The following is a 55,297-nucleotide window of genomic DNA, read 5'->3' as shown; positions in this document are numbered from 1 at the left end:
CATGGCGACCAACAAAAAAATCAGGAGCGCCACCATGCCCGAACTGTCCAGCTTGCTTGCCTACGGCCTGATCTCTCTCGGCATGGTGCTGACGCCTGGGCCGAATATGATTTACCTCATTTCGCGCTCGATTTGCCAGGGGCGCACGTCCGGTTTGATTTCGCTGGGCGGCGTGGCGCTGGGTTTTGTGGTTTACATGCTGTGTGCGGCGCTGGGGATTACCGCGTTGGTGATGACGGTGCCCTTTGCGTATGACGCGCTGCGGCTCGGCGGTGCGTTGTATCTGGTTTATCTGGCGTGGCAGGCGGTCAAGCCGGGTGGGCGCTCGCCGTTCCAGGTGCGGGATTTGCCCAAAGACAGCCCGCGCAAGCTGTTCATGATGGGCTTTGTGACCAACCTGCTGAACCCCAAGGTGGCGGTGATGTATGTGTCGTTGCTGCCGCAGTTCATCGACCCGAACGGCCATGGCAGTGTGCTGACGCAGTCTTTGATATTGGGCTTTACACAGATCGCAATCAGCGTGAGCGTTAATTCGGTGATCGCCATTATGGCGGGTTCCATTGCGGTGTTTTTCGTCACTCGGCCGGGTTGGCAGGTGGTGCAGCGCTGGCTGATGGGGTCGGTGTTGATGGGGCTGGCGGTGCGGATGGCGGTGGAAGGGCGGCGCTAGGTTCAGCGCGCCATGACGTTGACTATTACGTGCAGGATAAAGGCGGGGCCATAGCAGGCTTGACCGTGTTCATCCTCAACCCGCCAGATTGACGTGACGGAGCAGGTTTCCTTCGGCGCGGCGAATTCCACGGTGATATGCACCGGCTGACCGGGTAGCGTCTCGGCAATCGGGATTTCGTTGGTCAGGCTGCGCAGATGCGTGTCCATCACCACTTCAAGGAGCGCGCCCGAGTCGGTGCGCCTGGCGATGACGTATTCGCCGTCTACCCGTACCAACTTTCGCCCGCGCCATGGGCGGGTGCCGAGGTTCTGGATCTCCCAGGTTTTCTGAAAAGTTTCGCCGGGCAGCACGACTGTTTGGTCGGGCGTGGTGACGTCTGCGTTGAAAACGGCAATGTCGCTGGAATCGTGCAGGTTGATGGCACGGTTGGTGGAGGCCATTGAGTGGGCATCCGCCGGGGCACCCGCTAGGTCGGCGAAGTAGCGGAAGAGTAATAGCGGGGAGACTTGGAGCGTTCTCGCCAGTTTGATGAGTGTGCGTACAGAGGGATCTTGTGATGCGCCGCCTGCCAATCCGTAGAGGTAGGTTCGGGATATACCGGATTCCTTGGCCAAGGTGGTCATGGATTTACCCAGTTCTCGGCTGCGCCGCACGACTAGAGCGCGGAGAGTGTCGCGGGTTTTGATGCTCATGCTCGGATTCGTCCCCGTTCCTTGTTCACCAAAAAAGACTACCTGCTCGCCGCTGCGTTTAGTGAGATATGCACACTACACGCCACGCTGGCCTTTGCGATTCTGGCGTGTGTTTCATTCCTTTACAGCACATACGAAAGGTAGCCATGACACCTAACGCCAGTCGGTTAAGTAGGAGCACTGTCACTGTGACGAGGGAGCTTGCTCCCGCTGGAGCGCATTGCGGCCCTGAAAATTGGGACTGCTGCGCAGTCCAACGGGAGCAAGCTCCCTCGCCACAGGTTATTGGTTGCCCACTCTGTTTGTTGCCTGACCGCCACTTGCCATGACGCTTTACTTCATTGAGGGATTGTTGCTTGGGCTTGGGCTTTTTATCGCCCCAGGCCCGAAAGACACCTTGGTCATCCGCCAAGGTGTCAGTCGCGGCCCCATCTGGGGCGTGGTCGCTATCTGCGTGCTTGCCGATGTCCTGCTGATCGCTTTCGGCGTCACGGGGTTGGGGTCGCTGTTGGGAAGTCGGCCGGAGGTGATGGCGCTTATGCTGCTCTCCGGGGCGGTCTATCTGCTGTGGTTCGGCGCTCAGCGTCTGCGGGCCTGCATTCGTAACCAATCCATGCCGGACACTCAAGGCGGCAACTCGCAGCGAGGGCTGTTGCGCACGGCAGTCATACTCGGCTTCGCCAACCCCTATGCCTGGCTCGATACCGTTGTGCTGATCGGCTCTATCGGCGCAGCCAAACCTTCGGGCCAACAAGTGCTGTTCGCAACAGGCGCGATGACGGCGTCATTGGTGTGGTTTGTGTTGTTGGCGCTGGGGTGCCAGCGATTGACGGGGCTGTTTCGTTCGCCCATCGTCTGGCGATGGCTGGACGCGGGCGTGGCAGTGTTGATGGTTTATCTGGCTGGAATGCTGATTAACGATTCACTGGATATCTTTCAGGTAGTTCTGAAGGTAAGTCAGCGGAGCGCTTAATTCGTCGAGGCTATGTGCCTGCTGCACCTCGACCGACAGTTTGAACAATTCACGGCCGAGCACCGTGTCGGCACCTCCTAATGCGTTCAACGCCTGGGCAATGCACTCATCCAGTTTCACCTGAATCCCGGCCAAATCCCCCTGACGCACCAACAACCCAAACACCTCCCGCTGATACCCATCCATCACCCAATCATCCCGCAGAATCGGGCTTGCGCCTTCGGTCTCATGCACCAGTTTGAGTGCAAAGAGCGCAACAGCTTCCAGCGTCAATTCCATGTTTCGGGTTCCTCGGTGATGTGGGCGGTGCGCGATGATTACTGTTCTGCGGGTGAAAAAAAAGCCTGAACCACTGTCCATTTTCCGAGGAACGATATTAATTAGCCATGCTCCAAACGGCGTGCCAAGCTTACCCGCATACCGGATGGACATGGCGCAAAGCTCAAGCTGCGCCGCGCAGCCCGCAGCGCTTTCTACTCAATGACAAGGACGCACACATTCATGCAGTCATCTTCTACCCACGCTCCTTCCGCCACCGGCGAACTGATCGCGACGTTTCGTCAGGGCAAAGCCTTTTTGATTTTCAGCCTGATATTGGCCGCTGTGCTTTTGGGCCTCGCCGTGTTCGTTTTCTATCTGAGCACGATTGTGCCGATGGGCAATGATGGCCCGGTCAGTATTCAGACGTCCCGAGGCATGACCCTCAATTTCGCCAGCCAACACACCGTGTTTTATTTCACGACCGGTTTGTTGGCCGTTGTGGGGCTGTTCATAGTGGGTACCTACTTTAGGCAAAAGAAGCTGCGTAGTACCCACTACGAAGTGTATGAAAACGGTCTGGTGCGCATCACCAAAGAGCAACGCGATTACACGCCGTTTGCTGAAATAGAGGACCTATACCTGTTCAGCTCCGGGCAAACCGTATTGACCGGCCTGATCACAAACCTGGCCTATCGTCGTAATGCCGCAGAGCCGTTTCATCGGGTGCTCGAAACCCTCAAAGGCTTTCAGAAGTTTCAGGAACTGGTTCGTGAGTTGCACGTACGCGCGCGCCTGCCGGCTGTTGCGCAAACGCTGGAATCGGGCGGCGGCGTAACGTTCAACTGCATCAATTCAAAGCAGGTCTGGGGCAAGCGAATGACCGGCAACTTCCTCAAAGTCACCACGTCGCCAATCGTTGTGCACCGCGATTTCCTCGAGTACCAGGGCAACAAAGTACCGATGTCGTCGCTGCGCACGGTAGACCTCAACGCCTGGACCGAAAACGTGGTGATCAAGGACGAGAACGGCAAGCCCGTATTGTCGACCATCGCCACCGGCATCCTGAGCCATGACCTGTTCCTCAATACGCTTGATGTCGTGTTGGCAGTTGAAGAGCAGGCACGCGCGCCAGCAGCGGATGTTTTCGAAGTAGACATCAAATGATGATCTATCGCGGCGCAGGCTGGCTGACCTTGTTCACGCCGGTAGCCATGGTGCTGTTATTGATGTGGCTGTGGCCGGACCCCAGCGTAAAGTCCGGTGATACATCGCTCATGCAATTCTTGATGGGGACGGGTATGGGTTCAGCCATCAACGTTGTGCTGGGCTTTGTGTTGAATCGCCAGGTTCACGCCGATGGTGTGCGGCACCACTTCTTTTTCATGCCGATGCAGTGGCCGGCGCTGGCGATAGCGGTTGTCTGCGCAGTGATTGCCTTGCTGAAATAAACTTACCGACCGCTCGGCAAGGGCGGTCGGGTGTCGAGTTGTTCGAGGCTTACACGGTAGGTGGTGTAAGTGTCGCCGTCTTCAAGGTAGAGGTCGCTGTGGTAACGCATGACTGTGCCTTTGAGGGTGATGTGCAGGCCGTTAGCGACGCGTTGGATGACCACGTCTTTCAAGTCAGTGTCCGAGACCAGGAAGGGCGGCGTCTTGCCGAGGCGCACTTTCATCGTCTCATCATTCCTGCCGCCGCCGTTGTTGACGTAGAACCTCAGGCTTTTGGGCTCATCGGGGTTCCTGGCGTCTTGAACGATGTAGATCGACTGCCCCGGAATGAAGTCTTGCTTCAGGACGATTTCTGACGGCAGCGCCGGCTTGTTCGCGAATGCGTAGATGAACAGCGCTGCAAGGCCGATTAACACGGCCCAGCCCAGGTACTTTTTGAGGCGTGCCCGGAGGCTTTGCGTTTCAGTCATAGCTGCACCGGGCGACTGTCAGCCGTACTTCGGCTCGACGTGCCGTGGGTTGTCGCCAGCTCGAAAATCGGCATGATCGGGTTCTTCCTTGAAGGATGGCGCAAGATGATAACGGTTTGAAAGGGCTGGCGACCTCAAGGGAGTGCCAACCCTCAGATCCACTGATCATTCACGGCGGTGCGGTCCCCACCTTCATGCCCAGTGTTCAAGATGCCCCGTGGCTCGATCATCATCAGCGTGGCTTCGCCCTCGGCGGCCGTTCGGTGCTCTATGCCGCGAGGGATTACGTAGAGTTCACCGGGTGCTACATACACCGGGCCGTCTGGGAGATCGATGCGCAGGGTTCCTTCGAGTACCAGGAACGCCTCGTCGGTTTCGGGGTGGGAGTGCCAGATGAATTCGCCTTCGATGCGTACTACTTTGATTTGGTAGTCGTTCATTTCGGCGACGACGCGTGGGCTCCATTGTTGGTCGATTAGGGAGGCTTTTTGAGTGAGGTTTATGGGTTTTGTTGGGGGCTTTGGCTGGACCATGGCGGGGACTCGGGTGGGTGAGGAAGGCCAGGTTAGCGAATGGGAGGGAAGGAGAGCTTGAACGATCCTGCAAGTTGGTGAGGGAGGGGGACGATCACTTGTAAGGACGTGCTTGTCCGCTTTCGGCCGAAAGCAGCCTCTCGCGACATAAAATGATTGGCATACATCGTAAAACCGGGATCAGACTACAGGTCAAATTTACCCCCGCTTTTACGATGGTAGCCTGATCCCCTTTTTACGCTACAGCATCGGTAACCGGTCCAACGCACAAGTACGTTCTATTTTTGGCTCACTGGCCGTGGGCACGCGCACGCCCGAATCGACATTGAATATGTCGATGTAGCAACGGCCCAGCGAGCCCGGGACGTCGACAATCCCTCCCTTGATCACATAGCGTGCGCCCGGCGAAAATTCGCTGACAAACGCTACGCTGCATGAGCGATGGGCATTGGCCACGCCGTGCATTTCCAAGTGCAGCGGCTTGCCGGCTTCAATTGGGAAAAATCCCTCCGGCGTCGAGACATTCTTATAAACGGAAACCAACTGCTTCCCCGACTCAATCGCCACGGTTCTGCCGTATTTGCAGCCGATGGCAGGCGCCTGGACCAGAGTCACGCCGTTTCGATAATTTTCCATAGAGACCAGCTCGCTGCGGATCATCGCCTGGGGCGCCCCCGCAGGCACAAGGTATTTCGGCGCTGGGGCGCAGCCTGCAAGCAGCAGAACTGAACATAGGTAAAGAGGCTTCATAATTTCCTTATTAATGGCGGAAGATGCGACATCAACAGGCCTGCTCAATCAGAATGAGTCAAGCAATAAGTGAGAAGAACGAGCGTCTGACCAGGCCTGGAATAAAGGTGAATCGCCCCTGGTTTACTAGATAGGCGCAATGGCCGCATTTGGCCGATTGCGGCCTGACGGAGTATCCCTTACCTGTTGAGGCGTAAAAAGGAGCGGGGCATGATTTTATTTCCTCCGATCCTCACCTAATCCCAGTCTACCCGCCGGAAACCTTTCGCCACGGGTCCTGCCTTCAAGTCTCGACCGCTCCTGCTCTACCTTCCACCCTCGCCTCCAATCTAGCGACCGGACCTGATAATCCGAAAACAATAGGCTCACTTAACTAGGAGCTTAATCAATGAGCATTTCTGACCAGTCGCACCCTCGCAATCCCACAACCCACACCTCCACCCACATGGGAGGTGCTCAATGATCAACCCACCCCTTAACAAAACCCTCGGCGTCATCACCTTCTCCGCCTGCGGCAAACAGCCAAACCTCCACCACCTATTCCGCGTCAATTCTGGCGTACCCATTCGCGATGCCCTTGAGCATGCCTCCGAGCTTCTCCACTGTTCAAAAATGCTGGCATTGGATGCAGCCATGGACAAAAGCGCGGATCGCTATGCCTGGGCGGCACATTATTTGGGTGAGATGGCGAAGGCGGTGGTTGATGATTTTGGCGAATGGGATGTTGCCGAATGGGGTCACTGAGGAGGGTGAAGCGTTCGGTGTGTAGGCGGGTAATTTGATGGTGTTTGGGCTGGCGTCTTCGCAGGCAAGCCAGCTCCCACAGGAGACTGTGTTTCAAGGTACAGCAGGCGCCGACTGGTAATTTTGCTTGCCACCCACTTTTCTACAGACGAAAAAAAAGACCTTGAATTTCAAGGTCTTTCTTTAAGATGGTGCCCCGAGGGAGAATCGAACTCCCACTTCTTTCGAAAACGGATTTTGAATCCGCCGCGTCTACCAATTCCGCCATCAGGGCTCAATGGCGGCGAAGTATAGAGATGAGATTACCGTTGGTCAATCACGTTTCATGGTCTATTTTCACTATTTCCGCTAGACTTCCCGCCCCTGCTAGACGAACTCCATCATGCGCGTTGCTGACTTTACTTTTGAGCTCCCTGATTCGCTGATCGCTCGCCACCCTTTGGCCGAGCGTCGCGCCAGTCGACTGCTGACCCTGGACGGGGTGAGCGGTGCCCTCGCACACCGTCAATTCACTGATTTGCTTGAGCATTTGCGCCCAGGCGATTTGATGGTGTTTAACAATACCCGGGTGATTCCGGCGCGGCTGTTTGGCCAGAAAGCGTCCGGCGGCAAGCTGGAAATTCTGGTGGAGCGGGTGCTGGACAGCCATCGTGTGCTGGCCCATGTGCGTTCCAGCAAGTCGCCGAAACCGGGTTCGAGCATCCTCATCGATGGCGGTGGCGAGGCCGAGATGGTCGCGCGCCATGATGCGTTGTTCGAACTCAAGTTTGCCGAGGAAGTGTTGCCGTTGCTGGAGCGCGTCGGCCATATGCCGTTGCCTCCTTATATAGACCGCCCCGACGAAGACGCGGACCGCGAGCGCTATCAAACGGTGTACTCCCAGCGCCCCGGCGCGGTGGCCGCGCCCACGGCCGGGCTGCATTTTGACCAGCCGCTGCTGGATGCGATTGCCGCCAAGGGTGTCGAGAGCGCCTATGTGACCCTGCACGTGGGGGCCGGCACGTTTCAGCCGGTGCGTGTGGATAACATCGAAGACCACCATATGCACAGCGAGTGGCTGGAAGTCAGCCAGGAAGTGGTGGACGCGGTGGCGGCGTGTAAGGCGCGCGGCGGGCGAGTGGTTGCCGTGGGCACCACCAGCGTGCGTTCGCTGGAGAGTGCGGCGCGCGACGGCGTGCTCAAGCCGTTCAGTGGCGACACCGATATCTTTATTTTCCCGGGCCGGCCGTTCCATGTGGTCGATTGCCTGGTGACCAACTTCCATTTGCCGGAATCCACGCTGTTGATGCTGGTGTCGGCATTTGCCGGTTATCCGGAAACCATGGCCGCCTACAGGGCCGCCATCGACAATGGATACCGTTTTTTCAGCTACGGTGATGCGATGTTTATCACCCGTAACCCTGCGCCGACTGCTCCCAAAGAAGCGGGCCTTGAGGAACCACTATGAGTCGTATGTCGTTTGAATTATTGGCCACGGATGGCAAGGCTCGTCGTGGTCGCCTCACGTTCCCGCGCGGCACCGTCGAGACCCCGGCGTTCATGCCGGTTGGTACCTACGGCACCGTTAAAGGCATGATGCCCCGCGACATCGTTGCCACCGGCGCCGAGATCATTCTCGGCAACACTTTCCACCTGTGGCTGCGCCCAGGCACGGAGGTGATCAAGAAGCACGGCGACCTGCATGACTTCATGAAGTGGCAAGGCCCGATCCTCACCGATTCCGGTGGTTTCCAGGTGTTCAGCCTGGGCGCCATGCGCAAGATCAAGGAAGAGGGCGTGACCTTCGCCTCGCCGGTCGACGGTTCCAAGGTGTTCATGGGCCCGGAAGAGTCGATGCAGGTGCAGCGCGACCTCGGCTCCGACATCGTGATGATCTTCGACGAGTGCACGCCGTATCCAGCGGACGAAGACGTCGCGCGTATTTCCATGGAGTTGTCGCTGCGTTGGGCCCAGCGCTCGAAAAACGCCCATGGCGACAACACCGCCGCGCTGTTCGGTATCGTCCAGGGCGGCATGCATGAAAGCTTGCGCAAACGCTCGCTGGAAGGCCTCGACAAAATCGGCTTCGACGGCCTGGCCATCGGCGGTTTGTCGGTGGGCGAGCCCAAGCACGAGATGATCAAGGTGCTGGATTACCTGCCGGGCCTGATGCCTGCTGAAAAACCTCGTTACCTTATGGGTGTTGGCAAACCGGAAGATCTCGTTGAGGGTGTGCGCCGCGGTGTGGACATGTTCGATTGCGTGATGCCAACCCGTAATGCCCGCAATGGGCATCTGTTCATTGATACAGGCGTGCTGAAGATCCGTAACGCGTTCCATCGCCATGATGATTCGCCGCTGGATCCAACCTGTGACTGCTACACCTGCCAGAACTTCTCCCGTGCTTATCTGCACCATCTGGACAAATGCGGGGAAATGCTGGGTAGCATGTTGAATACCATCCACAATTTGCGTCACTACCAAGTCCTGATGGCTGGTTTGCGCGAGGCTATTCAACAGAGTACATTGGCCGCCTTCGTCGATGCCTTCTATGCCAAGCGCGGGCTCCCTGTGCCGCCCTTGGACTGAGTTTTCCGACCCTAAGATTCACTATTTGCAACTGGAGTGCTAAATGAGCTTTTTTATCTCTAACGCCATGGCTGACGCCGCTGCGCCTGCCGCTGCCGGCCCAATGGGCGGTGGTTTTGAGTGGATTTTCCTGGTCGGCTTCCTGGTCATCTTCTACCTGATGATCTGGCGTCCACAGGCCAAGCGCGCCAAAGAGCAGAAAAACCTGCTGGGCAGCCTGCAGAAAGGCGACGAAGTTGTGACCACCGGCGGTATCGCTGGCAAGATCACCAAGGTTTCCGATGCTTTCGTGGTTCTGGAAGTCTCCGACACCGTAGAAATGAAGTTCCAGAAAGGCGCCATCGCCGCCACGCTGCCAAAAGGCACGCTGAAAGCGATCTGAGTAACAACCTTTACCAATCGACGGGGCGCGCAAGGCGCCCCGCGTTATAAGCGGGCGGCGTGATGCTGAACAAATACCCTCTGTGGAAATACGTACTGATCCTGGCGGTGCTGGCGATCGGTTTTATTTATTCCGCTCCCAATCTTTACCCTGATGACCCTGCGATCCAGATCACTGGCGCCAGCACCTCGCTGCAAGTCAATCAGGCTGACCTGGAACGCGCGAGCAAAGCGCTGACCGACGCAGGTATCCAGGTAAAAGCGGCAACGTTGGCGGCTGATGCGAAGGGCGGCTTGTTGCGCCTGACCAAGGCAGAAGACCAATTGCCGGCCAAAGACGTTGTGCGCAAGGCCATGGGTGACGACTACGTTGTTGCGCTGAACCTGGCACAGACCACGCCAAAATGGCAGCGCAGCATTGGCGCGCACCCGATGAAGCTGGGTCTGGACTTGTCCGGTGGTGTTCACTTCCTGCTGGAAGTCGACATGGACAAAGCCCTCGACGCACGCCTGAAAGTCTACGAAGGCGACGTGAAGAGCCTGTTGCGCAAAGAGAAGTTGCGTTATCGCAGCCTGCCGCAGCTCAACGGTGCCATCCAGCTGGGCTTCTCTGATGAAGCGTCCCGCGAACAGGCCCGTGCGCTGATCCGCAAGAACTTCAACGATTTCGACATCGTACCGGCTGACCTCAACGGCCAACCTGTACTGCGTCTGGCGATGACCCCAGCCAAGCTGGCGGAAATCCGCGAATACTCCATCAAGCAGAACTTGACCACGGTACGTAACCGCGTCAACGAACTGGGTGTGGCCGAGCCGATTGTTCAGCGTCAGGGTGCCAACCGCATCGTGGTTGAATTGCCGGGCGTTCAGGACACCGCTGAAGCCAAGCGTATCCTGGGTAAAACCGCTAACCTGGAATTCCGCCTGGCGGCTGAACCGGGTGCTACCCGCGCCACGTCCGAAGAGTTTGAGTTCCGTGAAGGCAACCGTCCTCCTGCGTTGATCGAGCGTGGCTTGATCATCACCGGTGACCAGGTAACCGACGCTAAAGCCGGTTTCGGCGAGCACGGCACGCCTGAAGTGAACATCCGTCTGGATGGCCACGGCGGCGAACTGATGAGCCGCGCCACGCGCAGCAATGTGGGTCGCAGCATGGCGGTGATCTTCATCGAGCAGCGTCCGGTCACCACCTACACCAAGCAAATGGTGAACGGTGTTGAGAAAGACGTGCCGGTGCAGACCTTTAAAGAAGAGAAGAAGATCATCAGCCTGGCGACCATCCAGTCGCCGCTGGGTGCTCAATTCCGCATCACTGGCCTGAACGGCCAGGGCGAGTCGTCCGAGCTGGCGCTGCTGTTGCGTGCCGGTGGCCTGGCGGCGCCGATGTACTTTGCTGAAGAACGCACCATTGGCCCGAGCCTGGGTGCTGACAACATCACCAAGGGTGTCGACGCGGCCTTGTGGGGCATGCTGTTTGTGTCCCTGTTCATCATCGCCATCTACCGCTTCTTCGGCGTGATCGCCACTGTAGCCCTGGCGGGCAACATGGTGATGCTGCTGGCCTTGATGTCGCTGCTGGGCGCTACGCTGACCCTGCCAGGTATCGCCGGTATCGTACTCACCATGGGTATGGCGGTAGACGCCAACGTGCTGATTTTCTCGCGTATTCGTGAAGAGATCGCCAACGGCATGACGGTACAGCGTGCAATCAACGAAGGCTTCGGCCGGGCATTTACCGCGATTCTCGACTCCAACCTGACCACTCTGTTGGTCGGCGGGATTCTCTTTGCCATGGGCACTGGCCCCGTCAAAGGTTTTGCGGTGACCATGTCCCTCGGTATCTTTACCTCGATGTTCACGGCCATCATGGTGACCCGCGCAATGGTCAACCTGATCTTTGGCGGGCGTGACTTCAAGAAGTTGTGGATTTAAGGGGCTGCCATGTTACGTACAATCAACTTCATGGGCGTTCGCAACGTTGCGTTCGGCGTCACCGTGCTCCTCACCGTTCTGGCGTTGTTCAGCTGGTTCCATAAGGGCCTGAACTACGGTCTGGACTTCACCGGCGGTACGCTCATCGAGCTGACCTACGAGAAGCCGGCCGACGTTACCCTGGTGCGCAACGAGCTGGTCAAGGCCGGCTATCACGAAGCCATCGTGCAGAGCTTTGGGGCAACCACCGACCTGCTGGTGCGTATGCCTGGCGAAGACCCGCAACTGGGTCACCAGGTAGCCGAGGCCTTGCAGAAGGTCGGTGGCGACAACCCTGCGTCGGTCAAGCGCGTCGAGTTCGTGGGCCCGCAAGTCGGTGAAGAACTGCGCGACCAGGGCGGCCTCGGCATGCTGATGGCGCTGGTCGGCATCATGATCTACCTGGCCTTCCGCTTTCAGTGGAAGTTCGGCGTCGGCGCGATCGTTTCGCTGATCCACGACGTGGTAGTGACCGTGGGTATCCTGGCCTACTTCCAGATCACCTTCGACCTGACGGTGCTGGCGGCGGTATTGGCGATCATTGGTTACTCGCTCAACGACACCATCGTGGTATTCGACCGGGTTCGTGAGAACTTCCGTGTACTGCGCAAGGCGACGTTGATCGAGAACATCAACATCTCCACCACCCAGACCCTGCTGCGGACCATGGCGACGTCGATCTCCACGCTGCTGGCGATTGCGGCCCTGATGATCTTCGGCGGCGACAACCTGTGGGGCTTCTCGCTGTCGCTGTTCATTGGCGTACTGGCGGGCACCTACTCGTCGATCTACATCGCCAACGTGGTGCTGATCTGGCTGAACCTCAACAGCGAAGACTTGATTCCTCCTGCTGCTACCGGCAAGGAGGTCGACGACCGTCCTTGATGGAGGGTTGTTGATTGCTGTTACAAAAAAGGCACGAGTATTGAACTCGTGCCTTTTTTTTTGCTCCAAGGCTGGGTATAGCGCGGACGTTTCAGTCCGCTTGTGATGGTCAGGAGGTTCACGTGAACAAGTCGTTACTGGTTGGTGCGGTATTGGGTGCTGTCGGTGTGACTGCCGGGGGTGCTGTCGCCACCTACAGCCTGGTAAAAAGCGGCCCTGAGTATGCGCAAGTGCTGGCAGTGCAGCCGGTGAAAACCCAGATCAAAACTCCGCGCGAAGTCTGCAAGGATGTAGCGGTCACTCGGCAGAAGCCGGTGGAAGATCAGCATCAAATCGTCGGCACCGTGGTGGGTGCCCTGGCCGGTGGCCTGTTGGGTAACCAGGTTGGTGGTGGTAACGGCAAGAAGCTGGCGACTGTCGCCGGTGCGGTAGGTGGTGGTTACGCCGGTAACAAGGTTCAGGAAGGCATGCAGAACCGCGATACCTACACCACGACGCAGACTCGCTGTAACACCGTTAACGACATCAGCGACAAGGTTGTCGGCTATGACGTGCGATACACCTTGGACGGCAAGGAAGGTTCGGTGCGTATGGACCGTGACCCAGGTGGCCAGATTCCAGTAGATAAGGAAGGCCGCTTGGTGCTGGGCCAGAACCAGCAGTAATTCCAAGCTTGGTATAGATCCAAATGTGGGAGCGGGCTTGCTCGCGAATGCGGTGTATCAGTCAATATATTCAGCGACTGACACTCCGCTTTCGCGAGCAAGCCCGCTCCCACATTTGTTTTGTGTTGTTGCTGGAGTCACGACACGGCTAAATCCCAGGCATAAAAAAAGCACCCCTCGGGGTGCTTTTTTGTGCTCGCTCGCTTAGCGCTTCAGCGAAGCCGGCAGGTGCGGCTGGATGGCCGTCAGTACTGCTTTAAAGCATTTGGTGTTGCCCGCTACTACGTGGCCTTTTTCAAGGAAGTCGTGACCGCCGGTGAAGTCGCTCACCAAACCGCCGGCTTCCTGAATCAGCAGCGCGCCTGCAGCCATGTCCCACTCGGACAGGCCGGACTCCCAGAACGCGTCAAAACGACCGGCAGCCACGTAAGCTAGGTCCAGGCTCGCAGCGCCAGCGCGACGGATGCCGGCGGTCTGGCCAACCAGGGCGCGGAACATGCCCAGGTAGTTTTCCAGGTTGTCCATTTGGTCGTCACGGAACGGGAAGCCGGTGCCCAGCAGGGCGCCGTCCAGGCTGGTGCGACCGCTGACGCGCAGGCGACGACCATTCAGTTGGGCGCCACGGCCACGGCTGGCGGTGAATTCTTCCTGACGAACCGGGTCCAGCACAACAGCGTGTTCCAGGCGGCCGCGGTATTTACAGGCGATGCTCACGGCAAAGTGTGGGATGCCGCGCAGGAAGTTGGTGGTGCCATCCAGTGGGTCGATGATCCACAGGTAGTCTTCGCCTTCGCCGCTGCCCTTGTGCATGCCGGTTTCTTCACCGAGGATGCCGTGGGTAGGGTAGGCCTTGCGCAGCGCGTCGATGATTTTCTGTTCGGCGGCGCGATCCACCTCGGATACGTAATCCTTGGCGTCTTTTTCGTCGACCTTGATGGTATCCAGGCGCTCGATGGAGCGGAAGATCAATTCACTGGCGCTGCGGGCGGCGCGCAGCGCGATATTCAGCATGGGCTGCATGGATAGGTCACCTAAGGTTGTTAAAGAAAGCCGAGCAGTTTAGCAGAAACTTTCTTCAGGTGAAGGACGACGTTAGCTTTCATGGCATAACCTTAGGCTGTTCTGTAAGATTTGCTCCCCTTTCCTGTGTCCGAGAGCGCCTCCCTTGCTGCAAAACATTCGTGTCGTCTTGGTCAATACCAGTCATCCCGGCAACATCGGCGGGGTGGCGCGAGCCATGAAAAACATGGGGCTGACGCGCCTGGTGCTGGTCGACCCGCGCGTGTTCCCACACCACGAGGCTGATGCCCGTGCATCCGGCGCCAATGACCTGCTGGAAAACGCCCAGGTTGTCGCCACCCTGGAAGATGCCTTGGTTGGCTGCAACCTGGTGCTTGGCACCAGCGCCCGCGACCGGCGCATCCCCTGGCCATTGCTGGACCCGCGTGAGTGCGGCACCAAAGTGGTCGAAGAGGCTGCCGGCGGCGCCGAAATCGCCTTGGTGTTTGGTCGTGAAGATTCCGGCCTGACCAATGAAGAGCTGCAGCGATGTCATTACCACGTGCACATTCCATCAGACCCTGAGTTCAGCTCGCTGAACCTCGGGGCAGCGGTGCAGGTGTTGAGTTATGAAGTGCGTATGGCCTGGCTGGCCGCACAAGGTCAGCCGAGCAAAGTGGAAAAGGACGAAGTGGCGTCGACCAAAAGTGGCGAATTGGCCACGATGGATGAGCTGGAGCGGTTCTATGAGCACCTCGAGCAAACCCTGGTCGCCATTGAATTTCTCGATCCTGAAAAACCACGGCATTTGATGGCGCGCCTGCGTCGCCTTTACGGGCGCAGCTCGGTCAGCCGAGCGGAAATGAATATATTGCGTGGCATCCTCACGGAAACCCAAAAAGCGGCCCGTGGTGAGCTTCTTAAGCGGAAGGATTAAACATGTTCGAGCGTTTGCGAGAAGATATCCAGAGCGTTTTCCACCGTGACCCGGCGGCGCGCAATGCCTTTGAAGTGCTGACCTGCTACCCGGGCATGCACGCGATCTGGATTCACCGCCTGTCCGGCGCCTTGTGGGGCATGGGCTGGAAATGGCTGGCGCGGCTGGTGTCGAACTTCGGTCGCTGGTTGACCGGGATCGAGATTCATCCGGGGGCCAAGGTGGGGCGTCGCTTCTTTATTGATCACGGCATGGGCATCGTGATCGGCGAGACTGCGGAAATTGGTGATGACGTGACGCTGTATCAAGGTGTGACGTTGGGCGGTACCAGTTGGAACAAAGGCAAGCGTCACCCGACCTTGGGCGATGGTGTTGTGGTGGGGGCGGGCGCCAAGGTGCTCGGTCCGTTTACCGTCGGCGCCGGCGCCAAAGTCGGCTCTAACGCGGTGGTCACCAAGGCCGTGCCGCCTGGCGCCACCGTGGTCGGCATTCCTGGTCGCATCATCGTCAAGCCGGAAGTCGGTGACGAGCAGGAAGCCAAGCGTAAGGCCATGGCTGAGAAGATTGGTTTTGATGCTTACGGCGTCAGCGAAGACATGCCCGACCCGGTGGCTCGCGCGATTGGCCAGTTGCTGGATCATCTGCAAGCCGTCGACGGTAAGCTGGACGGCATGTGTGGCGCGCTGAAGGATTTGGGCAGCACGTACTGTGCGAAAGATCTGCCTGAGTTGCGCGAAGAAGACTTCGCCGAGATCAAGGACGAGGCTGCCACCAAAGCCAGCTGAAATTTCACGGCCGTCGCGCGTCCCCTGTGGGAGCGGGCTTGCTCGCGAAAGCGGAGTATCAGTCGACAGATTTATTGACTGATCCGCCGCTTTCGCGAGCCAGCCCGCTCCCACATTTGATCCTCAGCGGTCTCACGATTACTGCAAAGCCTGGTTCCCGCTGTTCCATCCCACCCCATCCTGCTATGATTCGCGCGCCCTTTTTACGGCTAATCCTGACTAAAGTACTAGGTCTTATAGTTGACTTAAATACTCGGGAATCGCATACTTGCTCCCATTCTGAAACACCTTGGTACTTGTCCATGAGACTGACTACAAAAGGCCGATACGCGGTAACCGCCATGCTGGATCTGGCCTTGCACGCGCAAACTGGGCCGGTGTCCCTGGCCGATATCTCCGAGCGCCAGGGCATTTCCCTGTCCTACCTCGAGCAACTGTTCGCCAAATTGCGCCGCAGCAACTTGGTCTCCAGCGTGCGTGGGCCGGGTGGTGGCTATCAGTTGTCCCGCGACATGCAGGGCATTCAGGTAGCTCAGGTAATCGACGCCGTTAACGAATCCGTCGATGCCACCAAATGCCAGGGCCTGGGTGATTGCCACGCCGGCGACACCTGCCTGACGCACCACTTGTGGTGTGACTTGAGCCTGCAGATCCATGAGTTTTTGAGTGGTATCAGCTTGGCTGATCTTGTGACTCGCCGTGAGGTGCAAGAAGTAGCCCAGCGTCAGGACCAGCGCCGATGCAATACCAAGGCGCCGCGTCTGGACAAGATTGAAGCGTCCGCCGTCGAGTGACAGCCGAAGAGCTAACGGCGCGCCAGCCAGCCTGATTTAGGAGAAAGTCCATGAAATTGCCGATTTACCTTGATTACTCAGCGACCACCCCGGTTGACCCGCGTGTCGCGCAAAAAATGAGCGAATGCCTGCTGGTTGACGGAAACTTCGGCAACCCGGCCTCCCGTTCCCACGTATTCGGCTGGAAAGCCGAGGAAGCGGTCGAGAGCGCTCGTCGCCAAGTCGCCGATCTGGTTAACGCCGACCCGCGCGAAATCGTCTGGACCTCCGGTGCCACCGAGTCCGACAACCTGGCAATCAAGGGCGCGGCGCATTTCTACGCGACCAAAGGCAAACACCTGATCACCACCAAGATTGAGCACAAGGCTGTCCTCGACACCATGCGCCAACTGGAGCGTGAAGGGTTTGAGGTGACTTACCTTGAGCCGACCACCGACGGTATCGTCACACCGGCCATGATCGAAGCAGCCCTGCGTGAAGACACCATCCTGGTTTCCGTGATCCACGTGAACAACGAAATCGGCACCATTAACGACATCGAGGCCATCGGCGAGCTGACCCGTTCCAAGGGCATCCTGCTGCACGTCGATGCTGCTCAGTCCACCGGCAAGGTCGATATCGACCTGTCGAAGCTGAAAGTCGACCTGATGTCGTTCTCTGCCCACAAAACCTACGGCCCTAAAGGCATCGGCGCGCTGTACGTGAGCCGCAAGCCTCGCGTGCGTATCGAAGCTGCCATGCACGGCGGCGGTCACGAGCGCGGCATGCGTTCCGGCACCCTGGCAACCCACCAGATCGTCGGCATGGGCGAAGCGTTCCGCGTAGCCAAGGAAGACATGGCTGCCGAAAACGTGCGCATCAAGGCCTTGAGCGATCGCTTCTACAAGCAGGTCGAGAACCTTGAAGAGCTGTACATCAACGGCAGCATGACTGCCCGTGTACCGCACAACCTGAATTTGAGCTTCAACTACGTCGAAGGCGAGTCGCTGATCATGGCGCTCAAGGACCTGGCGGTTTCGTCCGGTTCGGCCTGCACCTCGGCCTCCCTTGAGCCGTCGTACGTGCTGCGCGCCCTGGGCCGAAACGACGAACTGGCACACAGCTCGATCCGCTTTACATTCGGTCGCTTCACCACTGAAGAGCAAGTCGACTACGCCGCGCAGAAAGTCTGCGAAGCGGTCAACAAGCTGCGCGTTCTGTCGCCGCTGTGGGACATGTTCAAAGACGGTGTCGACATTTCCAAGATCGAGTGGGCGGCACACTAACTATAGAAGCCGCCACCCCAGCTCTGTAGGAGCGTGGCGGAAAACGCAGGCGTTTTTACAGGGTTCCAGAGCGGCCCTGATGAGTGAGGATTCAGTACCATGGCTTACAGCGAAAAGGTCATCGACCACTACGAAAACCCGCGCAACGTCGGCAAGATGAACGCGGAAGACCCTGATGTCGGCACCGGCATGGTCGGCGCTCCGGCGTGCGGCGATGTGATGCGCCTGCAGATCAAGGTCAACGAGGCTGGCGTTATCGAAGACGCCAAATTCAAAACCTACGGTTGCGGTTCGGCCATCGCCTCCAGCTCCCTCGCCACCGAGTGGATGAAAGGCAAGACCCTGGATGAGGCTGTGACTATCAGCAACACCCAGCTGGCCGAAGAACTGGCACTGCCGCCAGTGAAAATCCACTGCTCCGTACTCGCAGAAGACGCCATCAAGGCGGCCGTTCGCGACTACAAGCAGAAGAAAGGCTTGATCTAAGCATTTGGCGACGAGTAAGGAGTCAACGATGGCTATCAGCATGACAGAAGCGGCTGCGCAGCACATTCGCCGCTCCCTGAATGGGCGCGGTAAAGGTGAGGGGATTCGTCTGGGTGTTCGCACCACAGGCTGTTCCGGCCTTGCCTATGTGCTGGAGTTCGTCGATGAGGTGGTTGCGGAAGACCAGGTGTTCGAAAGTCACGGCGAAAAAGTGATCATCGACCCTAAAAGCCTGACCTACCTGGACGGCACCGAGCTCGATTTCGTCAAGGAAGGCTTGAACGAAGGCTTCAAGTTCAACAACCCCAACGTACGCGGTGAATGTGGCTGCGGCGAAAGCTTCAACATCTGAGGCTATTCGTGGGTACTCCTTGTCATTTCGCTTTATTCGAGCTGCAGCCGAGCTTTCGGCTGGACCTTGAGCAGCTTGCCACGCGCTACCGAGAGTTGGCGCGTGGAGTGCATCCGGACCGTTTTGCTGACGCTTCCGAGCGGGAGCAACGCTTGGCGCTGGAGCAATCGGCCAGCCTCAACGAGGCTTATCAGACGCTGAAAAACCCGCCCAAACGCGCGCGCTACCTGCTCGCGATGAAGGGTGGCGAGTTGCCAATGGAAGTCACGGTGCACGATCCGGACTTCCTGATGCAGCAGATGCAATGGCGCGAAGAACTCGAAGAGTTGCAGGACGAGGCCGATGTGGCTGGCGTCGCAGTCTTCAAGCGCCGTCTGAAAGTGGCCCAGGATGAGCTCAATGAAAGCTTCGCAGCCTGTTGGGATGATGCAGCGCAACGTGAACAGGCCGAACGCCTGATGCGGCGCATGCAGTTCCTCGACAAGCTCACCTACGAAGTGCGCCAGCTAGAAGAGCGCCTCGACGATTAACCCAGTGCTGCCCGTGATGCACGCCTGATAGACAGATAAGACCTGATTACCATGGCTCTACTGCAAATCGCCGAACCCGGCCAAAGCCCTCAACCGCACCAGCGTCGTCTGGCGGTCGGGATTGACCTGGGCACCACCAATTCCCTGGTTGCTGCCTTGCGCAGCGGCCTGTCCGAGCCGCTGCCCGACGCCGATGGCCAGGTCATCCTGCCGTCCGCCGTGCGCTATCACGCCGATCGCACCGAAGTCGGCGAGTCGGCCAAGCTGGCCGCGTCTACCGATCCGTTGAACACTGTGCTGTCGGTCAAGCGCCTGATGGGTCGTGGTCTGTCCGACGTCAAGCAATTGGGCGACCAGCTGCCGTACCGCTTTGTCGGCGGCGAATCCCATATGCCGTTCATCGACACCGTTCAAGGCCCGAAAAGCCCGGTGGAAGTGTCTGCGGACATCCTCAAGGTGCTGCGCCAGCGTGCGGAAACCACCTTGGGCGGCGAACTGGTCGGCGCGGTGATCACGGTTCCGGCATATTTCGATGACGCTCAGCGCCAAGCCACCAAAGACGCGGCAAAACTCGCCGGTCTGAACGTACTGCGCCTGCTCAACGAGCCGACCGCGGCGGCCGTGGCCTATGGCCTCGATCAGCATGCTGAAGGCTTGGTCGCCATTTACGACTTGGGCGGCGGCACTTTTGATATTTCGATTCTGCGCCTGACTGGCGGTGTTTTCGAAGTACTGGCCACCGGTGGTGATACAGCCCTTGGCGGCGATGACTTCGATCACGCCATTGCTGGCTGGATCATCAGCGGCGCCGGCTTGTCTGCCGACCTGGACCCGGGCGAGCAGCGCAGCCTGCTGCAAACCGCCTGCGCCGCTAAAGAAGCGCTGACTGACGCCGCAAGTGTTGAAGTTTCCTACGGTTCCTGGTCGGCCCAGCTGACCCGCGAAGCCTTCGATTCGTTGATCGAACCGATGGTCGCCCGCAGCCTCAGGGCCTGCCGCCGCGCCGTACGCGACTCCGGCATCGAGCTGGAAGACGTGGCGGCTGTGGTCATGGTCGGCGGTTCCACCCGCGTGCCACGTGTGCGTGACGCCGTGGCCGAAGCCTTCGGTCGCCAGCCACTGACTGAAATCGACCCGGACCAAGTGGTCGCCATTGGCGCTGCGATCCAGGCCGACACCCTTGCGGGCAACAAGCGCGATGGTGGCGAACTGCTGCTGCTCGACGTGATTCCGTTGTCTCTGGGGCTCGAAACCATGGGCGGCCTGATGGAGAAGGTGATTCCACGCAACACCACCATCCCCGTCGCTCGCGCCCAGGACTTCACCACGTACAAAGATGGCCAGACAGCCATGATGATTCATGTGCTGCAAGGCGAGCGCGAGCTGATCAGCGACTGCCGCTCTCTGGCACGTTTTGAATTGCGCGGTATCCCGGCCATGGTCGCGGGTGCGGCGAAAATTCGCGTGACGTACCAGGTGGATGCCGACGGCCTGCTCAGCGTCGCCGCGCGTGAATTGGCGTCGGGCGTTGAAGCGAGCATTCAGGTCAAGCCGTCTTACGGCCTGACCGACGGCGAAATCGCCAAGATGCTTAAGGACTCGTTCCAATACGCCGGTGATGACAAAGTCGCCCGCGTGCTGCGTGAACAACAAGTCGACGCCCAGCGCCTGCTCGAAGCCGTGCAGGGCGCGCTTGACGCCGATGGCGAACGCCTGCTGGACGCCGAAGAACGCATGGTCATCGACCTGCAAATGCAGGAACTGGCTGAATTGATGAAAGGCACCGATGGTTATGCCATCGAGCAGCAGACCAAACGTCTGTCGCAAGTGACCGATGCTTTTGCCGCCCGTCGCATGGACCAGTCGGTAAAAGCCGCCCTGGCGGGACGCAACCTGAATGAAATCGAGGAATAATTAATGCCGCAGGTCATTTTTCTGCCACACGCCGAGCATTGCCCGGACGGTATGGTTGTGGAGGCTGAGACCGGCAAGTCCATCCTCGAAGTTGCCCATGACCACCACATCGAAATCGAAAGTGCCTGCGGCGGTGTCTGCGCCTGCACCACCTGCCACTGCATCATCCGCGAGGGTTTCAACTCCCTGGAAGAAGCCGATGAGCTGGAGGAGGACTTTCTGGACCGCGCGTGGGGCCTTGAGGCGCAATCGCGTCTAAGCTGTCAGGCCAAGGTTGGGACCGAAGACATCACCGTCGAAATTCCGAAATATTCGCTCAACCATGCGGCCGAAGCGCCGCATTGATTCAAGGAAATGTCATGAGCCTGAAATGGGTTGATGTACAAGAAATCGCTATTCAACTTGCGGAAGCTCATCCCGAGGTCAATCCTCTTACTGTGAACTTCGTCAAGCTGCGCAACCTGGTAATGGCGCTGCCGGACTTCGACGACATCCCGGACCGGGGTGGCGAAAAGGTTCTGGAGGCGATTCAAGGCCTGTGGATCGAAGAAGCAGACTGAGCCGCCTTTTACGCAGTTAGGCAATACCCAATAACCCGCGTATAATTCGCGGGTTTAATTTTTCGTAAATTACCGTTTCTGGAGTTACACCATGGCTGTTCAACGTACTTTCTCCATCATCAAGCCTGACGCTGTTGCAAAAAACGTCATCGGCGAGATCACCACTCGTTTCGAAAAAGCCGGCCTGAAGGTTGTAGCTTCGAAACTCAAGCAACTGTCCAAAGCTGAAGCTGAAGGCTTCTACGCTGAGCACAGCGCTCGTGGTTTCTTCGGCGACCTGGTCTCCTTCATGATCTCCGGCCCTGTTGTTGTTCAGGTTCTGGAAGGCGAAAACGCTATCGCTCTGAACCGTGAGCTGATGGGCGCTACCAACCCTAAAGAAGCTGCTGCCGGCACCATCCGTGCTGATTTCGCTGAATCCATCGACGCCAACGCTGTACACGGTTCGGATTCCGAAGCCGCTGCTGCTCGCGAAATTTCGTACTTTTTCGCTGCTACTGAAGTAACCGCTCGCTAAGCATTGGCTTAAAGAGTGAGGGTGAATCCATGACTACATCGACTGTTAAAACCAACCTGCTGGGTCTGACTCAGCCGGAAATGGAGAAATTCTTCGACTCAATCGGGGAGAAGCGTTTCCGTGCCGGTCAGGTAATGAAGTGGATTCACCACTTTGGCGTCGACGATTTCGACGCCATGACGAACGTCAGCAAAGCCTTGCGCGACAAGCTCAAGGTTATTGCTGAGGTCCGTGGTCCCGAAGTTGTCAGCGAGGACATTTCCACCGACGGCACCCGCAAGTGGGTGGTGCGCGTGGCGTCCGGCAGCTGCGTCGAGACCGTGTACATTCCCCAAGGCAAACGCGGCACATTGTGCGTTTCGTCCCAGGCAGGCTGTGCCCTGGATTGCAGTTTCTGCTCCACCGGCAAGCAAGGCTTCAACAGCAACCTCACCGCCGCCGAAGTGATCGGCCAGGTGTGGATTGCCAACAAATCCTTTGGCAGCGTCCCGGCAACCGTCGACCGTGCCATCACCAACGTGGTGATGATGGGCATGGGTGAGCCGCTGCTGAACTTTGATAACGTCATCGCAGCCATGCACCTGATGATGGACGACCTGGGCTATGGCATTTCCAAGCGCCGTGTGACCCTGTCGACCTCCGGCGTGGTGCCGATGATCGATGAGCTGGCCAAGCACATCGACGTCTCCCTGGCGTTGTCGCTGCACGCACCAAATGACGCATTGCGTAACCAATTGGTGCCAATCAACAAGAAGTATCCGCTTAAGATGCTGCTCGAATCTTGCCAGCGTTACATGGCGACCTTGGGCGAGAAACGTGTGCTGACCATTGAGTACACCATGCTCAAGGACATCAACGACAAGGTCGAGCACGCGGTCGAGATGATCGAGCTGCTCAAGAACACCCCATGCAAGATCAACCTGATACCGTTTAACCCGTTTCCCCATTCTGGCTACGAGCGGCCGAGCAACAACGCCATTCGCCGTTTCCAGGATCAACTGCACCAGGCTGGCTACAACGTGACCGTGCGCACCACTCGTGGTGAAGACATCGACGCCGCTTGTGGCCAATTGGTAGGGCAGGTGATGGACCGCACCCGCCGCAGCGAACGTTATATCGCCGTGCGCGAACTTAACGCTGCTGAAGATTTGCCGCAAATTGCTGTGAATCGAATCTGAGAGAGGATCTCTATGCCCTTGCGCCTTGCGCTGCTTTTACTGCTTACCGGCCTCGTGGCCGGTTGTGTTTCATCGGGTTATGACAGCCCTTTGCACACCGATAAAGGCCGTGACGAGGCGCGAAGTGCCTATGTGCAACTGGGGTTGGGTTACCTGCGACAAGGCATGAGCGAACAGGCCAAGGTGCCGCTGAAAAAGGCCCTGGCGCTGGACGGCGACGATGCTGACGCCAATGCCGCGCTGGCCCTGGTGTTCCAGGCCCAGGCCGAGCCTGAACTTGCCGATCGCTATTTTCTGAAGGCCCTGGCCTCACGTCCTGCCGACCCGCGGCTGCTGAACAACTACGGCAGCTTCCTGTTCTCGCAGAAACGTTATGACCAGGCCGCCGCTTATTTCCAGCAAGCCTCCAGCGATACCCTCTACCCGGAGCGGTCGCGGGTGTTCGAGAACCTTGGGGTCACCTCGATTCGCCTCGGCCAGCGCGACAGCGCTCGCCAGCAACTGGAAAAAGCACTGCATTTGAATGGTCGTCAGCCTCGGGCATTGCTCGAAATGGCTGAGATGTCTTACGAAGACAGGCATTATGTGCCGGCACGTGACTATTACGAGCGTTTTAGCCTGCTCAGCGGGCAAAATGCACGTAGTCTATTGCTCGGCGTGCGCCTGGCCACGGTTCATGAAGAACGCGACACGGCCGCACGTTTTGGCCAGCAACTCGAACGACTCTATCCCGGTACGCCGGAATATCAGCAATACCTGTCGGAGCAATGATGAAAGCGGCGCACCCGGAAGTTGTAGCAGCTAATCGCGTAAACCCAGGCGAGACCTTGCGTCAGGCCCGCGAAAGCAATGGTTGGTCGCTGGCAGAAGTGGCCCTCAAGCTCAATTTGACCACGACGTCCCTGGGCAATTTGGAAACCGGCGCGTTCGATAAGCTGCCTGGGCATACCTTTGCTCGCGGCTATATCCGCGCCTACGCCAAATTGCTGGGCATTGATCAGGCTGTACTGGTTCAGCAATTTGACCAGTTCACCGGCACCGACTCCCAGGGCAGCAATGTGCACGGCCTGGGTCGTATCGAAGAGCCTGTGCGGGTTTCCCACACGATTTTGCGAATTGTCAGCCTGTTGCTGCTGGTTGCCGTGATTGGCGGCGGTTTCGTCTGGTGGCAAGACCAGGCGTCCCAGCGCAGCAAGGACTTGACCAGCAACGCCATGGAGCACGTCGAAGTCGAAAGCGCCGACGGCACCACCCAGATTCATCCACTGGATGAGCCGGAAGACCAGGCTGTTGTCGAAGGGCAGGCGGCGCCGCAAGCGCCGGTCACCGCCGAACAGCCAGCAACGCCAGAGGGCACTGCGCCAGCTGCGACTGCCGTGGTTCCTGCCCCGGCCGTCGCCGCCACCCCGACAACGCCTGTGGCTCCGGCCCATGCGCCAGTTGCTCCTGTGACTGCCGCGCCTGCTACCCCGGCAGCGCCAGCGATGTCGCCGCCTACCACGCCTGCATTGATCGCAGGTGACGGGCACCTCCAGATTACCTTCGTTGCCGACTGCTGGACGCAAGTCAGCGACGGCAACGGCAAAGTGCTGTTTAGCGGTCTCAAGCGTAAGGGAGATACGCTTGACCAGGGCGGCAAGCCTCCTTTGACGCTGCGTCTGGGCTATGCCCGAGGCGCGCAAGTGGCCTACAACGGCCAGCCTGTGGACGTGGCGCCGTTCACCAGTGGCGAGACCGCTCGCCTGAAGTTGGGACAATAGTCATGCACGGCGAATCTCCAATCAAACGTCGCGTATCGCGCAAAATTTGGGTCGGCTCGGTGCCGGTGGGTGGCGACGCCCCCATCGCTGTACAAAGCATGACCAACAGCGACACCAATGATGTGGCCGCCACCGTGGCCCAGATCAACCGTCTGGAAGCGGCTGGCGTCGACATCGTGCGCATTTCCGTACCGGACATGGACGCTGCCGAAGCCTTTGGCCGCATCAAGCAGCTGGTCAAGGTGCCGCTGGTTGCCGACATTCACTTCGACTACAAGATCGCGCTGCGTGTAGCCGAACTCGGCGTGGATTGCCTGCGTATCAACCCGGGCAATATCGGTCGTGAAGACCGTGTGCGTGCTGTGGTGGACGCTGCCCGTGACCGTGGCATCCCCATCCGCATCGGCGTTAACGCCGGTTCCCTGGAAAAAGACCTGCAAAAGAAGTACGGCGAGCCGACCCCGGCGGCGCTGGTTGAATCGGCGCTGCGCCACGTTGAGCACCTTGAACGCCTGAATTTCCAGGACTTCAAGGTCAGCGTAAAGGCCTCCGACGTGTTCATGGCGGTAGAAGCCTACCGCCTGTTGGCCAAGGAAATTGTGCAACCGTTGCACCTGGGTATTACTGAAGCGGGCGGTTTGCGCTCAGGCACAGTGAAATCTGCGGTGGGTCTCGGTATGCTGCTCGCCGAAGGGATTGGCGATACTATCCGCATCTCCCTCGCGGCAGACCCCGTAGAGGAAGTGAAAGTCGGTTACGACATTCTCAAATCCCTGCGTTTGCGTTCCCGTGGTATCAATTTCATTGCCTGCCCGAGCTGCTCGCGGCAGAACTTCGACGTGGTGAAAACCATGAACGATCTGGAATTGCGCCTCGAAGACCTGCTGGTGCCGCTGGATGTTGCGGTGATCGGTTGCGTGGTCAACGGGCCGGGTGAAGCCAAAGAGGCCCATGTAGGCCTGACCGGCGGTACACCGAACCTGATTTACATCGACGGCAAGCCGGCGCAGAAGTTAACGAATGAAAATCTGGTGGATGAGCTCGAAAGACTGATCCGCCAGAAAGCGGCCGAAAAGGTCGCAGCTGACGCAGCGCTGATCGCGCGCGGCTGATTGAACGAATTTAAGGATTAGATGTGAGCAAGTCTCTGCAAGCCATTCGTGGCATGAACGACATCCTGCCGGAGCAGACGCCACTGTGGCGCTACTTCGAGAACACGGTCGCGCGCCTGCTGGATAACTACGGTTATAAGCAGATTCGCATGCCGATTGTCGAGTTTACCGAGCTGTTCAAGCGCTCCATCGGTGAAGTGACCGACATCGTCGAAAAAGAGATGTACACCTTTGAAGACCGCAACGGCGACTCCCTGACCCTGCGTCCGGAAGGTACCGCTGCATGCGTGCGCGCTGTGCTTGAGCATGGTCTCACCGGTGCTGGCCAGCCACAGAAGCTGTGGTACATCGGCCCGATGTTCCGCCATGAGCGCCCACAGAAAGGCCGTTATCGTCAGTTCCACCAGATCGGCCTGGAAGTATTCAACATCGAAGGGCCGGACATTGACGCCGAGCTGATCGTGCTGACCTGGCGCCTGTGGGGCCTGCTGGGCATCCGCGACGCCGTCAAGCTCGAACTCAACAGCCTGGGCACCAGCGAATCCCGTGGCCGCTACAAGGTGGCACTGGTCGAGTATCTGTCTGCCCACCTCGACAAGCTGGACGAAGACAGCCAGCGCCGTCTGAAAACCAACCCGTTGCGCGTGCTGGACACCAAGAACGCCGACACCCAAGCCGTACTGGTCGACGCGCCGAAAATGGCCGACTACCTGGACGACGAATCCCGCACGCACTTCGAGGGCCTCAAGGCTCGCCTGGACGCAGCGGGTATTCCCTTCGTGATCAACACGAAGCTGGTGCGCGGCCTCGATTACTACAGCAAGACCGTGTTCGAGTGGGTCACCGACAAACTCGGCGCCCAGGGCACCGTGTGCGCCGGTGGCCGGTACGACGGCCTGGTTGAGCAAATGGGCGGCAAGCCGACCACGGGCGTGGGCTTTGCCATGGGCATCGAGCGCCTTATTTTGCTGCTCGAAACCCTGGAGCAAGTCCCCGAAGAAATTTCCCGTCAGGTGGATGTTTACCTGTGCGCCTTTGGCGAGGCCGCCGAATTGGCTGCCCTGGCCTTGAGCGAACAGGTGCGCGACCAACTGCCAAACCTGCGCCTGCAAGTCAATGCCGGCGCCGGCAGCTTCAAGAGCCAGTTCAAGAAGGCCGACAAGAGCGGTGCGCTGTATGCGCTGATCCTCGGCGATGACGAGTTGGCCCAGCAAGTGATAGGTTTCAAACCCCTGCGTGGCCAGGGCGAGCAACAGAACATTGCCTTTGATGCGCTCGCCGCGCACTTGGCCACCTGCGTCGTGCAGGGTTGAAGCTGTCGAACAGCCGAATTTAGCGATTAAGGAGTATTGGGGTGTCGAGTACTGATGATGATCAACTGGCCGAGTTCAAGGACTGGTGGCAGCGTAACGGCAAGCCTCTGGTTACTGGCGGTCTGCTGGCTTTAGTGGTGGTGTTCGGCTGGCAAGCCTGGCACAAGTATCAGGCCAACCAGTCTCAGGGCGCCTCGATCCTCTATCAGCAATTGCTGGAAACCACGCTGACGCCCGATGGCAAGCCTGACCCTGCTCAGGTTGCAGACCTGGCGGGCAAGCTGAAAAACGAATTCGGCGGTAGCACTTACGCCCAGTACGGCAGCCTGTTCGTCGCGAAAGTCGCGGTCGACACCGGCAAGCTGGATGACGCAGCCACCGAGCTGAAGGCCATCGCCGACAAGCCGACCAACCCGACCCTGGGTGAAATCGCACGTCAGCGCCTGGCGCAGGTATTGGCGGCACAGAATAAGGCTGACGAAGCACTCAAACTGCTCGACGGCGATGCTGACAAGGCATTTGTGGCCACTCGTGAAGAGCTCAAGGGCGACCTGTTGGTCCAATTGGGTCGTACCGATGAAGCCCATGCTGCGTACCAAAAAGCCAAGGCGGCGCTGTCTGATGAAGCGGCGGTCGGTGGCTTACAAATCAAGCTCGACGACTTGGCCAAAGGGGATGCGTGACGTGATCCGTTGGAAACATGCAGCATTGCTGGCTCTGGCCGTTTTGGCCGCGGGTTGCAGCAGCAACAGCAAAAAAGAACTGCCTCCGGCCGAGCTGACCGCTTTCAAGGAAGAAGTGGTCCTGCAAAAGCAATGGAGCCGCTCCGTCGGTGACGGCCAGGGCGATCTCTACAACCTGTTGCAGCCGGCAATCGACGGCGACAACATCGTGGCCACTGACTCCACTGGCGTCGTTATGGCCATGGATCGCATGAACGGCGACGTGAAGTGGAAGAAAGACCTCGACCTGCCGGTGTCCGGCGGTGTGGGTGTCGGCTACGGCATGGTGCTGGTCGGTACGTTGAAAGGCGACGTGGTTGCTCTGGATTCGGCCACCGGTGAAGAGAAATGGCGCGCTCGCGTGACCAGTGAAGTACTCGCAGCGCCCGCCACCAACGGCGACATCGTTGTGGTTCAGACCCAGGATGACCGTGTGATCGGTCTGGATGCCGCTACCGGCAACCAGCGCTGGTTGTATGACAGCACCCCTGCGGTACTGACCTTGCGCGGCACCAGTGGTCCGATTGTGACCAATAATCTGGCCGTGGCAGGTCTGTCGACCGGTAAAGTAGTCGCCCTGGACACCCAGAACGGCGTGCCGGCCTGGGAAACCCGTGTGGCCATCCCGCAAGGTCGTTCCGAACTGGACCGCGTAGTGGACATCGACGGCGGCTTGCTGCTGTCGGGTGAAACCATCTACGTCGCCACCTATCAGGGCCGCGTTGCCGCTCTGGACCTGCAAACCGGCCGCATTAACTGGCAGCGTGATGCTTCCAGCTATGCCGGTGTCGCCCAAGGGTTTGGCAGCGTCTACGTAAGCCTTGCTTCCGGCACCGTTGAAAGTGTCGACGAGCGTTCCACCACTGCACTGTGGAGCAACGACTCCCTGGCCCGTCGTCAACTGTCGGCCCCGGAAGTGTTCTCCAGCTACGTAGCGGTAGGTGACTTCGAAGGTTACCTGCACCTGCTGAGCCAGGTAGACGGTCGCTTCGTGGGTCGCGAGCGTATCGACAGCGACGGCCTGCGTACTCGTCCGCTGGTCGTGGGTAACATGCTTTATGTGTTTGGCAACAGCGGCAAGCTGGAAGCCCTTACCATCAAGTAAGCACTATGCTTGGGGTAACACCCAGGCGGCCCCGCTTCGGCGGGGCATGCGGCATTTATTATGCTGCCCCGAGCACCAGCCGCTGCCTTGCAGCGGCTTTTGTATTTTCTGAAATAACGAAGTGGAGAGCCGCATGGTTCCCGTAATCGCCCTGGTGGGCCGACCTAACGTCGGCAAGTCCACCTTGTTCAACCGCCTGACCAGGACTCGCGACGCCATCGTCGGCGACTTGTCCGGTCTGACCCGTGATCGCCAATACGGTGAGGCAAAGTGGCAAGGGCGCTCCTATATTCTGGTCGACACCGGTGGTATTTCCGGTGACGAACATGGCATGGACGAAAAAATGGCCGAGCAGTCGCTGCTGGCCATTGAAGAAGCCGATGTTGTTCTGTTCCTGGTAGACGCCAAAGCCGGTTTCACTGCGGCTGACCAGATGATCGCGGAGCACTTGCGCAAGCGTAACAAGCGCTCCTACGTGGTCGCCAACAAGGTCGATAACATCGACCCGGAAATGGCCCGCGCCGAATTCGCGCCATTGGGCATGGGGCACGCGATTCCAATCGCCGGTGCTCACGGCCGTGGCATCACCCAGATGCTGGAAATCGCCCTGAGCGATTTCCCGAAGGACGAAGAAGAGCCGGAAGACGGCGAAGAAGAGATCGTTGCCGAAGGTGAGGAAGCCAAGCGCATTCCTGGCCCGAGTGAAAAAGACGGTATCAAGATCGCTATCATCGGCCGCCCGAACGTCGGCAAGTCGACGCTGGTTAACCGCATGCTCGGTGAAGACCGGGTTATCGTGTACGACGAGCCCGGCACCACCCGCGACAGCATCTACATCCCGTTCGAACGTAACGAGGAAAAGTACACGCTGATCGACACCGCCGGTGTGCGCAAGCGCGGCAAGATCCACGAGGAAGTTGAAAAGTTCTCGGTGGTCAAAACCCTGCAAGCGATCAAAGACGCCAACGTGGTGATCTTTGTGATGGACGCCCGCGAAGGCGTGGTCGACCACGACCTCAACCTGCTGGGCTTTGCCCTGGAAGCCGGTCGTGCATTGGTTATCGCGATCAACAAGTGGGACGGCATGACGCCGAGCGAGCGCGATTTCGTCAAGATCGAGCTGCAGCGTCGCCTGTTCTTTGTTGAGTTTGCCGATATCCACTTTATCTCGGCACTGCACGGTACCGGCGTGGGCAACCTCTACGCGTCCGTACAGAACTCGTTCAAGTCTGCGGTCACCCGCTGGCCGACCAACCGTCTGACCCAAATCCTGGAAGACGCAGTTGGCGATCACGCACCGCCGATGGTCAACAACCGCCGGATCAAGCTGCGTTACGCCCACTTGGGTGGTGCCAACCCGCCGATTATCGTGATCCACGGTAACCAGATCGAGAAGGTGCCAAAGTCTTACGTGCGTTACCTGGAAAACACTTACCGCCGTGTCTTGAAGCTGGTCGGTACGCCGATCCGCATCGAGTTCAAAGGTGGCGAGAACCCGTACGAAGGTAACAAGAACAGCCTCACCGACCGCCAGGTAAACAAAAAGCGCCGGATGATGACGCACCACAAGAAAGCCGACAAAAAGCGCCGCGACAAGCGCTGATTTCGACGCCGCAAAAAGGGCTCTTTACGAGCCCTTTTTTGTGCGCGTCAGTTTGTGCCTTGACCCGATACAGCGGGCAGCTTAAAACTTGGGGCTCATTTGCAGGGGCCACCGATGATCACCAGCAAGCTGCCGAATGTCGGCACGACCATTTTCACCACCATGTCGCAACTCGCCGCTGAAACGGGAGCGCTTAACCTGTCTCAGGGCTTTCCGGATTTCAATGGCCCCCAAGGCCTGCTCGATGCGGTCGGCAAACATGTGGCCAGCGGGCACAACCAATATTCGCCGATGACCGGCCTGCCAGCGTTGCGTCAGCAGGTGGCGGCCAAGATCGCCCGCAGCTACGGCGCCACGGTGAATCCCGACAGCGAAGTGACCATCACCCCGGGTGCCACCGCCGCGATCTTCTGCGCTATTCAGGCGGTGATTCGTAACGGCGATGAAGTCATCGTGTTCGACCCCTGCTACGACAGCTATGAGCCCTCCGTCGAGCTGGCCGGCGGTCGTTGCGTGCATGTGCAACTGAGCTTGAACGGCTTCGCGCTGGACTTTGAGCAGATCAAGGCCGCGCTGTCGCCACGCACGCGCATGATCGTCCTCAACACCCCGCATAACCCCACCGGCGCGCTGATCAGCCGCGCCGAACTGGACGGGTTGGCCGAACTGATCCGCGACCGTGATATCTACCTGGTCAGCGACGAGGTCTACGAACACTTGGTGTTCGACGCAGTGCCCCACGTCAGCGTGCTGGCCCACGAAGAGCTGTATCAGCGCGCCTTCGTGGTCAGCTCCTTCGGCAAGACTTACCACGTCACCGGCTGGAAAACCGGCTACGTGGTCGCGCCACCAGCCCTGACCGCCGAGCTGCGCAAAGTGCATCAGTACGTTAACTTCTGCGGCGTGACCCCGTTGCAGTTCGCATTGGCCGACTTCATGGCCGACCACCCGGAACACGTCGAGCAACTGCCAGCCTTCTATCAGGCCAAGCGCGACCTGTTCTGCGACCTGTTGGCGCCGTCGCGCTTCAGCTTTACCCGCGTGACCGGCACTTATTTCCAGCTGGTGGATTACTCACAGATTCGCCCGGACCTGGATGACGTCGCCATGTCGCTATGGATGACCCGCGAGCACGGCGTGGCGACCATTCCGGTCTCGGTGTTCTATCAGCACCCACCCCAAGGCCAGCGCCTGGTGCGCCTGTGCTTTGCCAAACGCGAGGAGACGCTGCAGCACGCGGCGGAGAAACTATGCGTGATCTGAGTCAACTGCCCGACCTTAACATCGCCCTGGTCCAGACCAGCCTGGCGTGGCATGACCGTCAGGCCAATCTTGAGCATTTCGAACTGCTGCTGGAGCAGGCCAACGGCGCCGACCTGATCGTGTTGCCGGAGATGTTTACCACTGGCTTCTCGATGGATTCTGAGACCCTCGCCGAGCCGGAGCGTGGCCCGACCTATCATTGGCTTCAGGCTCAGGCGACAAAGTACGCCGCGGTGATCACCGGCAGTGTGATCATCCGGGCCGCCGACGGCAGCCACCGTAACCGCCTGCTGTGGGCGCGGCCGGACGGCGAGGTGTGGCATTACGACAAACGCCACCTGTTCCGCATGGCAGGCGAACACGATCACTACACCCCCGGCGAGCGCCAGGTGCAGTTTGAGTTGAAAGGCTGGCGCATTCGTCCGCTGATTTGCTACGACCTGCGCTTCCCGGTGTGGAGCCGCGATGCACAAGACACAGACCTGCTGTTGTACACCGCCAACTGGCCAGGTGCGCGGCGTCTGCATTGGAACCGCTTGTTGCCCGCGCGGGCCATCGAAAACCTGTGTTACGTGGCGGCGGTGAATCGGGTAGGGACGGACGGCAAAGGCTTCGCTTACACTGGGGACAGCCAGGTGCTGGATTTCCAGGGTGAAACCTTGCTGAGTGCGGGGGAGGCGGATGGGGTGTTTCAAGTGAGCCTGAATGCGGCGGAGCTGGCGGCGTATCGCACCAAGTTCCCGGCCAATCTGGATGCTGATAGTTTTCAGTTTGTCTGATAGACCGCTTTCGCGAGCAAGCCCGCTCCCACATTTGGACCGCATTTCTCCAGGAAGGATGCGGTCAAAATGTGGGAGCGGGCTTGCTCGCGAAGAGGCCTTCAACACCACCGCAAATCTCAAACTTAACAAAAAGGCCCTGGGTTCTCACCCAGGGGCCTTCTGCATTTCAGCAGTCAGTTACGCCGCTTTTGCTTCCAGCTGGCTCAACGATCGGTTCAGCGCACTGAACAGTGCCTTGAAGCTGGCCGTGGTGATGTTTTCATCAATGCCCACACCATGCACCGGACGCTCGCCGTTCACACGCAGCTCGATGTACGCCGCCGCTTTGGCATTCGTGCCCGCACCAATCGCGTGCTCGTTGTAGTCCATGATCTCCACACCAATCGGCAGGCCCGCCACCAGTGCTTCCAGCGCACCGTTGCCTTTGCCTTTCCAGTGCAGGTTGGTTTCGCCCTGGCCTTTGCCCGAGACTTCCACTTCTACAAAACTGTTACCGTTTTCTTCCTGCAGGCGATGGCTGACCAGCGCGTACGGGGTGTTGGCTTGCAAGTATTCACGCTGCAACAAGGCGTAGATCTGCGGTGCGGTCATTTCCAGGCCGACGCGGTCGGTTTCGGCCTGCACCACTTGGCTGAACTCGATCTGCATGCGGCGCGGCAAGCTGATGTCGTATTCCTGCTCCAGCAGGTAGGCGATGCCGCCTTTACCCGACTGGCTGTTCACACGAATCACCGCCTCGTAGCTGCGGCCGATGTCGGCAGGGTCGATCGGCAAGTACGGCACTTCCCACAGGGTGTCGTCCTTCTGCTGAGAGAAGCCCTTGCGGATTGCGTCCTGGTGGGAGCCAGAGAACGCGGTGTGCACCAGGTCGCCGACGTACGGGTGACGTGGGTGCACCTGGATCTGGTTGCACTCCTCGACGACTTTGCGCACGCCGTCGATGTCGGAGAAGTCCAGTTGCGGGTCGAGGCCCTGGGTGTACATGTTGAGTGCCACGGTGACCAGGTCGACGTTGCCGGTGCGCTCGCCGTTGCCGAACAGGCAGCCTTCGACTCGGTCGGCGCCGGCCATCAGGCCCAGCTCGGTAGCGGCCACGCCAGTACCACGGTCATTGTGGGTGTGCAGGCTGATGATCACGCTGTCACGGCGGTTGATATGACGACCGAACCACTCAATCTGGTCGGCGTAGATGTTCGGTGTAGCACACTCAACAGTGGCCGGCAGGTTGAGGATCATCTTGTGCGAAGGCGTCGGGTTCCACACTTCGATCACCGCGTCACAGACTTCCTTGGCGAACTCCAGCTCAGTGGCGCTGAACGTCTCCGGGGAGTATTCGAAGGTCCACTGGGTTTCCGGTTGCTGAGCGGCGTATTTGACGAACAGCTTGGCCGCGTTGACCGCGATAGCCTTGATGCCGTCCTTGTCCTGATTGAACACGATGCGGCGGAACGACGGCGACGTGGCGTTGTACAGGTGCACGATGGCTTTTTTGGCGCCGCGCAGGGATTCGAAGGTGCGCGCGATCAAGTCTTCACGGCCCTGGGTCAGCACCTGAATGGTGGTGTCCTCGGGGATGTGGTTGTCTTCGATCAGGGTGCGCACGAAGTCAAAGTCGGTTTGCGACGCGGCCGGGAACGACGCTTCGATTTCCTTCACGCCTACCGCTACCAGGGTCTTCCAGAAGCGCAGCTTTTTCGCGGCATCCATCGGCTCGATCAGCGACTGGTTGCCATCACGCAGGTCGGAGCTGCACCAGATCGGCGCTTGGGTGATGGTCTTGGACGGCCAGGTGCGGTCCGGGATATCGATGGTCGGGAACGCGCGGTACTTCGAAGACGGGTCTTTGAGCATGCTCATCGGGAAATCCTTTGCTGTAGGGGCCGAGAAAAGGCGGCCTGCCGTGAAACTGTTTTTGGGGATGAAGCTGGGGACGAGGCAGATCGATTCAGCCTGGCAGTCGTGCGCTGACGAGGCACAGGCTGCGGTGCTGGCGGAGCTGAATGAGGGTGTGAGAGGTTTTCATAAGCTCAACCCTAACCGCCGGGGTGAAAGATGGCAAGCAGTCGAGAAAAATTGAGAGAAGTTCTGTTGTTTGCTTATGGGGCGAGATTTTATTGCTGTAAATTTCAATAGTTCATGTTTTGTTTGCGTAGCATTTGCCAGCTGCGCAATAGAGTCGACTGGTCTGGCGCCATCGCAGGCAAGCCAGCTCCCACAGTGAAGGGTGTTCCCATGTGGGAGCCGGGCTTGCCCGCGATGAGGCCAGTTGTCTCACCCTGCCTATCAGGGCTGGAACGCGCCGATAAAGATCGCCGGGTCCACCCGGGCGTCGTTGAGGCTGATGTTCCAATGCATGTGCGGCCCGGTCGCACGGCCCGTGGAGCCGACCTTGCCGACCACCGCGCCGCGTGCCAGTTGGTCGCCGACTTTCACGTCAATCTTCGACATGTGACAGAACATGCTGATAAAGCCCTGGCCATGGTCGACAAACACGGTGTTGCCGTTGAAGAAGTAGTTGCCGGTCAGGATCACCTTGCCGGCTGCCGGGGTCTTGATGGGCGTGCCGGCACCGACCGCAAAGTCCAGGCCCGAGTGCGGGTTGCGCTCCTCGCCATTAAAGAACCGGCGTACGCCAAACTTGCTCGACAGCGGCCCGTTCACCGGCTTATCCAGCAGCAAGTTACTTGGCGTGTTCGGGCTGAAGCTGCGATACGCCTTGAGCTGTACTGCCAGTTCACCCTCAATGCGCTTGAGTTGCGCCGGGGCCGGGTTCACCTGGCTTTTGTTCTTCAGGGTGATGTGCTGCTCGGGGTATTTCTTGAACCCCACCACGAACGGCAGGTTTTGCGCGCCACTGCTGATGCGTTCGGTACCGGGTTTGGTGGTGAGCGGAATCCCCACAATCGCCAGCCAGTTGTTCTGTTCCTTCACCACCAACACCGGCCGGTTCAAGTACGTCGCTTTGGGCGCCGTCGCCGCTGTACCCAGGTCGACCACCGCAACACCGCCAGGCACCGGCTTGTTCAGCAGGCGCGTGATGTAGCTGTCGGCGTGGGCGTTAAAGGTCAGGCAAACGAGCATCAACAAGCTGAGAAAACGTGGCATCAATCAATCCAGTAGCGAAAGGGTGACGGGCGTCAGGTGGTTATCTTCCACCCGCACCTGCAATTGGCCTTCACCGAGGCGCGCGGTCAGGCGCTGGCCGGTGTGGGTTTGCGCGGCGTTGCGAATGGCCTGGCCGCGCTCGTCCAGCAAGATGCTGTAACCACGGCCCAGCGTTGCCAGCGGGCTGACCACGTGCAGCGTTTGCACCTGGCTTTGCAGTTGCAGACGACGCGCCTTGAGGCCTTCGCGCATGACGCGGGGCAGGCGTTCGGCGAGGCTGTCCAGGCGTTGGCGCAGCAGGGCCAACTGGCGGCCGGGGTGTTGGCCGGCGAGGCGGGTCTCCAGGCGGATCAGGCGTTCGCGGCGGGTATTCAGGCTGCGCTCGAAGGCGCGGCGCAGGCGCATGTCCAGGTCATCCAGGCGCTGGGCTTGCTGACGCAGGCGCTCGCCGGGGTGACGCAAACGACGGGCCATGCCTTCCAGGCGCAGGCGGTCGTGGGTCAGGCGGTTGCGCATCAGCATCACCAGACGGCGATGCAGGTTTTCAACCTGGCGCGTCAGGTGGCTGGAGTCCGGCGCTAGCAATTCAGCGGCCGCGGAGGGCGTCGGGGCGCGGATATCGGCCACAAAGTCGCTGATTGAAACGTCGGTTTCATGCCCGACGGCGCTGACAATAGGCGTGACGCACGCGTCTATGGCGCGTGCGACCGCTTCTTCGTTGAAGCACCACAGGTCTTCCAGCGAGCCGCCGCCTCGGGCCAGGATCAAGGCGTCGAAACCACGCGCGTCGGCGAGTTTCAGCGCCCGCACGATCTGCGGGATCGCCTCCCGGCCTTGTACGGCGGTCGGGATCAGTGTCAGTTCAACGTTCGGCGCCCGGCGACGGAATACGCTGATGATGTCGCGAATCACCGCGCCGGTCGGCGAACTGATGATGCCAATGCGCCGAGGGTGCGCCGGCAGCGGCACCTTGCGCTCGGCACTGAACAGGCCTTCGGCGCTGAGTTTTTCCTTCAGCGCATCGAACGCCAAACGCAGCGCGCCGTCACCGGCGGGCTCCACGGTATCGAGGATCAGTTGATAATCGCCACGGCCCTCAAACAACGAGACCTTGCCGCGCACCTTCACCGCCAAGCCGTCTCTCAAGGCCTGGCGAACCCGCGCGGCATTGTTGCGAAACAGCGCGCAACGCACTTGGGCGCCGCTGTCCTTAAGGGTGAAATACACGTGGCCGGACGCCGGGCGGGCGAGGTTGGAGATCTCGCCTTCGACCCAGATATTGGTGAACACGTCTTCGAGCAACACCCGCGCGCGGCCGTTGAGTTGGCTGACAGTCAGGACTTCGCGGTCCAGGTTTAAGCGGGCAAAAGGATCTTTAATCATGGGCGGCAGTTTATAGGCATTCGTGCAGCGTTTGACAGAACTGCTCTACGAGCGCGCTGGGCGCCTGCGCGCAGGCCAGGGCCACGGTGCTCAGGCAGTCCGGGTCGGCCAGGGGCAGAAAGTGCACGCTGGCGGGGGCGATGTCCCTCATGGATTTTGGTAACAAGGCAATACCGAAGCCAGCCTGAATCAGCTGCAGCTGGGTGGTTTTGCGCGACATCACTCGCGCCGCCTTGGGGAAAAATCCCGCTCGCATGCACAACTCGGCTGACAGATAACTCAGACCACCGCGTTGCGGATGGGGGATCGAGATAAACGCTTCGCCCTTGAGTTGATCCCATTCAATCGGCGCTTGGCTGAGCGCCAACGGGTGCTTCGGCGGCACCGCCAGCAATAGTTGCTCACTGAATAAAGGCACCACGCGCACACCCTCACGCTGGCGCAATACCGGCAGGCGCAACAGCCCGACCTCCAGGCGACCGTCGGCAATTTCCTCCAGTTGCGCTTCAGAGGAGAGTTTGACGATGTCCATCGACACGCCGGGGCAGCGCTCCAGCCAGGTGCTGATGCCGTGCAGCAAAGGCCCGCTCATCGGCACCGTACTCGAATGGCTAAGGCGCAAGGTACCCCGCTGGCCATTGCCCACTTGGGTGGCCATCTCGCTGGCCTTGAGCAATTCGCTGAGCAGGTTGCGTGCTCGTGGATAAAAGGCTTCACCTGCCGCCGTCAACCGAGGCTGGCGCGCGGTGCGTTCGAACAAGGGCGTTTGCAGCTGGTTTTCCAGCTCCTTGATTTGTCGGCTCAGGGCCGATTGCGCCACAAACAGACGCTCAGCTGCGGCGGTGAAGCTGCCGCTGTCGGCAATTTCGACGAAGTAACGCAGTTGGCGGGTGGAGATCACGCGTCATGCCTTTTTGAGATGGGTGAAGGGCTTTGAAGATATTAGCCGCAACACTCGACGATAGCTAAAGTGAGCCCCATCTCTTTCAAGGAATAAACCATGAGCCCAGTTGAGCTGATGAGCCAGTGGTCGTTTAGCGGCGTGGACTGGCTGGTGATCGGCGCAGGCGTCGTTGTGGCCTATGTGGTCTTCGGCATCGCCGGGTTTGGCACGGCGCTGGTGGCCGGACCGATCCTGATCCTGTTTATGCCGCTGTCGAAGATCATCCCGCTGCTGGTGTTGCTGGATTTTGTCGCGGCGTTCGGCAACCTGCTGCAATCGCGGCGGGATGTGAATAAGCCGGAGCTGTTGCGGTTGCTGCCGTGCATGGCCATTGGTTGCACCCTCGGCGTGGTGTTTTTGCTCAACCTGCATTCGGATGTGTTGTTGCTGTTGATGGGGCTGTTTATCAGCGCCAATGCGATTTACAGCCTGGTGGTGAAGGCACGGCCCGCGCAGCTCGCTAAAGGCTGGGCAATTCCCATGGGCACGGTCGGCGGGCTGTTTGGTGCGTTGTTTGGCAGTGGCGGCTTTTTATATGCGATCTACCTGAACAGCCGGTTGCCCAAGGAGGCGGCGCGGGCTACGCAGAGTGCGTTGATCAGTTGCAGCACGGTGGTGCGCCTGGGTTTGTTTTTGATTGCCGGGGTGTATGCGGATTTGCCGTTGTTGATGTTGGCGGTGTGTTTGCTGCCGGCAATGGCGCTGGGGCTGTGGGTTGGGCGCAGGTTGACGATGCGACTGTCGCGTGAGGCCTTTATCAGACTGGTGACTTGGCTGGTGCTGGCCAGTGGCATTGCGTTGATTGCGCGGTATTTGAGTACTTGACCTGTGTGGGGCAGGGATTAAGCTGCCAGCCCTCAGGGCCTCTTCGCGAGCAAGCCCGCTCCCACATTTGAATATATTCACACATCAAAATGTGGGAGCGGGCTTGCTCGCGAAGACGTCAGTAGCCACACCGCAGGACTCTCATGAATTCCCAAAGCATCCTTGTCCCGAAAATCTCCACCTTACCCGTCCACGAACCCCGCGCCCGGGCAATCGTGCGTTGGCTGGTGCGCAAGAACATCATCAAGGAAGAGCTGACCACCTGTGGCCGCACCGGCAACCGCATGGCGTACGCGCTGGCTGACGGCGCCCGTGCGGTGGTGTTGCACCCGCAAGCGTTGCCGTTCAACGAGCCGGTCAACGGCCTCGAAATTATCTACAAGCGCTGCATCTATACCCCGGCCAAAGGCTTTCTCGAAGAAGCCGGCTGCCCGGAATGCCTCAAGGAAGTTGGCGAAGCGCTGTTCGAAAGCCTCGAAGACTGGATGCCCGGCCACACCGACAACTTCACCTGCCCGCTGTGTGGGCATGAAGATGACATCAACGGGTTTTTGTTCTTGCAGGAATGCGGGTTCTCCAACCTGGGCTTCATCTTCAACAATTGGGCGGAGGCGGGCTTCAAGCAGAGCTTCATCGACGAATTCGCCGACTGGCTGGACCAGAAGATCAGCTGGGTCAAAGTCGAGTTGTAACCCTTCTATCAGTATTACCAAGTTTGTCAGAGTTTTACATTGAGCCCGGCAGGGTGCATGTATATAATGGCGCGCTTCCATTTTCCCGCTCGGGAGCCCCCGCGATGCTGCGTATCAGCCAAGAAGCTCTGACATTCGACGACATTCTCCTAGTGCCCGGTTATTCCGAGGTGCTTCCTAACGAAGTCAGTCTCAAGACCCGCCTAACCCGTGGCATCGAGCTGAATATTCCCCTTGTTTCTGCTGCCATGGACACCGTCACCGAAGCCCGTTTGGCAATCGCCATGGCTCAGGAAGGCGGCATCGGCATCATCCACAAGAACATGACCATCGAGCAGCAAGCTGCCGAAGTGCGCAAGGTCAAGCGTTACGAAGCCGGTGTGGTGAAAGATCCCATCACCATCGACGCTGACGCCACCGTACGTGACCTGTTCGACCTGACCCGCCTGCACAACATCTCCGGTGTTCCCGTGCTGCACGATGGCGACCTGGTCGGCATCGTCACCTCCCGTGACGTGCGTTTCGAAAACCGCCTTGAAATTACCGTCCGTGAAGTGATGACTCCTAAAGAGCGTCTGGTCACTGTGCGTGAAGGTGCCGACAAGGACGACGCTCGTGAACTGCTGCACAAACACCGCATCGAGCGCGTGCTGATCGTCGACGACAAATTTGCCCTCAAAGGCATGATGACCGTCAATGACATCGAAAAAGCCAAGGCTTACCCGCTGGCCAGCAAGGATGACCAGGGTCGTCTGCGCGTTGGCGCTGCGGTCGGCACCGGCAAAGACACCGGCGAACGTGTCTCGGCCCTGGTGGCGGCGGGCGTTGACGTGGTGGTGGTTGACACTGCACACGGTCACTCCAAAGGCGTGATCGACCGCGTGCGTTGGGTTAAAGAGAACTTCCCTGATGTACAAGTGATCGGCGGCAACATCGCCACCGGCGCGGCGGCCAAGGCCCTGGTTGAAGCCGGCGCTGACGCGGTCAAGGTCGGCATCGGCCCTGGCTCGATCTGCACCACGCGTATCGTCGCGGGTGTCGGCGTGCCGCAAATCAGCGCCATCGCCAACGTCGCCGCAGCCCTTGAAGGCACTGGCGTTCCGTTGATCGCCGACGGCGGCATCCGTTTCTCCGGTGACCTGTCCAAGGCCATCGTTGCCGGTGCTTCCTGCGTGATGATGGGCTCGATGTTCGCCGGTACTGAAGAAGCGCCGGGCGAAATCGAACTGTTCCAGGGCCGTTCGTACAAGGCTTACCGTGGCATGGGTTCGCTGGGCGCCATGTCCCAGGCGCAAGGCTCTTCCGACCGTTACTTCCAGGACTCCTCGGCAGGCGCAGAGAAGCTCGTACCGGAAGGTATCGAAGGCCGTGTGCCGTACAAAGGCACCCTCAGCGCGATCATCCACCAACTGATGGGCGGCCTGCGTTCCTCGATGGGCTACACCGGCAGCGCCGACATCGAAGAAATGCGCACCAAGCCTGAGTTCGTACGGATCACCGGCGCCGGCATGGCTGAATCCCATGTCCACGACGTGCAGATCACCAAGGAAGCGCCAAACTACCGCGTAGGTTGATGCTTTCAGCAAAATGTTAAGTAACCGGGGCTGTCTTATTCAGCCCCGAGTTGTTTCTGAATCATTAGACGAGACTGACTTCATGGCCCTCGACATTCACGCCCACCGCATCCTGATCCTCGACTTCGGTTCCCAGTACACCCAGCTGATCGCCCGCCGCGTGCGCGAAATCGGTGTGTATTGCGAACTGCATCCGTTCGACATGGATGACGAAGCGATCCGCGAATTCGCCCCGAAAGGCGTCATCCTCGCCGGTGGCCCCGAGTCCGTGCACGAAGCCAACAGCCCGCGCTGCCCGCAGGCGGTATTTGACTTGGGCGTACCGGTCTTCGGTATCTGCTACGGCATGCAAACCATGGCCGAGCAACTGGGCGGCAAGGTTGAAGGCTCCGAGCTGCGTGAATTCGGTTATGCCCGTGTCGACGTGGTCGGCAAGAGCCGCCTGCTGGACGGCATCGAAGACCACATCGACGCCGACGGCCTGTTCGGCCTCGACGTGTGGATGAGCCACGGTGACAAGGTCACCAAAATGCCGGCCGACTTCCACGTCCTGGCCAGCACCCCGAGCTGCCCGATTGCCGGTATGTTCAACGACGAGCGCGGCTACTACGGCGTGCAGTTCCACCCGGAAGTGACCCACACCAAACAAGGCGGGCGCATCCTGTCGCGTTTCATCCTCGACATCTGCGAGTGTGAAGCCCTGTGGACCCCGTCGAAAATTGCTGAAGACGCCATCGCCAATGTGCGCGCCCAGGTCGGCACCGACAACGTGCTGCTCGGCCTGTCCGGCGGCGTTGACTCCTCCGTGGTTGCCGCGCTGCTGCACAAAGCCATCGGCGACCAACTGACCTGCGTGTTCGTCGACAACGGCCTGCTGCGCCTGCACGAAGGCGAGCAAGTGATGGCCATGTTCGCCGAGAACATGGGCGTCAAAGTGATTCGCGCCAACGCCGAGGAGCAGTTCCTCAACAACCTGGCTGGCGAGTCCGACCCAGAGAAGAAGCGCAAAATCATCGGTCGCACCTTCATCGACGTCTTTGATGCCCAGGCCACCAGCCTGGACAACATCAAGTACCTCGCCCAGGGCACCATCTACCCAGACGTGATCGAGTCGGCCGGCGCCAAGAGCGGCAAGGCCCACGTGATCAAGTCCCACCACAACGTGGGTGGTCTGCCTGAGGAAATGAACCTCAAGCTGGTAGAACCGCTGCGCGAACTGTTCAAGGACGAAGTCCGTCGCCTGGGCCTGGAACTCGGCCTGCCGTACGACATGGTTTACCGCCACCCATTCCCGGGCCCTGGTCTGGGCGTGCGCATCCTTGGTGAAGTGAAAAAGGAATACGCCGACCTGCTGCGTCGCGCCGACCACATCTTCATCGAAGAACTGCGTAAAGCCGACTGGTACCACAAAGTCAGCCAGGCATTCGTGGTATTCCAGCCAGTTAAATCTGTAGGCGTTGTAGGCGATGGCCGTCGCTACGCGTGGGTTGTTGCGCTGCGTGCTGTGGAAACCATCGACTTCATGACCGCGCGCTGGGCACACCTGCCGTACGAACTGCTGGAGACTGTGAGCGGCCGTATCATCAATGAGATCGAAGGGATCTCGCGCGTTACTTATGACGTGTCGAGCAAGCCGCCGGCGACGATTGAGTGGGAATGATTGGACGTCCGGCATTGTCCGGCACGATCTAGCAAGAAATGCCATGGAGCCCGCGTAATTGCGGGCTTTTGGCTTTTTGGGTCTGGCAAATTCTGGCAGCTTTGTGCATCGCCAAGCACCGTGTTTGTATGGCATGGTAAGGGGCATTGACTGAGCCAAATGCCATGTTCGGTGCTCGATACCATGTCCCCCTAGTAGGGTAGGGCATGGTATCAAATCTCATCATCAGCCCGGTTTCATTGGGTTTCACCGTGGTGCATGAGTGCTTTTCTGAGCATGGTATTTTTTTCCATGGAATCCATAACTGCCATGTTGACCGATACCAAGCTGCGTAACCTCAAACCGAAAGAAAAACTCTACAAAGTGAACGACCGCGACGGGCTGTACGTGGCCGTCACTGCTGCCGGTTCCATCTCATTTCGCTACAACTACTCCATCAACGGCCGTCAGGAGACCATCACGTTCGGTCGCTATGGAGTGGGTGGCATCACACTTGCTGAAGCCAGAGAGCGCCTGGGAGAGGCTAAAAAGATGGTTTCCGCGGGTAAGTCACCTGCCAAAGAGAAAGCCCGTGCCAAGGCGCGCACCAAAGGGGCAGAGACGTTTGATGCATGGGCTGAGAAATGGCTGCGTGGGTATCAGATGGCTGACTCAACTCGGGACATGCGCAGATCTGTTTACGAGCGCGAGCTCAAGCCGCAATTTGGTAATCAGAAACTGGTGGAAATCAATCATGAGGATCTGCGAACGCTGACTGATGCAATCGTGGAGCGTGGAGCTCCAGCGACGGCCGTGCACTCCCGCGAGATTGTGATGCAGGTGTTCCGATGGGCTATTGAGCGTGGCCAGAAGGTCGAGAACCCGGCTGATTTGGTACGTCCTGCAAGCATCGCTAAATTCGAGCCACGTGACCGCGCTTTAGAGCCTGACGAAATCGCGTTGATGTATCAGTACCTGGACCGCATCGGCACCGCCTCATCCGTGAGAGTCGCCGCTAAGCTGCTGTTGCTGACCATGGTTCGCAAAAGTGAATTGACCAACGCTACCTGGAACGAGATCAATTTCAGCGAAGCTCTGTGGACCATTCCGAAAGAGCGGATGAAGCGCCGCAACCCTCATTTAGTGTTCTTATCTCAGCAGGCTTTGGATTTCTTCATTGCGTTGAAGACGTTTGCCGGTGGTTCAGATTACGTCTTTCCCTCCCGGTACGATTCTGATTTGCCAATGAGCACCGCGACGATCAATCAGGTGCTGACGCTGACCTACCGGCTTGCGCAGAAAGAGGGGCAGTCGCTGAGCAAGTTCGGACCGCATGATTTGAGGCGCACGGCGAGCACGCTGCTCCATGAGGCGGGTTACAACTCCGACTGGATTGAGAAGTGCCTTGCGCACGAGCAGAAGGGTGTAAGGGCCGTCTACAACAAGGCTGAATACCGTGATCAGCGTCGAGCGATGTTGCAGGATTGGGCGGATATGATTGACGAGTGGACGCTTAACCGGCCACGTCGAATTAACGTCGGCAAAGAATGAAGTTAAAGTTTTCGATCTTATGATGGTGGCTGCTTTCGAGCTCGTCGTCTGATGGCCGCAGATACTGCTTGGCGTGATACGCCAAGTTGCCGGGCAATTTCAGCCTGATTGGTAATGCCTTGATTCAGCAAGTCATCCACCGAGCTTGTTGGTGACTTGAGTATCTGGAGCTGGCTATAGGCCGTTTTTCTGACCTCAGCCCATGTCTCTATATCCCACCTAGGGAGAACAGCAGCTCCTTGGGACCAGATTTTTGCAATTAAATCCTCATACTCTAATGCATACCTACGGTCGCGCTGATAAGCGCGCCGAGCTTCATCGCTACGCCGCGGGTTGTGAGCTTCACAGTAAAGTTTGCTCGGTCTCGATGCGCCTTCGGGATGGTTCGGTAAGGCCGCAGGCCACATTAACTCGCCCTGGCGCGCCCAGGTAGAAACGAGCATTCGACGCTCGACGTGCTCACGGAATGCTTCTACCGAAAAGTCTCCACGTAATTCCTGCCAGTCGCAGTATCTCGCCAGCATACGAGAGGTTTCGTATTTGCCGAACTCTCCCTCCAATGCCCGTTCGTAGCGAGCGACCAAGTTAGCGGTTTTTTCCTGAGCATCTACACGCATAGAGTTTGTTAGCGGCACTGCTTTGACATTTCCGCGCTCTAGACGCTTGAACACCTTTGGCGCCGCCTTGCTGATCGCATATTCGGTAGACCGCCAGCAAAGTTCGCAGAAGCCCCAATCGTACTGACTGCTCAACTTAGCCCGGATGCGATCAGACGACGTATCGCTTTCTCTAACCAGCATTTGCAGAAGCGGGTCGTAGGTGCTTGACGCTTTTTCGTTTTTCTTCATCGTCTGATGATAGCGCTGAATGACAACCAAATTCTAACTTTTTTGCGCCCTAGCTCTGGCGCTAGAGGGCATTGTCAAGCATCTGACGACTCTGAAGGAAAGTGACCTCATGGAGAGCAAAGCTAAGAGCAAGACACTCATCAACCGCAAGAAATTGCACGCGATGATCCCGCTTGCTGAACGCACGATCTACAACATGGAGCAGCGGGGCGAGTTCCCGCGCCGTATCGCGCTAACCAGTCGGAATGTTGCGTGGGATCTCACTGAAATCGAAGAATGGATTGACGCACGTAAATCGTCGGGCATTCATGCGGTCCGCCCCGGAACAGGAGCCTGAATTATGGCTATTGATTTACGGGCGGCGTTCGAGAATGAACCGCCTGTACTGGACTTTATATGGCCCGGCTTTCTCGCGGGAACGGTCGGAGCGCTTGTGGCTCCCGGAGCCACCGGAAAGAGCTTTTGGGCGTTGGAAGCCGCAATGTCCATTGCGTGCTCTGTTGCCGGTGGCGACCTTGTAGGGCTTGGCCCTAAGCGCACTGGACGTGTGGTCTATTTCGCCGGAGAAGACCCGGAAGTCGCGTTGGTGTGCCGCGCTCATGCCATAGGTCAGCACCTGAATCAGCAGGCCCGCGAGGCTATCGCGGAGAATCTAACTATCAAGCCCATCATGGGCATGCTCATGAACGTGATGGATGACCAGCAACGTGCTGACGTAATCAAATTCTGCGACGGTGCCCGGCTGATTGTGCTGGATACTCTGAGTCGGATTCACGACCGGGACGAAAACAGTAACGGAGACATGGCGCGACTTGTCGCCACTCTTGAGCACGTCGCGGCCAGCACCGGGGCGTCAGTCCTATATCTGCACCATGTCAGTAAGGGAAGCGCCCGCGAAGGCCAGACCGATCAGCAGCAAGCAGCGCGTGGTGCGTCCGCCCTTATCGACAATGCCCGTTGGTGCGGTTTCGTGGCAAAGATGACAAAAGACGAGGCTGAGGGCCTCAGTGATCGTGCTTATGACAGGCTTCCCATAGGGGATGACCGGCGAGGGTACTTTGTGCGCTTCGGTGTGTCCAAACAGAACTACGCTGCTACGCAGCTTGATCGTTGGTATTTGAGGCACGGCAGTGGCGTGTTGTTGCCAGTGGACCTGCTTGTAGCTAAACAGGATGGTGGAAAGGGTCGGCACCGTGAGCAAGCATGACTTGACCCACGCCCGCCACGACCCCGTGCATTGCCTGGCACCGGGCCTGTTCCGTAGCCTCAAAAAAGGAGAACAAGAGCGCAAGCGCACTAAGCTAGACGTGGTATATGACTACGGCAATGGCAAGCGTGTCGAGTTCAGTGGACCGGAACCGTTGGGGGTCGACGATCTCCGTATTTTGCAGGGACTTGTGGCCATGGCCGGGCCTTATGGCCTTGTGCTGTCGCCCGACCCACAGACAGAAGCCGGTCGGCAGCTACGGCTATTCCTAGAGCCAAAGTGGGAAGCAGTCCAGCAGAATGCAATGGTGGTCAAAGGCAGTTATGGGTCGTTGGCCAGCGAAGTGGGCTATGCCAATAAAAACGATACCCAACCAATACGCGATAGCATCGAGAGGCTGTGGAAAGTCTCCATCATTGCTCAAAACGGAAGTAAACGGCAGGGCTTTCGCCTGTTGTCCGAGTACGCCAGCGACGATCAGGACGGCAAACTATACGTGGCATTGAACCCTCTGATTGCTCGCGCAATCATGGGCGGGCAACACATCCGCATAAACATGGATGAAGTGAGGGGGCTACAGACCGATCCCGCCCGTTTGATCCACCAACGTCTATGTGGCTTTATTGACCTCGGCAAGTCGCGGCTGGTCGAGCTGGAAACGCTTTGTGGCTATGTTTGGCCAGACCAGACGACGAACCAAAATACTATCAGAAAACGCCGTAAAACAGCACGCAAGGCGTTGGCTGAGTTGGTTGCTGTGGGTTGGAAGCTGGACGAATATGCCAGGGCTAAATGGGAAATCCGGCGTCCCAAGGGCCACGATAACGGCACCCACCCCACGATAACGGCACCTACCCCACGTTAACGGTACCCACCCCACGTTAACGGTACCCAGGCCCCACGTTTTCAGTACCCAAACCCCACGTTAACGGCACCCGGCCAGTTTCTGAAAACCCAGCAGTGGTAGGCCTTTGCGGGCAGTTTGCGAATTCCATCCAAGATTCTCTAAGAATCTCCAACATGCGCGCTTCGCGCCGCGCCTTGAAGGCGCCGCGCATAGCAGCTGCTCTTGGTCGGCCTACGGCCGTTGAACACCAAAAGGGAAGGGCACTTGTAGGGTCTCTGCATTGGCCTAGTTGCGAGCAGTGAGACTGTCCGTCGAATACACACCATCAGCCCACCTGACAAATCGTGTCGTCAGTGCGTTCAGATTTACAACGAAAAGAAAGGGTAGGGGTAATCGACCCCATGCGGCAGGTGAAGCAGCCTCAAATCCGGTCTTTGCCGCGTATTGCAGCCACTTCCGGGAGGCTGACATAAAGGGGGGCCTCTTTGGGTTGTCGTCCAGTGTGCGACCCTTCAGGGCGTCTGAGTGTGTAATAGACGGGGCCGACCACTGCTCTCCTTTTGGTGTCCACAAAAAAGCCCTGCATCTGCAGGGCTTGGGTTTAACAGGGTTAAAGTTGATGAGGCTACTTTCTGTTGTTCGACATATCAGCACGTACCTGATCGAGCTGTGCAGCTTGTCGTTTACTGCCGAATAGAGGCAATCGGTTGTAGGATTGAGCCGCGCCTAACAGACCAACAGCCACAGGCAGGGCCAGCGGGCTGATCCGGGACTGCAATGCATAGTAATGCTTCCCGATAGCTTCCAGTTTTGCACCATGGCCACGTGAGCGTAACCAGCGGCCGAGGAGCTGCATACCAAAGGCGTAGGCAGTGGCAAACACACAAAAAAGGATAAATTCAATCATTAGGAAAGCTCCGGTTTATTAGTGTCGTTTTGGAATTGAGTAGGCACTGCCGCTGGCTCTTGAGCCGGGCGAATGATGTTAGACGTCTGGCTTGCTTCAATGCTGTTATCACTACCGCTACCAGAACCACTATCGCGCTGGCTTTGATCACCACCAAACCCGCCACCCATGCTTGCCGCGCCTTCCATGCCGGGCACAGAGATAGCAGAAAGGATGCCAGCGCCTCGCGTTAGCGCATTGGCCACCTGATGTCCGCTAATGCCGCCGCTACCCTCCTGCGCGTCGTCAGTGCGTTGTTGGGACGCTTGCGGGGTTGATTGCGAACTACCGCCGCCTTGAACCCCTTGTGGGGTCGCGGCGGCCTCGCCCTTAGGATCTTCCACGTTGCGTTGCGCCGCCTTCCCGGCCTGTTTGGCCGCTTGCTGTACGCCTTGGCTTGACAGCGGAACTGGGCCGCTACCGCTAGGGCCACCAGAGGCGCTCCCCCCGACCTTGGCACCAGCCGATTTAGCGGCAGAACTGCCGCCAGTGCCAGAACCGACGCCCGCGCTAACCTCGCCAGTGCTGACTGCGCCACCACCTGCACCGGCCGCACTACTACCACCGGCAAAGCTGGAATTGATCGATGCAGCAAGGCCACCACTACTGGATGCCGCACTTGCAGCACTAGCACCATTCCCGGCAGCGCCGAGTGCCCCTGCGGCTGCCGGACCTGCGGCGCCTGCGGTCGCAATAGTGGCCACTGCGGCGGCTGCACCAGCCGCAACAGCCGCAGCCATACCACCGAGAGAGCTGCCGCCACCCATAGACGAGCCGTTAATCATGCCCGCTATCAAATCAGGGATGGTTTTGGTTAGGTAAGCGCACATCAACGACAATCCAACCAAAGTCATCAGAGAAGCCTCATCATTGGTATAAGCCGCTTGCCACTTCTCAGCTACAGACAAAATCAGGCCAACTATTAGCGTCAATATGAACAACTTAGCACCCACAGAAACGGTGTAGCGAATAACGGTCAGCGTGTATTCCCGCGTCCATTGGGATGCGCCAAAGGCCATAAACAAAACAGATGCATTAATAACAACATAGGCCTCAACCAAAGTCACAAAGACAAACGCCGCAATGAAGGAGAAAGACAGCAAAACAATGAGGGCGGCGAGCGCAACAACTATATTTAGTGACCCGTTAAAGATGCTTATTCCGCTCAGAATCGACCGCGAAAACTCGACCGCCATGGCAAACATGTCACCTGGCATTAGCTCAGAAGTTGGCAAGCTCGCTGCGTGTGCACCTGCTTGTCTGAAGCTATCAATAATGGCACCTGCCCACTCCGTTGAGTGGTCAAGCAGGATATTGAAAAATCCGATGATCATAAGAAAGCGGATCAACTCGCCGATTAGCTCGCTGAAATCCGCCTGCTTGAACACCAATGGGACAAACGTCCATATAAATTGGATAAGGGCCAAACTCCAAAATACAGTTACGGCATAGCCATGAAGACGAGGCCCCCAGTCATTAGAGGTATTTTGTATTAACACTAAAAGTCCTGTCATTGACGTGTTGCTTTGCGCCAAATCTAGACCCGCAGCCATTGCGTTTCCAAAGGGCAGCAACAGTGATGCTAGAACAACTGTGAAAATAGTTGTGCGTCTCATGTTTAGAATCCCTGAGATGGGCCGCGAGTATTCGGGCGCTCTTGGAATTTTCGAGTGGCTGCATCAGATTGTTTAATTTTTTCAGCAACTGTTGCGCAATCACTCCCGGCAGAAACAACGTTGTTCAAGGCCGCGCCACTAATTCCCGATACAGTGATCAGTGCAGCCAGAAACCATTTTTGAATCATCATGTTTAAAACCCCTGAGACGGGCCGCGAGTGTTTGGGCGTGATTGGAATTGTTCAACAGCAGCATTATTTGTTGCCTGGCGCTCGGTTTCTTGAGCAATGTAGTTGCCTTGCAGGGTTATTTGGGTCGCGACCAAGTCACGTAGTTTTTGGAGCTGCTGCACGTTTGAAGCTGCAATCTCGTTCCCTGCTTGGATCGCCTGCATGCGACCAGCCGATGACTGCGAACGGTTCACCAGTTGTTCAAGGTGCGCATCTTCTGTCTCAAACGTGCTGATGTTCATGCCCGCTGCTTGCATCGCCGTCTTGGCGTTATCGAAGCCTTGCGCTGACCATTTTTCATAGCGATCCGGCATCACGTCCGTTGCCTTGCCGCTCGACTGGATGAACTTCTGCAAATACGTCTTATAGCCGGGAAACTGCGTGTTGAATTGCGAGTCTAGATTCGCCACGTTGCGACCCAATGACTGAGCCCGGTTGTAGATGCTGGCCACGCGCTGCATGTCTTGGGTGATCCTGCCAAACATGCTGTTCGGCAACGAAACGCCCTGCGTGACCATGTTGTTGTATTGCTGGACTTGCGTCGAAAGCTGCTCTGCCGTGTTCAGCGCCGTGTTGACTGCTTCAGCGTACTCGAACATCTGTTGATAGAATGTAGAGCAGTTTGTGCAGTAGATAGCAACGGCGTTCTGTTCGGTGAAAATTAACGTAAAAGCTGTTAATAATAATCTCCATCCTTTTATCATTTTTTTTGTCTCCAGTACTTGCCTATCATAATGAATTAACGTGGTTACTTGCAGTAACGAGCGACGTAACGTGTGAACTGCACATATCCAAAGCTAAATCGATCAACGTATTCCGCATAGATCCATGCAAGAGGGTAACCGAGTAGTATTTTAGTTTCTAACTCCTTTCTGACCGAGAAGAACTCAGAGCGGCCAGCTCTTCTTTTTATAGGCTTTAGACTATTGTTTTGCATCGGCTTTCCTCCTGTTGATGCTGTTAGTTCTAGCATGGATAAAAGCATAGGAAAACACAGAATAGCTTGGTAGAGAAAATTAATGAAATATAACGCGATTATATGCGGTTCAAGGAGATTTAAGTCGGATCTAAGCAGTTCAATGCGACTGTATGCGATTTATAGAAATTTAACGTGATTGAGGATTTTTTTGTTTTGAATCGCATTGAATCGCTTACAACGGGACGGCAAGATGTGTGTTGTGGGCCTACGCTGCTTCGCAGCTACGACCCCCACCACCGCCCCTTACTCGCCTGCGGCTCGACGGATCTTGCTCTGCGAGGCTCACCATCGCTGCCGCGACTGTTGAAAAGCTTGAGAGGTACAGCATGGAGAAAGAGCAAAAGCCCACCCCTCGACGGAAGCTGCCGCCGATCAAGGTATGGGTGTCGGAAGACGAGCGCACAGAGATCGAGGACAAAGCTCGCCAGGCCAACATGTCGTTGTCCGCCTACCTGTTGGCGGTCGGTCGTAACAGCCCTATTCGATCCGTGGTTGACCTGCTAGCAGTTGCTGACTTGGCCAAGGTCAATGGCGACCTTGGCCGGGTGGCCGGACTACTGAAACTTTGGCTCGCGGAGAAGCGCGGACAAGGCGCAAGTCCAATGGATGTGGAAGCGATGATGAATGACTTTCGTAAATTGCAGAGCGAGGTGCTTTCCATCATGTCACGCGTCGTAAGATGACTGCTGTACGTGTCGTCTGACACAAAGCAAAGTTCAGCTTCGCACAGTCATGCCGTATCAATGCGGCCAATCGAGCGCCTGATGTTGGATTGATAGGTGGTTAGCCAACGCATCGAAGGTTCGTTCTGCGGCATGTTGCATGCATCGACGGAAGCATTGGTTGGCAGCACGCCCTATGTCGAGGCACGCAGGGCTGCGACCTCGATTCATCGGTGATGGAACTGATGAGGCGGGTGACGGCTGTGGTTAAGGTGAGTCGTGAGGCTTTCAGGGCGAGATTTGTGGTGGTTGAAGCCCGAGCACGGGAGGCGCGCACGAATGGTTGCCTTGTACCGCTTGGTGATGGAGATCGAGAAGCAAATCATGTGATTTGGTATAGACTGGATTGCACAATCCAAAATGCGAATCGGTAAGCATTGTCGAGGCTTAAATGAAAAAACAACATAGGAAAGATCGAGGCCACGATGAAGTTATGGCGGAGGCGTTTGACTCTGATCCAGAATACGCGATGAAACTTGCTGAGGACGTTTTACGTGATGGCGAACAAGGAGAGATTGAAATTCTGCGTCGGCAGATCCCAATAATTCCAGAAAAATATCAAGAGCAATGATTTTAGTATCGCTCTATCAATAGTTTATTCAAGGGGGAAACATGGCAGTTCCTGTGCACCATAGGGGTCGCAACGCATATCATTTCACATCGATACAGAATCTTGAATCAATAATTGATCACGGTATTTTTTCGACCAATCAAAAAATTGCTCGCGGCATTCTGCACGTTAACGTCGCTGAGGAAGGAATACAGAGGCGTCGGGCGCTTATGCAAGTGCCTGGAGCCAACGGGCGGTGTGTTCATGATTATGTACCATTCTATTTCGCAAAGAAAACGCCTATGCAGCAGGCGGTGCTCTATAAGAAGAACGTAGATCAGCAGTTCATCATTTACCTTTCCGTTTCGGTTTTGCTGATGGAGACAAGAGCTGGGGCCTATTACACAAGCGCGTCTGCAAATACGGACGTTCCCCCAGCTTTCTTTTCTGGAAATCATCAGTCTGATCAGCTCGACCAACTAGATTGGCAAACTATCGATAACAATCGGTGGGGATATGACGACGATGCTCAGAAGCACCGCAAAATGGCGGAGCTTTTGTTACCAGATCATGTCCCATTGTCTGAAATTAATCAGATAGTTACATTTAATCGCAGCGTGTCTGACTGTGTTAGGCAAATTTTTCAGAACAAAGGAGTTGTTCCGCCGAACATTGTGGAGGCGGGAGGGGAGCATTATTATCTAGAGCCTGGTAACTGGAATGCTTCTTTGGTTACAGGGCCTTTTTTCCTCAAGCGTTTTGTAGATGAGGCTATTTCTCATGTGGTCTCATTTCAGCGTCAGGTGATGCCGAAATTCCAGACCTTAAGTGACGCCTTGCGTGCTATTCGCGCTAACTTCGCGGCCATCAGAGAGCTAGAAGATATCGATGGTCTCGGCGCGAACTACGGGCCACATCGTGAAGATGTTGGCGCTCATTCTCGACGTGTTTCGGGGCTGGTGCTGAACTCACCCGAATATATTCAGTTGGACCCTATCCATCGTGAGGTCTTGGAGCTTGCAGCTTATCTCCACGATATAGGCAAAGGGCCCAAAACACGCTGGCCCAATAGCTTTATGAATAAGGCTGATGGTGAACATCCCAAAAAATCCCTGCCTATGTTGAAAAGAATTTTGACTGAGGATTTGCCTATTCTGCCACCAGATATAGTCCGAAAAATTATAATGCTGGTGACTTATGATGACCTACTGGGTGAGATTGTTGCTAAAGGTCGGGACAAAAGTCAGTTGTTCGATATAATTACTTGTCCTGAAGATATCACTATGTTGGTGGCTTTGAGTAAGGCTGATATTGGTGCGTTAAATCAAATTTGGTTGATGCAAGTCTCTGCTGGAATCGATGCCCTCAGAGTTGAGGCTCTTCAAAAATTGCAAGGTAATATTTAATGATAGAGTTTGTTTCCGGAGATTTTTTCGATTTTGATGCGGATATCATGATCAATACAGTCAACTGTGTTGGTGTGATGGGTGCAGGTGTGGCGCTCGCATTTAAGAAAAGATTTCCTGAAATGTTCGATGACTATGCTGAGAAGTGTCGTTCGGGCATTATTCGCCCCGGCCTGCCTTCCGTTTGGTTGCAAAAGGATATGATCTCGAAAGACATCGAGATCATAAATTTTCCGACTAAAAATCATTGGAAGAATCCATCTGAGTATCATTATATTGATGATGGGTTGGAATGGCTTTCTAAGTATCTTGAAGATAAGAGTGGAAAAGTAGTAACTCTTCCGGCCCTAGGCTGTGGTCATGGTGGTTTGGACTGGGACAGGGTCCGATCCATGATTGCTGAGAAGCTAAAAAACTCTCCTGCGCATATATATGTCTTTGAGCCCTTCGATTCAGTGAAAGCGGGCAATGTCAAAGCTTCGGAGCCTGACTATGAGCAACTGCTTGGTTCGGTTGGGGCTGGGGTTGTTAAATATGCGTCGGACGCATACCCGGAAAAGTTGCGCATCTACACCAAGAAGGATGTGTATTACTATCCAAAACAGCAAAATAAATTTAGATACGATTTTTCAGTTGTATGCAGCAGCAAGCCTGACTTAAGCGAGATAAATGCTATACGAAAGTTTGTTGATTTTTGCGTTCTCGAGAAGTGTAGTATTTTGTTGGGGGGGACAGCCTTTGAAAAAAAACTCGCGCTTGAACTTTCGACCCAAGGTGTAATTTGCGGCTGTGTTCTCCCATCCGGAATCTACGAGTCCATAAAAAAAGTATCGTCATCAACGCGAAAAGAAAAGCCTAATCTTCTCTCGATAGGTAATCCAGTAGTTGCCTTCGATAAGAAAGAATTTATGCCTTCTGTTTTTGCGAGGATGTATCTTTCTGAGAAGGTGGTATTTTTCGCTAGCAAGCTTGCTTGGTTGGAAAAATATAAGAGTCAACTCAAGCGGATATCTGTAGATGCGTATTACTGCGTTTCTGAAATCAGCTCACCAGAGGATATAAAGGCGGTATTAGACATTCGGGCAAAAGGATTTGACTTGGATATGCCCCTAACAAGCGTTTTCGCGGATGATATTCACAAGTCTGATGCGGCTAAGGGGGGGGGATCGAACTCTGCTTGATCTCAGCTTAGCCAAAGTCGAGCATGGTATCGATCATGGTACTTTATGGTCTCGCATTCATA

The 55,297-nt window shown here is 57.5% G+C and carries 59 protein-coding genes, 1 tRNA gene and 1 pseudogene; 44 read left to right on the top strand and 17 right to left on the bottom strand.

The window, feature by feature from the left end:
- Positions 1–34 precede the first annotated feature (34 nt).
- Positions 35–670, top strand: coding sequence for a LysE family translocator (locus Q7C20_RS15150; RefSeq protein WP_375068379.1), 636 nt, complete (start codon positions 35–37; stop codon positions 668–670).
- 2 nt (positions 671–672) lie between these two features.
- On the opposite strand, the gene Q7C20_RS15145 is transcribed toward Q7C20_RS15150, so the two are convergent.
- Entirely contained in the window at positions 673–1,365 is a 693-nt protein-coding gene (locus Q7C20_RS15145) for an NBR1-Ig-like domain-containing protein (protein ID WP_375068377.1), read from the bottom strand.
- A 325-nt stretch (positions 1,366–1,690) separates the two neighbouring features.
- Here Q7C20_RS15145 and Q7C20_RS15140 point away from each other — a divergent pair, with 325 nt between their 5' ends.
- Positions 1,691–2,338 carry a LysE/ArgO family amino acid transporter gene (locus tag Q7C20_RS15140; protein ID WP_375068376.1) on the top strand — a complete coding sequence of 216 codons (648 nt, stop codon included), beginning with the start codon at positions 1,691–1,693 and terminating at the stop codon, positions 2,336–2,338.
- Here the strand turns inward: Q7C20_RS15140 and Q7C20_RS15135 are convergent.
- Complete coding sequence (locus tag Q7C20_RS15135) at positions 2,288–2,617, bottom strand: hypothetical protein (protein WP_375068374.1); 330 nt, start codon at positions 2,615–2,617, stop codon at positions 2,288–2,290. The genes Q7C20_RS15140 and Q7C20_RS15135 overlap by 51 nt on opposite strands.
- Before the next feature lie 222 nt (positions 2,618–2,839).
- Here Q7C20_RS15135 and Q7C20_RS15130 point away from each other — a divergent pair, with 222 nt between their 5' ends.
- Both Q7C20_RS15130 and Q7C20_RS15125 read left to right on the top strand, forming a co-directional pair.
- Complete coding sequence (locus Q7C20_RS15130; protein WP_375068372.1) at positions 2,840–3,763, top strand: hypothetical protein; 924 nt, start codon at positions 2,840–2,842, stop codon at positions 3,761–3,763.
- On the top strand, positions 3,760–4,047 hold the full coding sequence (locus Q7C20_RS15125) for a hypothetical protein (protein ID WP_375068370.1): 288 nt from the start codon (positions 3,760–3,762) through the stop codon (positions 4,045–4,047). The genes Q7C20_RS15130 and Q7C20_RS15125 overlap by 4 nt, the downstream gene beginning before the upstream one ends.
- Before the next feature lie 2 nt (positions 4,048–4,049).
- On the opposite strand, the gene Q7C20_RS15120 is transcribed toward Q7C20_RS15125, so the two are convergent.
- The 3 genes from Q7C20_RS15120 to Q7C20_RS15110 all read right to left on the bottom strand — a co-directional run bounded on the left by Q7C20_RS15120 (position 4,050) and on the right by Q7C20_RS15110 (position 5,800).
- On the bottom strand, positions 4,050–4,517 hold the full coding sequence (locus Q7C20_RS15120) for a hypothetical protein (RefSeq protein ID WP_375068368.1): 468 nt from the start codon (positions 4,515–4,517) through the stop codon (positions 4,050–4,052).
- Between the two features lie 152 nt (positions 4,518–4,669).
- A complete protein-coding gene (locus Q7C20_RS15115; protein ID WP_375068366.1) occupies positions 4,670–5,050 on the bottom strand; it encodes a cupin domain-containing protein in 381 nt (126 codons plus the stop codon).
- Between the two features lie 240 nt (positions 5,051–5,290).
- Complete coding sequence (locus Q7C20_RS15110) at positions 5,291–5,800, bottom strand: hypothetical protein (protein WP_375068365.1); 510 nt, start codon at positions 5,798–5,800, stop codon at positions 5,291–5,293.
- Positions 5,801–6,259: 459 nt separating this feature from the next.
- Between Q7C20_RS15110 and Q7C20_RS15105 the strand changes: the two are divergent.
- A pseudogene (locus Q7C20_RS15105) lies at positions 6,260–6,569 on the top strand (DUF3077 domain-containing protein).
- Positions 6,570–6,733: 164 nt separating this feature from the next.
- Here the strand turns inward: Q7C20_RS15105 and Q7C20_RS15100 are convergent.
- Positions 6,734–6,818 (bottom strand) — tRNA-Leu (locus tag Q7C20_RS15100).
- Between the two features lie 108 nt (positions 6,819–6,926).
- On the opposite strand from Q7C20_RS15100, the gene queA reads away from it, so the two are divergent.
- From queA to Q7C20_RS15070, 6 genes are all read left to right on the top strand, one after another.
- Complete coding sequence (queA, locus tag Q7C20_RS15095; protein ID WP_375068363.1) at positions 6,927–7,991, top strand: tRNA preQ1(34) S-adenosylmethionine ribosyltransferase-isomerase QueA; 1,065 nt, start codon at positions 6,927–6,929, stop codon at positions 7,989–7,991.
- 5 nt (positions 7,992–7,996) lie between these two features.
- Complete coding sequence (gene tgt / locus Q7C20_RS15090; protein WP_375068404.1) at positions 7,997–9,112, top strand: tRNA guanosine(34) transglycosylase Tgt; 1,116 nt, start codon at positions 7,997–7,999, stop codon at positions 9,110–9,112.
- 43 nt (positions 9,113–9,155) lie between these two features.
- The gene (gene yajC / locus Q7C20_RS15085) at positions 9,156–9,494 is read left to right on the top strand and encodes a preprotein translocase subunit YajC (protein WP_003175975.1); all 339 of its coding nucleotides are present in this window, start codon (positions 9,156–9,158) and stop codon (positions 9,492–9,494) included.
- A gap of 62 nt (positions 9,495–9,556) precedes the next feature.
- Complete coding sequence (gene secD / locus Q7C20_RS15080; protein ID WP_375068361.1) at positions 9,557–11,425, top strand: protein translocase subunit SecD; 1,869 nt, start codon at positions 9,557–9,559, stop codon at positions 11,423–11,425.
- A gap of 9 nt (positions 11,426–11,434) precedes the next feature.
- A complete protein-coding gene (secF, locus tag Q7C20_RS15075) occupies positions 11,435–12,349 on the top strand; it encodes a protein translocase subunit SecF (protein WP_375068359.1) in 915 nt (304 codons plus the stop codon).
- 122 nt (positions 12,350–12,471) lie between these two features.
- Positions 12,472–13,014, top strand: a complete 543-nt coding sequence (locus Q7C20_RS15070; RefSeq protein WP_348056570.1) for a glycine zipper 2TM domain-containing protein — start codon at positions 12,472–12,474, stop codon at positions 13,012–13,014.
- 204 nt (positions 13,015–13,218) lie between these two features.
- Here Q7C20_RS15070 and suhB read toward each other — a convergent pair whose 3' ends face one another.
- Positions 13,219–14,034 carry an inositol-phosphate phosphatase gene (suhB, locus tag Q7C20_RS15065; RefSeq protein WP_015885749.1) on the bottom strand — a complete coding sequence of 272 codons (816 nt, stop codon included), beginning with the start codon at positions 14,032–14,034 and terminating at the stop codon, positions 13,219–13,221.
- A gap of 145 nt (positions 14,035–14,179) precedes the next feature.
- Here suhB and trmJ point away from each other — a divergent pair, with 145 nt between their 5' ends.
- The 21 genes from trmJ (at position 14,180) to Q7C20_RS14960 (ending at position 32,988) form a co-directional block, all read left to right on the top strand.
- On the top strand, positions 14,180–14,950 hold the full coding sequence (gene trmJ, locus Q7C20_RS15060) for a tRNA (cytosine(32)/uridine(32)-2'-O)-methyltransferase TrmJ (RefSeq protein WP_078738992.1): 771 nt from the start codon (positions 14,180–14,182) through the stop codon (positions 14,948–14,950).
- Positions 14,951–14,952: 2 nt separating this feature from the next.
- Positions 14,953–15,735, top strand: a complete 783-nt coding sequence (gene cysE, locus Q7C20_RS15055; RefSeq protein ID WP_375068357.1) for a serine O-acetyltransferase — start codon at positions 14,953–14,955, stop codon at positions 15,733–15,735.
- A gap of 302 nt (positions 15,736–16,037) precedes the next feature.
- Complete coding sequence (iscR, locus tag Q7C20_RS15050; RefSeq protein WP_003194020.1) at positions 16,038–16,529, top strand: Fe-S cluster assembly transcriptional regulator IscR; 492 nt, start codon at positions 16,038–16,040, stop codon at positions 16,527–16,529.
- A gap of 50 nt (positions 16,530–16,579) precedes the next feature.
- On the top strand, positions 16,580–17,794 hold the full coding sequence (locus Q7C20_RS15045) for an IscS subfamily cysteine desulfurase (RefSeq protein ID WP_375068356.1): 1,215 nt from the start codon (positions 16,580–16,582) through the stop codon (positions 17,792–17,794).
- A 99-nt stretch (positions 17,795–17,893) separates the two neighbouring features.
- Complete coding sequence (iscU, locus tag Q7C20_RS15040; protein WP_003209682.1) at positions 17,894–18,280, top strand: Fe-S cluster assembly scaffold IscU; 387 nt, start codon at positions 17,894–17,896, stop codon at positions 18,278–18,280.
- 28 nt (positions 18,281–18,308) lie between these two features.
- Positions 18,309–18,632, top strand: coding sequence for an iron-sulfur cluster assembly protein IscA (iscA, locus tag Q7C20_RS15035; RefSeq protein ID WP_003175963.1), 324 nt, complete (start codon positions 18,309–18,311; stop codon positions 18,630–18,632).
- A gap of 8 nt (positions 18,633–18,640) precedes the next feature.
- The gene (hscB, locus tag Q7C20_RS15030; RefSeq protein WP_078738989.1) at positions 18,641–19,162 is read left to right on the top strand and encodes a co-chaperone HscB; all 522 of its coding nucleotides are present in this window, start codon (positions 18,641–18,643) and stop codon (positions 19,160–19,162) included.
- 51 nt (positions 19,163–19,213) lie between these two features.
- Positions 19,214–21,076, top strand: coding sequence for a Fe-S protein assembly chaperone HscA (hscA, locus tag Q7C20_RS15025; protein WP_375068355.1), 1,863 nt, complete (start codon positions 19,214–19,216; stop codon positions 21,074–21,076).
- Positions 21,077–21,079: 3 nt separating this feature from the next.
- A complete protein-coding gene (gene fdx / locus Q7C20_RS15020) occupies positions 21,080–21,421 on the top strand; it encodes an ISC system 2Fe-2S type ferredoxin (protein ID WP_348056555.1) in 342 nt (113 codons plus the stop codon).
- Between the two features lie 14 nt (positions 21,422–21,435).
- Positions 21,436–21,636 (top strand): Fe-S cluster assembly protein IscX, encoded by a 201-nt coding sequence (iscX, locus tag Q7C20_RS15015; RefSeq protein WP_032879605.1) that lies wholly within the window; start codon positions 21,436–21,438, stop codon positions 21,634–21,636.
- Positions 21,637–21,727: 91 nt separating this feature from the next.
- Positions 21,728–22,153, top strand: a complete 426-nt coding sequence (gene ndk, locus Q7C20_RS15010; protein WP_083356869.1) for a nucleoside-diphosphate kinase — start codon at positions 21,728–21,730, stop codon at positions 22,151–22,153.
- 29 nt (positions 22,154–22,182) lie between these two features.
- Positions 22,183–23,331, top strand: a complete 1,149-nt coding sequence (gene rlmN, locus Q7C20_RS15005) for a 23S rRNA (adenine(2503)-C(2))-methyltransferase RlmN (protein ID WP_375068354.1) — start codon at positions 22,183–22,185, stop codon at positions 23,329–23,331.
- A 12-nt stretch (positions 23,332–23,343) separates the two neighbouring features.
- The gene (gene pilW, locus Q7C20_RS15000; protein WP_375068353.1) at positions 23,344–24,102 is read left to right on the top strand and encodes a type IV pilus biogenesis/stability protein PilW; all 759 of its coding nucleotides are present in this window, start codon (positions 23,344–23,346) and stop codon (positions 24,100–24,102) included.
- Positions 24,102–25,091 (top strand): RodZ domain-containing protein, encoded by a 990-nt coding sequence (locus Q7C20_RS14995; protein ID WP_375068352.1) that lies wholly within the window; start codon positions 24,102–24,104, stop codon positions 25,089–25,091. Before pilW ends, Q7C20_RS14995 begins: the two co-directional genes overlap by 1 nt.
- A 2-nt stretch (positions 25,092–25,093) precedes the next feature.
- On the top strand, positions 25,094–26,203 hold the full coding sequence (gene ispG / locus Q7C20_RS14990) for a flavodoxin-dependent (E)-4-hydroxy-3-methylbut-2-enyl-diphosphate synthase (protein ID WP_375068351.1): 1,110 nt from the start codon (positions 25,094–25,096) through the stop codon (positions 26,201–26,203).
- A 23-nt stretch (positions 26,204–26,226) separates the two neighbouring features.
- On the top strand, positions 26,227–27,516 hold the full coding sequence (gene hisS / locus Q7C20_RS14985) for a histidine--tRNA ligase (RefSeq protein ID WP_375068350.1): 1,290 nt from the start codon (positions 26,227–26,229) through the stop codon (positions 27,514–27,516).
- A 41-nt stretch (positions 27,517–27,557) separates the two neighbouring features.
- The gene (locus Q7C20_RS14980) at positions 27,558–28,199 is read left to right on the top strand and encodes a YfgM family protein (RefSeq protein ID WP_375068349.1); all 642 of its coding nucleotides are present in this window, start codon (positions 27,558–27,560) and stop codon (positions 28,197–28,199) included.
- A complete protein-coding gene (gene bamB, locus Q7C20_RS14975; protein ID WP_348062053.1) occupies positions 28,192–29,343 on the top strand; it encodes an outer membrane protein assembly factor BamB in 1,152 nt (383 codons plus the stop codon). The genes Q7C20_RS14980 and bamB overlap by 8 nt, the downstream gene beginning before the upstream one ends.
- A gap of 133 nt (positions 29,344–29,476) precedes the next feature.
- Positions 29,477–30,946 (top strand): ribosome biogenesis GTPase Der, encoded by a 1,470-nt coding sequence (gene der, locus Q7C20_RS14970; RefSeq protein ID WP_348062052.1) that lies wholly within the window; start codon positions 29,477–29,479, stop codon positions 30,944–30,946.
- A 114-nt stretch (positions 30,947–31,060) separates the two neighbouring features.
- Complete coding sequence (locus tag Q7C20_RS14965; RefSeq protein WP_375068348.1) at positions 31,061–32,209, top strand: pyridoxal phosphate-dependent aminotransferase; 1,149 nt, start codon at positions 31,061–31,063, stop codon at positions 32,207–32,209.
- A complete protein-coding gene (locus Q7C20_RS14960; RefSeq protein ID WP_348062050.1) occupies positions 32,197–32,988 on the top strand; it encodes an amidohydrolase in 792 nt (263 codons plus the stop codon). Before Q7C20_RS14965 ends, Q7C20_RS14960 begins: the two co-directional genes overlap by 13 nt.
- A 180-nt stretch (positions 32,989–33,168) precedes the next feature.
- On the opposite strand, the gene leuA is transcribed toward Q7C20_RS14960, so the two are convergent.
- From leuA to Q7C20_RS14940, 4 genes are all read right to left on the bottom strand, one after another.
- Entirely contained in the window at positions 33,169–34,848 is a 1,680-nt protein-coding gene (gene leuA, locus Q7C20_RS14955; RefSeq protein WP_375068347.1) for a 2-isopropylmalate synthase, read from the bottom strand.
- Between the two features lie 426 nt (positions 34,849–35,274).
- Positions 35,275–36,096, bottom strand: coding sequence for a peptidoglycan DD-metalloendopeptidase family protein (locus Q7C20_RS14950; RefSeq protein ID WP_348055947.1), 822 nt, complete (start codon positions 36,094–36,096; stop codon positions 35,275–35,277).
- Positions 36,097–36,099: 3 nt separating this feature from the next.
- Entirely contained in the window at positions 36,100–37,479 is a 1,380-nt protein-coding gene (gene xseA / locus Q7C20_RS14945; protein ID WP_348055949.1) for an exodeoxyribonuclease VII large subunit, read from the bottom strand.
- 10 nt (positions 37,480–37,489) lie between these two features.
- Positions 37,490–38,380 carry a LysR family transcriptional regulator gene (locus Q7C20_RS14940; protein WP_375068346.1) on the bottom strand — a complete coding sequence of 297 codons (891 nt, stop codon included), beginning with the start codon at positions 38,378–38,380 and terminating at the stop codon, positions 37,490–37,492.
- A gap of 99 nt (positions 38,381–38,479) precedes the next feature.
- Here Q7C20_RS14940 and Q7C20_RS14935 point away from each other — a divergent pair, with 99 nt between their 5' ends.
- The 5 genes from Q7C20_RS14935 to Q7C20_RS14915 all read left to right on the top strand — a co-directional run bounded on the left by Q7C20_RS14935 (position 38,480) and on the right by Q7C20_RS14915 (position 44,703).
- Complete coding sequence (locus Q7C20_RS14935; protein ID WP_375068345.1) at positions 38,480–39,247, top strand: sulfite exporter TauE/SafE family protein; 768 nt, start codon at positions 38,480–38,482, stop codon at positions 39,245–39,247.
- A gap of 143 nt (positions 39,248–39,390) precedes the next feature.
- Entirely contained in the window at positions 39,391–39,939 is a 549-nt protein-coding gene (locus tag Q7C20_RS14930) for a sugar ABC transporter ATPase (RefSeq protein ID WP_348055955.1), read from the top strand.
- Between the two features lie 104 nt (positions 39,940–40,043).
- Positions 40,044–41,513: an IMP dehydrogenase gene (gene guaB, locus Q7C20_RS14925; RefSeq protein WP_375068344.1), complete on the top strand. Its 1,470-nt coding sequence runs from the start codon at positions 40,044–40,046 to the stop codon at positions 41,511–41,513.
- Positions 41,514–41,595: 82 nt separating this feature from the next.
- Positions 41,596–43,173: a glutamine-hydrolyzing GMP synthase gene (guaA, locus tag Q7C20_RS14920; protein ID WP_375068343.1), complete on the top strand. Its 1,578-nt coding sequence runs from the start codon at positions 41,596–41,598 to the stop codon at positions 43,171–43,173.
- A 309-nt stretch (positions 43,174–43,482) separates the two neighbouring features.
- Positions 43,483–44,703 (top strand): tyrosine-type recombinase/integrase, encoded by a 1,221-nt coding sequence (locus Q7C20_RS14915; protein ID WP_375068342.1) that lies wholly within the window; start codon positions 43,483–43,485, stop codon positions 44,701–44,703.
- Between the two features lie 17 nt (positions 44,704–44,720).
- On the opposite strand, the gene Q7C20_RS14910 is transcribed toward Q7C20_RS14915, so the two are convergent.
- Positions 44,721–45,581: a hypothetical protein gene (locus Q7C20_RS14910; protein ID WP_375068341.1), complete on the bottom strand. Its 861-nt coding sequence runs from the start codon at positions 45,579–45,581 to the stop codon at positions 44,721–44,723.
- A 79-nt stretch (positions 45,582–45,660) separates the two neighbouring features.
- On the opposite strand from Q7C20_RS14910, the gene Q7C20_RS14905 reads away from it, so the two are divergent.
- Genes Q7C20_RS14905 through repC form a run of 3 tightly spaced genes read left to right on the top strand, consistent with a single transcriptional unit; the run spans position 45,661 to position 47,623 of the window.
- The gene (locus Q7C20_RS14905) at positions 45,661–45,888 is read left to right on the top strand and encodes a helix-turn-helix transcriptional regulator (protein WP_375068340.1); all 228 of its coding nucleotides are present in this window, start codon (positions 45,661–45,663) and stop codon (positions 45,886–45,888) included.
- Between the two features lie 3 nt (positions 45,889–45,891).
- On the top strand, positions 45,892–46,758 hold the full coding sequence (locus tag Q7C20_RS14900) for a helicase RepA family protein (RefSeq protein WP_375068339.1): 867 nt from the start codon (positions 45,892–45,894) through the stop codon (positions 46,756–46,758).
- Positions 46,724–47,623, top strand: a complete 900-nt coding sequence (repC, locus tag Q7C20_RS14895; RefSeq protein ID WP_375068338.1) for a replication protein C, IncQ-type — start codon at positions 46,724–46,726, stop codon at positions 47,621–47,623. Before Q7C20_RS14900 ends, repC begins: the two co-directional genes overlap by 35 nt.
- A 607-nt stretch (positions 47,624–48,230) precedes the next feature.
- Here repC and Q7C20_RS14890 read toward each other — a convergent pair.
- The 5 genes from Q7C20_RS14890 to Q7C20_RS14870 are packed head-to-tail and all read right to left on the bottom strand — an operon-like array spanning position 48,231 to position 51,334.
- Complete coding sequence (locus Q7C20_RS14890) at positions 48,231–48,512, bottom strand: hypothetical protein (protein WP_375068337.1); 282 nt, start codon at positions 48,510–48,512, stop codon at positions 48,231–48,233.
- Positions 48,512–50,167 (bottom strand): P-type conjugative transfer protein TrbL, encoded by a 1,656-nt coding sequence (gene trbL, locus Q7C20_RS14885; RefSeq protein ID WP_375068336.1) that lies wholly within the window; start codon positions 50,165–50,167, stop codon positions 48,512–48,514. Before trbL ends, Q7C20_RS14890 begins: the two co-directional genes overlap by 1 nt.
- 2 nt (positions 50,168–50,169) lie before the next feature.
- Positions 50,170–50,358, bottom strand: a complete 189-nt coding sequence (locus tag Q7C20_RS14880; protein ID WP_122763835.1) for a hypothetical protein — start codon at positions 50,356–50,358, stop codon at positions 50,170–50,172.
- Positions 50,359–50,360: 2 nt separating this feature from the next.
- The gene (trbJ, locus tag Q7C20_RS14875) at positions 50,361–51,101 is read right to left on the bottom strand and encodes a P-type conjugative transfer protein TrbJ (protein WP_375068335.1); all 741 of its coding nucleotides are present in this window, start codon (positions 51,099–51,101) and stop codon (positions 50,361–50,363) included.
- A 44-nt stretch (positions 51,102–51,145) separates the two neighbouring features.
- The gene (locus tag Q7C20_RS14870) at positions 51,146–51,334 is read right to left on the bottom strand and encodes a TraK family protein (RefSeq protein WP_375068334.1); all 189 of its coding nucleotides are present in this window, start codon (positions 51,332–51,334) and stop codon (positions 51,146–51,148) included.
- 368 nt (positions 51,335–51,702) lie between these two features.
- Between Q7C20_RS14870 and Q7C20_RS14865 the strand changes: the two genes are divergently transcribed.
- From Q7C20_RS14865 to Q7C20_RS14850, 4 genes are all read left to right on the top strand, one after another.
- A complete protein-coding gene (locus tag Q7C20_RS14865; RefSeq protein WP_375068333.1) occupies positions 51,703–52,059 on the top strand; it encodes a CopG family transcriptional regulator in 357 nt (118 codons plus the stop codon).
- Between the two features lie 430 nt (positions 52,060–52,489).
- Positions 52,490–52,669: a hypothetical protein gene (locus tag Q7C20_RS14860; protein ID WP_338650839.1), complete on the top strand. Its 180-nt coding sequence runs from the start codon at positions 52,490–52,492 to the stop codon at positions 52,667–52,669.
- Between the two features lie 41 nt (positions 52,670–52,710).
- Positions 52,711–54,054, top strand: a complete 1,344-nt coding sequence (locus Q7C20_RS14855) for a DarT ssDNA thymidine ADP-ribosyltransferase family protein (protein ID WP_045338579.1) — start codon at positions 52,711–52,713, stop codon at positions 54,052–54,054.
- Positions 54,054–55,235 (top strand): macro domain-containing protein, encoded by a 1,182-nt coding sequence (locus tag Q7C20_RS14850; protein WP_338650837.1) that lies wholly within the window; start codon positions 54,054–54,056, stop codon positions 55,233–55,235. The genes Q7C20_RS14855 and Q7C20_RS14850 overlap by 1 nt, the downstream gene beginning before the upstream one ends.
- Positions 55,236–55,297: the final 62 nt, after the last annotated feature.

The organism is Pseudomonas sp. AMR01, from assembly GCF_041946035.1.
Classification (GTDB): Bacteria; Pseudomonadota; Gammaproteobacteria; order Pseudomonadales; family Pseudomonadaceae; genus Aquipseudomonas; species Aquipseudomonas antarctica_B.
This window is presented reverse-complemented; position numbering and strand designations above follow the sequence as displayed.

Bases quoted from the DNA above. Each gene is read 5' to 3' on its own strand.
- Q7C20_RS15150 (WP_375068379.1), top strand. From the start codon at position 35: ATGCCCGAACTGTCCAGCTTGCTTGCCTACGGCCTGATCTCTCTCGGC.
- Q7C20_RS15145 (WP_375068377.1), bottom strand. From the start codon at position 1,365: ATGAGCATCAAAACCCGCGACACTCTCCGCGCTCTAGTCGTGCGGCGC.
- Q7C20_RS15140 (WP_375068376.1), top strand. From the start codon at position 1,691: ATGACGCTTTACTTCATTGAGGGATTGTTGCTTGGGCTTGGGCTTTTT.
- Q7C20_RS15135 (WP_375068374.1), bottom strand. From the start codon at position 2,617: ATGGAATTGACGCTGGAAGCTGTTGCGCTCTTTGCACTCAAACTGGTG.
- Q7C20_RS15130 (WP_375068372.1), top strand. From the start codon at position 2,840: ATGCAGTCATCTTCTACCCACGCTCCTTCCGCCACCGGCGAACTGATC.
- Q7C20_RS15125 (WP_375068370.1), top strand. From the start codon at position 3,760: ATGATGATCTATCGCGGCGCAGGCTGGCTGACCTTGTTCACGCCGGTA.
- Q7C20_RS15120 (WP_375068368.1), bottom strand. From the start codon at position 4,517: ATGACTGAAACGCAAAGCCTCCGGGCACGCCTCAAAAAGTACCTGGGC.
- Q7C20_RS15115 (WP_375068366.1), bottom strand. From the start codon at position 5,050: ATGGTCCAGCCAAAGCCCCCAACAAAACCCATAAACCTCACTCAAAAA.
- Q7C20_RS15110 (WP_375068365.1), bottom strand. From the start codon at position 5,800: ATGAAGCCTCTTTACCTATGTTCAGTTCTGCTGCTTGCAGGCTGCGCC.
- queA (WP_375068363.1), top strand. From the start codon at position 6,927: ATGCGCGTTGCTGACTTTACTTTTGAGCTCCCTGATTCGCTGATCGCT.
- tgt (WP_375068404.1), top strand. From the start codon at position 7,997: ATGTCGTTTGAATTATTGGCCACGGATGGCAAGGCTCGTCGTGGTCGC.
- yajC (WP_003175975.1), top strand. From the start codon at position 9,156: ATGAGCTTTTTTATCTCTAACGCCATGGCTGACGCCGCTGCGCCTGCC.
- secD (WP_375068361.1), top strand. From the start codon at position 9,557: ATGCTGAACAAATACCCTCTGTGGAAATACGTACTGATCCTGGCGGTG.
- secF (WP_375068359.1), top strand. From the start codon at position 11,435: ATGTTACGTACAATCAACTTCATGGGCGTTCGCAACGTTGCGTTCGGC.
- suhB (WP_015885749.1), bottom strand. From the start codon at position 14,034: ATGCAGCCCATGCTGAATATCGCGCTGCGCGCCGCCCGCAGCGCCAGT.
- cysE (WP_375068357.1), top strand. From the start codon at position 14,953: ATGTTCGAGCGTTTGCGAGAAGATATCCAGAGCGTTTTCCACCGTGAC.
- iscR (WP_003194020.1), top strand. From the start codon at position 16,038: ATGAGACTGACTACAAAAGGCCGATACGCGGTAACCGCCATGCTGGAT.
- Q7C20_RS15045 (WP_375068356.1), top strand. From the start codon at position 16,580: ATGAAATTGCCGATTTACCTTGATTACTCAGCGACCACCCCGGTTGAC.
- iscU (WP_003209682.1), top strand. From the start codon at position 17,894: ATGGCTTACAGCGAAAAGGTCATCGACCACTACGAAAACCCGCGCAAC.
- iscA (WP_003175963.1), top strand. From the start codon at position 18,309: ATGGCTATCAGCATGACAGAAGCGGCTGCGCAGCACATTCGCCGCTCC.
- hscA (WP_375068355.1), top strand. From the start codon at position 19,214: ATGGCTCTACTGCAAATCGCCGAACCCGGCCAAAGCCCTCAACCGCAC.
- fdx (WP_348056555.1), top strand. From the start codon at position 21,080: ATGCCGCAGGTCATTTTTCTGCCACACGCCGAGCATTGCCCGGACGGT.
- iscX (WP_032879605.1), top strand. From the start codon at position 21,436: ATGAGCCTGAAATGGGTTGATGTACAAGAAATCGCTATTCAACTTGCG.
- ndk (WP_083356869.1), top strand. From the start codon at position 21,728: ATGGCTGTTCAACGTACTTTCTCCATCATCAAGCCTGACGCTGTTGCA.
- rlmN (WP_375068354.1), top strand. From the start codon at position 22,183: ATGACTACATCGACTGTTAAAACCAACCTGCTGGGTCTGACTCAGCCG.
- pilW (WP_375068353.1), top strand. From the start codon at position 23,344: ATGCCCTTGCGCCTTGCGCTGCTTTTACTGCTTACCGGCCTCGTGGCC.
- Q7C20_RS14995 (WP_375068352.1), top strand. From the start codon at position 24,102: ATGAAAGCGGCGCACCCGGAAGTTGTAGCAGCTAATCGCGTAAACCCA.
- ispG (WP_375068351.1), top strand. From the start codon at position 25,094: ATGCACGGCGAATCTCCAATCAAACGTCGCGTATCGCGCAAAATTTGG.
- bamB (WP_348062053.1), top strand. From the start codon at position 28,192: ATGCGTGACGTGATCCGTTGGAAACATGCAGCATTGCTGGCTCTGGCC.
- der (WP_348062052.1), top strand. From the start codon at position 29,477: ATGGTTCCCGTAATCGCCCTGGTGGGCCGACCTAACGTCGGCAAGTCC.
- Q7C20_RS14965 (WP_375068348.1), top strand. From the start codon at position 31,061: ATGATCACCAGCAAGCTGCCGAATGTCGGCACGACCATTTTCACCACC.
- Q7C20_RS14960 (WP_348062050.1), top strand. From the start codon at position 32,197: ATGCGTGATCTGAGTCAACTGCCCGACCTTAACATCGCCCTGGTCCAG.
- leuA (WP_375068347.1), bottom strand. From the start codon at position 34,848: ATGAGCATGCTCAAAGACCCGTCTTCGAAGTACCGCGCGTTCCCGACC.
- Q7C20_RS14950 (WP_348055947.1), bottom strand. From the start codon at position 36,096: ATGCCACGTTTTCTCAGCTTGTTGATGCTCGTTTGCCTGACCTTTAAC.
- xseA (WP_348055949.1), bottom strand. From the start codon at position 37,479: ATGATTAAAGATCCTTTTGCCCGCTTAAACCTGGACCGCGAAGTCCTG.
- Q7C20_RS14935 (WP_375068345.1), top strand. From the start codon at position 38,480: ATGAGCCCAGTTGAGCTGATGAGCCAGTGGTCGTTTAGCGGCGTGGAC.
- Q7C20_RS14930 (WP_348055955.1), top strand. From the start codon at position 39,391: ATGAATTCCCAAAGCATCCTTGTCCCGAAAATCTCCACCTTACCCGTC.
- guaB (WP_375068344.1), top strand. From the start codon at position 40,044: ATGCTGCGTATCAGCCAAGAAGCTCTGACATTCGACGACATTCTCCTA.
- guaA (WP_375068343.1), top strand. From the start codon at position 41,596: ATGGCCCTCGACATTCACGCCCACCGCATCCTGATCCTCGACTTCGGT.
- Q7C20_RS14915 (WP_375068342.1), top strand. From the start codon at position 43,483: ATGTTGACCGATACCAAGCTGCGTAACCTCAAACCGAAAGAAAAACTC.
- Q7C20_RS14905 (WP_375068340.1), top strand. From the start codon at position 45,661: ATGGAGAGCAAAGCTAAGAGCAAGACACTCATCAACCGCAAGAAATTG.
- Q7C20_RS14900 (WP_375068339.1), top strand. From the start codon at position 45,892: ATGGCTATTGATTTACGGGCGGCGTTCGAGAATGAACCGCCTGTACTG.
- repC (WP_375068338.1), top strand. From the start codon at position 46,724: ATGGTGGAAAGGGTCGGCACCGTGAGCAAGCATGACTTGACCCACGCC.
- Q7C20_RS14890 (WP_375068337.1), bottom strand. From the start codon at position 48,512: ATGATTGAATTTATCCTTTTTTGTGTGTTTGCCACTGCCTACGCCTTT.
- trbL (WP_375068336.1), bottom strand. From the start codon at position 50,167: ATGAGACGCACAACTATTTTCACAGTTGTTCTAGCATCACTGTTGCTG.
- Q7C20_RS14880 (WP_122763835.1), bottom strand. From the start codon at position 50,358: ATGATGATTCAAAAATGGTTTCTGGCTGCACTGATCACTGTATCGGGA.
- trbJ (WP_375068335.1), bottom strand. From the start codon at position 51,101: ATGATAAAAGGATGGAGATTATTATTAACAGCTTTTACGTTAATTTTC.
- Q7C20_RS14870 (WP_375068334.1), bottom strand. From the start codon at position 51,334: ATGCAAAACAATAGTCTAAAGCCTATAAAAAGAAGAGCTGGCCGCTCT.
- Q7C20_RS14865 (WP_375068333.1), top strand. From the start codon at position 51,703: ATGGAGAAAGAGCAAAAGCCCACCCCTCGACGGAAGCTGCCGCCGATC.
- Q7C20_RS14860 (WP_338650839.1), top strand. From the start codon at position 52,490: ATGAAAAAACAACATAGGAAAGATCGAGGCCACGATGAAGTTATGGCG.
- Q7C20_RS14855 (WP_045338579.1), top strand. From the start codon at position 52,711: ATGGCAGTTCCTGTGCACCATAGGGGTCGCAACGCATATCATTTCACA.
- Q7C20_RS14850 (WP_338650837.1), top strand. From the start codon at position 54,054: ATGATAGAGTTTGTTTCCGGAGATTTTTTCGATTTTGATGCGGATATC.